The following is a 54754-nucleotide window of genomic DNA, read 5'->3' as shown; positions in this document are numbered from 1 at the left end:
CGTGGCCCAGGCCGTGCGCACCGGGCTGGGCCTCAAGGCCGCGATCAACCTGCGCAGTGCATTCGACCGCAAGAACTATTTCTATCCCGACCTGCCGCAGGGCTATCAGATCAGCCAGCTGTACCACCCCATCGTGGGCGAGGGAGAGATCATCGTCGACATGGCCCCCGGTATCGCCCGCCGCGTCCGGGTCGAGCGCATCCACCTGGAGCAGGACGCCGGCAAATCGATCCACGACATGGATCCGGCGATGAGCTTCGTCGACCTGAACCGCACCGGCGTCGCCCTGATGGAGATCGTCAGCCGCCCCGACATCCGCGGCCCTGAAGAGGCCGCCGCCTATGTCGTCAAGCTGCGCCAGATTTTGCGCTATCTGGGCACCTGCGACGGCAACATGCAGAACGGCAACCTGCGCGCCGACGTGAACGTGTCGGTCTGCAAGCCCGGCGATTACGAACGCTTCCAGGAGACCGGCGATTTCGGTCATCTGGGCACGCGCTGCGAGATCAAGAACATGAACTCCATGCGCTTCATCCAGGCGGCCATCGACTATGAGGCCCGCCGCCAGATCGCCATCCTGGAGGATGGCGGCAGCATCGTGCAGGAAACCCGCCTCTATGATCCCGACAAGGGAGAGACGCGGTCGATGCGCTCCAAGGAGGAGGCGCATGATTACCGCTATTTCCCCGATCCCGACCTGCTGCCCTTGGAGATCGAGCAGGAATGGGTGGACGACATCGCGGCATCCATGCCCGAGCTGCCCGATGAGAAGAAGGCCCGCTTCGTGCGCGAGATGGGCCTGTCGGAATATGACGCGGGCGTGCTGACCGCCGAGGTCGAGAATGCCGACTATTTCGAGGCCGTGGCCAGTGGCCGTGACGGCAAGATGGCCGCGAACTGGGTCATCAACGAGCTGTTCGGCCGGTTGAACAAGGAGGGGCTGTCGGTCGCGACCTCTCCGGTCTCTGCCGCGCAGCTGGGCGGCGTGATCGACCTGATCGCGGATGGCGCGATTTCCGGCAAGATTGCCAAGGACCTGTTCGAGATTCTGTGGACCGAAGGCGGCGACCCCGCGCAGATCGTGGACCAGCGCGGCATGAAGCAGGTGACCGACCTGGGCGCGATCGAGGCCGCGGTCGATCAGATCATCGCCGACAACCCCGCCCAGGTGGAGAAGGCCAAAGCCAACCCAAAGCTGGCCGGCTGGTTCGTCGGACAGGTGCTGAAGGCCACCGGCGGCAAGGCCAACCCGGCGGCGGTCAATGCCCTCGTGGCGCAGAAACTGGGGCTGTGACCCCTTTGACAGGACCGCAGCATGCGCTTTGAATATTCCGTGATCGCCGCGCCGACCAAGGCTGAGAAAGCCCGCGAGGCGCGCACCCCCACCGACCGCTATGCCCTGTCGCTGACGGCCGCGCTGAACCGCATGGCGGCCGAGGGCTGGGAATACCTGCGCGCCGACGTGCTGCCCAGCGAGGAACGCAGCGGCCTGACCGGGCGCACGACGATCTATCACAACGTGCTGGTGTTCCGCCGCCCGCAGGTCATAGACCCCGAGGTCAAGCGCCTGCCCCAGCCCGAGGCCGAGGCCCCCGACGCGATGACCGACCGCCCCTGATCAGGCGGCCGCGCTCAGCGGCTCGGGGCAAAAGCGGGTGATCTCGACCCGGTCCTGCTCAAAGGTGCAGAAGCTGCCGGGCGGCACCTCGGTCCAGTCGGTCTCATCCGTCTCCAGGGGCTCGGACACCACAGCCCAGCCCTGACGGCTTTCGGACCAGCGGTGATACAGCGACGGCGCCTGATCGTCGCTGCTATAGCGCAGCGCATAGAGCCGCTGCCCGTCCGACAGCGCGCAGGCCGCCCGCACATGCGGCGCCGAACCGCGCTGACGGGCCAGCGCGCCCAGCTGCCCCAGCGCCCGCTCCATCGCGCCTTGGGGATCATGGTCCAGCCCCTGCCCCAGCGCGATCAGGAACAGCGCCTCGCTGTCGGTCGCGCCCTTGCGATGCGGGTAATACTCATCCGGGATCAGCACGTCCGCATGACGGCGGAACCCGTCATAGCCGCCGAACTGGCCGTTATGCATGAAGCTCCAGCGACCGACGGCAAAGGGATGGCAGTTGTTGCGGCTGGTGGCTGTGCCGGTCGAGGCCCGCACATGCGCCATGAACAGGCCCGACCGCACCTGCCCCACCAGGCTGCGCAGGTTCGGGTCGGACCAGGCGGGCATGACGTCACGATACAACCCCGGCTCGGGGCGTTCGCCATACCAGGCGATGCCGAACCCGTCGGCATTGACCGGCGTCTGGCAGCGGGTCGCCCCCTGGCTCTGCCGGATCAGCGAATGCGCCGGCCGGCTGACGATGTCCTCCAGAAAGATCGGTGCGCCCAGATAGGCGGCCCAACGACACATGCCCTGCCCCTTTCACGTCTCTTTTGTGACAGGACTAGCACGAAAGTCTGAAGGATTCACCTATTCCGACGGGGGCGGCGTCTCCTCCACGATCACGAGGTCGCGTTCGCTGGCGCCTTTGGCATGGGCCAGCGCTGCCTGGTACTCACTGCTGTGATAACAGGCAACCGCCGCATCAAGGCTGGGGAACCGCGCGACCACATGCCGGGCGCGATCCGCACCCTCCAGCACATGATAGCGGCCGGCGCGGGCCAGGAACACACCGCCATGCGCGGCAATCGCCGGCCCCGCGGCCTTGGCATACAGGCCATAGGCGTCAGGGTCGGTCACGGTCACATGGGCAATCCAAAGCGCTGTCATTTGCTGTCCTCGATGATCTTGCGGGCGTCCTGGAACGCCATTTCCGCGGCCGCAAGCGAGGGGGCCCCGCCTTGCGCCCGGTCGGGGCGGCCGCCACCCCCCTTGCCGCCCAGTGCGGCGGTCGCTGCCTGCACCAACGCCACCGCGCTGATCCGCACGGTCAGGTCCGGCGTGACGCCCGCGGCGACCGTGGCCTTGCCGCCATCCTCTGCCAGGACCAGCACCGCGCCGCTGCCCAAACCGGCCTTCATCTCATCGACCAGCGCGCCCAGTTCCTTGCCGCCCACGCCCTCGACCTTGCGGGCGATGAACTTGACGCCTGCGATCTCCTCGGCCTCGTCGCCGCCGCCCATGGCCAGCTGACGCTTCAGCTGCGCGACCTCATTGACCAAGGCCTTACGCTCGTCGGCCAAGGCGCGGACGCGGTTCACCACCTCGGCCGATTGCGCCTTGAGGATGCCCGCGATCTCGCCCAACCGGCTGTCGGCGTCGCGCAGATGGGCCAGCGCCGCCTGCCCCGTCAGCGCCTCGATCCGCCGCACGCCCGCGCTGGAGGCCGCATCGCCCAGCAGCACGAAGGCCCCGATATCGCCCGTCCGCGCCACATGCGTGCCGCCGCACAGCTCCAGCGAATAGGTCGCGCCATCCGCGCCCTTGCCGCTGCCCGGCTGCGCGCCCATCGACACGACGCGCACCTCGTCGCCGTATTTCTCGCCGAACAGCGCCTGCGCGCCCAGGGCCCGCGCATCGTCGGGCGTCATGATCCGCGTCTCGACCGGGCTGTTCTGGCGGATATAGGCGTTCACCTCGGCCTCGATCCGCGCCATCTCATCCGCCGTCACCGCGCTGTTATGGCTGAAATCAAACCGCAGCCGGTCGGGCGCGTTCAGGCTGCCCCGCTGCGCGACGTGATCGCCAAGCGCACCCCGCAGCGCCTCGTGCAGCAGGTGCGTCGCCGAATGGTTCGCCCGGATCGCGCCGCGGCGGTCATGATCCACCACCAGCTGCGCGCCCTGCCCGCGGCTGATCGTGCCCATCGTGACCTGAGCCTGATGGATAAAGACACCCGCGACCTTTTTCGTGTCCGTGACACGCGCCGCGCCGGTCTCGGTGCGGATCACGCCCTGATCGCCGACCTGACCGCCACTTTCGGCATAGAAGGGCGACTGGTTCACCACGATGGCGACCGATGCGCCCTCGCCCGCCTCGGCCACATCCGTGCCGTCGATCACCAGCGCGGTGACCTGGCCCTCGGCCTCCTCGGTGTCATAGCCCAGGAATTCGGTGACCCCGTGCTTTTCCGCCAGCTCGAACCAGATCGTCGCATCGGCAGCCTCGCCCGATCCCGACCAGGCCGCCCGCGCCATGCGCTTCTGCTCGGCCATGGCGGCGTCAAAGCCCTCGATCTGCACCGCGCGACCCTTTTCGCGCAGCGCGTCCTGCGTCAGGTCCAGCGGAAAACCGAAGGTGTCATACAGCTTGAACGCCGCCTCGCCCGGCAGATCCGCCCCTTCGGGCAGCTTGGACAGCTCGTCGTCCAGCAGCCGCAGACCCCGGTCCAGCGTCTGGCGGAACCGCGTCTCCTCGGACCGCAGCGTCTCCTCGATCATGGCCTGCGCACGGGTCAGCTCAGGATAGGCCGCGCCCATCTGGCGCACCAGCGCCGGGACCAGCTTGTGCATCACCGGGTCCTGCGCGCCCAGCATATGCGCATGCCGCATCGCACGGCGCATGATCCGGCGCAGCACATAGCCGCGCCCCTCATTGCTGGGCATCACCCCGTCCGCGATCAGGAAGCTGGTCGAGCGCAGGTGATCCGCGATCACCCGGTGATGCACCTTGCCCGGCCCGTCCGGGTCCGCGCTGGTCGCCTGCGCCGACGCCTCGATCAGCGACCGCATCAGGTCGGTGTCATAATTGTCGTGCTTGCCCTGCAACAGCGCGCCGATCCGCTCCAACCCCATGCCGGTGTCGATGGACTGCATGTCCAGCGCACGCATGGACCCGTCCTCGAACTGCTCGTTCTGCATGAAGACCAGGTTCCAGATCTCGATGAAGCGGTCGCCATCCTCATCGGCCGATCCCGGAGGGCCGCCCCAGATCTTGTCGCCGTGATCGAAGAAGATCTCGGTGCAGGGGCCGCAGGGTCCGGTCGGCCCCATCTGCCAGAAATTGTCCGCCGTGGGGATGCGGATGATGCGGTCGTCGGACAGGCCCGCGACCTTCTTCCAGATCTCGGCCGCCTCGTCATCGGTGTGATAGACGGTGACCAGCAGCCGGTCCTTGGGAATGCCGAACTCGCGGGTCAGCAATTCCCAGGCATGGGCGATCGCCTGGTCCTTGAAATAGTCGCCAAAGCTGAAATTCCCCAGCATCTCAAAGAACGTATGGTGCCGCGCGGTATAGCCGACATTGTCCAGATCGTTATGCTTGCCGCCCGCGCGCACGCATTTCTGCGCGGTGGTCGCGCGGTTGTAGTCGCGCGTCTCGACCCCGGTGAACAGGTTCTTGAACTGCACCATGCCGGAATTGGCGAACATCAGCGTGGGGTCGTTGCGCGGCACCAGCGGGCTGCTGTCCACGACGCGGTGGCCGTTCTTCTCGAAATAACCAAGAAAGGTCGAGCGGATGTCATTCAGACTGGGCATGGCGGGCCTTCATCGCAGGGGTGTTTCCGGCCAGGCCGGGCTTGGGACTTGGTCTATCCCCCGCCCGCAGCCCTGTCCAGCAACCCCCTGCACGCGACGACCCCATCGCCACGAAAAACGGCGCGGGATCGCTCCCGCCCCGTCCGGTCAGCATGACGCCGCAGGCCTCATTCCGTCAGGGAATCGTCCTCGGGGGTTTCCGAGCCTTCGGCCACGCCGAATTCCAGGCCGTGGCTGGCGCGGATCTTGTCCTCGATGGCAAAGGCCACCTCGGGGCGGTCGCGCAGGAACTGCTTGGCGTTCTCGCGGCCCTGACCGATACGCTCGTCACCATAGGAATACCACGCGCCCGATTTCTCGACCACGCCGGCCTTGACGCCCAGGTCGATCAGTTCTCCGACCTTGCTGATACCCTCGCCATACATGATGTCGAACTCGACTTGACGGAAGGGCGGCGCAACCTTGTTCTTGACCACCTTGACGCGGGTCGCGTTGCCCACGACCTCGTCGCGGTCCTTGACGGCGCCGGTGCGGCGGATGTCCAGGCGGACCGAGGCATAAAATTTCAGCGCATTGCCGCCCGTGGTGGTTTCCGGGTTGCCGAACATGACGCCGATCTTCATGCGGATCTGGTTGATGAAAATCACCATGCAGTTGCTGCGCCCGATGCTGGCGGTCAGCTTGCGCATGGCCTGGCTCATCAGGCGGGCCTGGCTGCCCATCTGCATGTCGCCCATGTCGCCCTCGATCTCGGATTTGGGCGTCAGCGCCGCGACCGAGTCGACCACGACCAGGCTGACCGCGCCCGACCGCACCAGCGTGTCGACGATCTCCAGCGCCTGCTCGCCCGTGTCGGGCTGGCTGATCAGCAGCTCGTCCAGGTTCACGCCCAGCTTGCGCGCGTAAAGCGGGTCCAGCGCGTGTTCAGCGTCGACAAAGGCGCAGACGCCGCCCTTTTTCTGCTCCTCGGCCACGACATGCAGCGTCAGCGTGGTCTTGCCCGAGCTTTCGGGCCCGAAGATCTCGATGATGCGCCCTTTCGGCAGGCCGCCGATGCCCAGCGCGATGTCCAGGCCCAGCGATCCGGTCGAGGTCGACTCGATCTCGGCCACGGGATTGTCCTTGCCCAGCTTCATGATCGAGCCCTTGCCGAACTGCCGTTCGATCTGGGCCAGGGCGCTGTCCAGCGCCTTTTGCTTATCCGCTGCGCGTTTGTCCGTCATGTCGAAGATGCTCGCCTGTGCCATGTGATCCCCACGTTATTTCACAGCCCTCCGGGCGGGGCAATCCATTCGACCGACCGGATGTTCTTGTCTTGTTCACCACTAGATGCGCCATCCCCGGCCAGTTTTCAAGGACGTTGTGGTTAATAGACGATTCGCCACGCTCAGCATCGCCCGCCAGCGGTTAACAAAGCGTTTACAGGCCCCGGACGGGCCGCTATCCACCGCTCCGGGCAGCGACAACAAGGATCGGGCAACCGTCATGCTGATATTCTGGGAACAGCGGCTGGTCTTTCTGGCGACGCCCAAGGCAGGCTCCACCGCGATCGAGATGGCCCTGGAATCGCTGGCCTCGGCCGCGCTGCAGCGGCCCGGCGCGCTCAAGCATACCGATATCGGCACCTATCGCCGCTTTGTGGGTCCGTGGCTGGCCGCGCAGACCGGCCATGACTTTACCACGGTGGCCCTGATGCGCGAGCCGGTGGACTGGCTGCGCAGCTGGTACCGGTTCAAGCTGCGCGACGATGACGACGACCCCGACCACGCGATGCACGGCGTCAGCTTTGCCGATTTCGCGGCGCGCTATGCCGGGGATGGCGGCCCCCACGATCTGGGTATCGGCAGCCAGCACGCGTTCCTGACCGATGGCGCGGCGCAGGTCGACCGCATCTTCCGCTATGAGGAAATCGACAGCTTCGTCGATTTCCTGGAGGGCCGCCTGGATTGCGCGATCGAACTGCCGCGCATCAACGTCCCCCCCAGCGTCGACGTGCACCTGGCCGACCCGGCCGAGGCCGCGCTGCGTCAGGCGATGGCCCCCGATCTGGCGCTGTATCGCGCGGTCTGACTTCCTGAACCGGGCCTGCGGAAAAAATCGCGGGCCCGCCGTAACGCATCCCCCTCCTGCCGCGATCCGGCAGACAGGAAGGCATCGGGCCTTCCCCGACAGGGAGATCACATCATGACCGCATTCACGTCCCGCCTGGCCTTCGGGGCCTCTCTGGCCTGCGCCCTGGGTGCCATGGCCGCCACCTCCGCGCAGGCGCAGGAGATGGAGAAATGCTATGGCGTCGCGATGGCCGGGCAGAACGACTGCGCCGCCGGCCCCGGCACGACCTGCGCGGGCACCTCGACCGTGGATTATCAAGGCAACGCCTGGACGCTGGTGCCGACCGGCACCTGCCTGTCGACCGAACTGCCGGCAGCCGCCGACGGCACCGCCCGCGCAGCCTCGCTGGAGCCGCTGTCGCGCGACCTGCCCGCCTGACGCCATCGCCCGGTCCCGAACGGGCGCGGCCCTGGTCGCGCCCATCCCCATCCCCCGGAGGATGCCATGACCCGCCTGCCCGCCCGCGCCGGTCTGGGGTTCAAGCCCCAGCATTTCGCCGCCATCCGCCGCGACCCGAACCCGCCCGCCTTTTTCGAGGTTCATGCCGAGAACTATATGGGCGCGGGCGGCCTGCCCCATGCGCAGCTGACCGCGCTGCGGGCCGATCACGCGATCTCGGTCCACGGGGTGGGCCTGTCGATCGGCGGGGACGGGCCGCTGGACGGCGCGCATCTGGCCCGCCTTCGGGCACTGTGCGACCGGTATCAACCCGAGAGCTTTTCCGAACACCTGGCCTGGTCCAGCCACGGCGCGGAATACCTCAACGACCTGCTGCCGCTGCCCTATACGCCCGCCACGCTGGACCGCGTCTGCGACCATATCGACCGTGTGCAGGAGGCCCTGGGCCGCCCCATGCTGCTGGAAAACCCCGCGACCTATCTGCTGTTCGCGGCATCCACCCTGCCCGAGACCGAGTTTCTGGCCCGCATCGCCGCGCGCACCGGCTGCGGGCTGCTGCTGGACGTGAACAACGTCTTTGTCTCCTGCACCAATCACCGCGCCGATCCGCGCGCCTATCTGGCCGATTTCCCGATGCAGGCCGTGGCCGAGATCCATCTGGGCGGCCATGCGGCCGAGGATCTGCCGGGCGGGCCGCTGCTGATCGACAGCCATGGCGCGGCGGTGGCCGACCCGGTCTGGACCCTCTATTCCGAGGTGATCGCCCGCATCGGCCCCTGCGCCACGCTGGTGGAATGGGACAATGACCTGCCCGACTGGCCGGTCCTCGCGGCCGAGGCCGCGCGCGCCGACCGCATCCTGACCGGGGTGCATGCCCATGCCTGACGCGACCCAATCGGCCTTTCACGCAGCCCTGCGGGGCGCCCCCCTGCCGCCGGGTCTTATCGCGGATCAGCCGGACGCGGCGCGGCGCATGGCGGTCTATCGCAACAACGTCGCGGTCAGCCTGGGGCAGGCGCTGGCCGCACGCTTTCCGGTGATCGCGCGGCTGGTGGGACCGGCTTTTTTTGCGGCGCTGGCGCGGGCCTATCTGGCGCAGGACCCGCCCCGCAACCCCGTGCTGGCCGAATGGGGCGCGGGCTTTGCGGCGTTTCTGGCCGGGTTTCCGCCGCTGTCGGATTGGCCCTACATGGCCGATGTCGCGCGCATCGAGCATGCGCGGGGCCGCGCCTTTCACGCCCCCGACGCGGCGCCCCTGCCGCCCGCCATGCTGGCGGGCGCCGATCCGGACCGCCTGCGGCTGATCCTGCACCCCTCGGTCACGGTGCTGCGGCTGGATCATCCGGCAGTGGCGATCTGGGCCGTGAACCAGCCCGGCGCCGCCCCCGCCCCCCTGCCGCAGGGCCCCCAGATCGCGCTGATCCTGCGCGACCTCGCCTTTAATGTGCCGGTCGAGGCGCTCCCCCCCGCCGACGCCGCCCTGATCGAGGCGCTGCAGCAGGGCGCACCCCTGGCCCGCGCCGTCCCGCCCGGCCACGACCCCACCCCGCGTCTTGTCGCGCTGATGCGTCAGGGCGCCGTCATCGGAGTGCACGCACCATGATCGCCCGCCTGAACGCCCTGCCCGCCCGCATCCCGCCTGACCCCGTGGCGCTGATGCTGCGGCTGTTCCCGGCTGCCGTCTTCTGGCAGTCGGGACGGACCAAGGTCGACGGGCTGACCATCCGGGATTCGACCTGGTTCCTGTTCGAACATGAATACGCGCTGCCGCTGATCCCGTCCGATTGGGCGGCGGTGATGGCGACGGTGGCGGAACATCTGCTGCCTGTGCTGCTGGTGCTGGGGCTGTTGACGCGGCTGTCGGCGATGGGGCTGGTGGCGATGACGGCGGTGATCCAGATCTTCGTCTATCCGGGGGCCTGGGTCACGCATGGGCTGTGGGCCGCGACGCTGCTGGCGGTGGCGGTGCACGGGCCGGGCCGGTGGTCGCTGGATCACCTGCTGCGGCTGGAGGCGCGGGTGCGATGACGCCCGATGCGCAGGCCCTTGCCTGGCATTGCCCCGGCCCGGCCCGGCAGGCTAATGTGATGCGATCACGGACGGAGGGGGCGCTGGATCAGGACCGCATCTGGGATGATCTCATGCACCGCGCCAACCAGGGGGACGGCGCGGCCTTTCTGCAGTTCCTGACCCAGGTCACGCCGCGGCTGCGCGGGCTGATCCGCGCGCGGGGCCGCGGCCTGCCCCCCGATCTGCACGAGGACATCCTGCAGGAGGTTCTGCTGGCCATCCACCTGAAGCGCGGCACTTGGGACGGTACGGGGCCGGTGCGGTTCTGGCTGTATGCGGTGGCGCGCCACAAGGTCGTCGACGCGTTCCGCAGGCGGGGGCGGCGCGTGCATCTGCCGCTGGATGATGTGGCAGAGATGCTGGCCGCCGATCCCGGCCCTGCCCCCCTGGCCGCGCGCGATGCCGACCGCATGTTGGGGATGATCGACGCGCGTTCGGCCGCGCTGGTCCGCGCCGTCCGGCTGGAGGGCCAGAGCACCGAGGATGCCGCCGCCCGGATCGGCGTGACCCCCGGCACGGCCCGCGTCGTGCTGCATCGCGCAATGAAGCGTCTGGCCGAGCTGGCCGAGAGGATGAAATGACCCAACGCCCCTCCACCGAAGCGCTGATCCGCAGCCTGGCGGCCAGCCCGCCGCCGCCGCCCCTGACCGCCCGGGGCCTGGCCGGACCGGTCGTGGCCGCCCTGACGATCAGCCTTGGGCTGTTCCTGTGGCTGATCGGCCTGCGCGCCAATCTGGGGCAGGCGCTGGCGGACCCGGCCATCCTGGCCAAGTCGCTGCTGCCCCTGGCGCTGGCGGTGCCGGCGCTGGTGCTGGCGCTGCGCTCGGCCCGGCCGGGGCGGGTGGTGCGGCCCGGCCTGCTGATCCTGCCCGCGGCGGCGGCGCTGGCGCTGTTTCTGGCGCGCGGCGTGCAGGTGCCGTCGGGCCAGATCCTGCCCGAACTGCTGGGCCACAGCGCGGCGGCCTGCCTTCTGTCCATCACCGCGCTGTCGGCCCCGGCCACGCTGGTCGGGCTGATCGTGCTGCGGCGCGGTGCCTCGCTGCGCCCGGCGCGGACCGGGGCACTGATCGGCATGGCGGCCGCGGCCGGGACGGCGGCGGGCTATGCCCTGCACTGCACCGAGGATTCGCCGCTGTTCTTCACCACCTGGTACGGGCTGGCGATCCTGATCGGCACCGGCATCGGTGCCCTGGCCGGGCAACGCCTGCTGCGCTGGTAGCGGGCCTAGGACCGCTGCGAGGGGACCGGCAGGGTGATCCGCACCGTCTGCCCGCCATCGGGCGCGTCCAGATCCAGCCGGGCGCCCAGATGCGCGACCGCCGCCGCGACGATGGCCAGCCCCAACCCGCTGCCCTGCCCCGTCGCCGCCCGCCCCCGCCAAAAGCGGCGCGTGACCCGGTGGCGGTCCTCCGGCGCGATGCCCGGCCCCTGATCGGTCACCGCCAGGCACAGCCCCGACGCCCCGCGACTGGCGGATACGGTGACCTGCCCCCCGGGCGGGGAATGCTGGATCGCGTTCTCGACCAGGTTGCGCAGGGCGCTGTGCATCAGGACGCGGGGCGCGTGAATTAGGTCCAGCGGCCCAGCCCGGACCACCAGCCGCACCTGCGCGGCGCTGGCCTGGGCCTGGGCCTCCTGCACGATTTCGGCAATCAGGGCGGCGGGGTCCAGCGGGCCTGACGGGGCGGATTCGTGGTCGATCGCGGCCAGCTCCAGCAGCTGGCGCACCATCCGGTCGCTGCGATCGACCGACACGGCGATGGCGTCCAGCGCGCGGTCGCGGGTGGCGGCGTCGGTGGCCCGGCGCGCCACCTGCGCCTGGATGCGCAGACCCGCCAGCGGGGTCTTCAGCTCATGCGCGGCAAAGGCGGTAAAGTCGCGCTCCGTCCGCCGGATCTGGTCAAGTTGCTGGAACAGGCGGTTCAGCGCGCGGCGCACGGGGCGGATTTCACGCGGGTCGCGGGCATCCGGCAGGGGGCGCAGATCGTCGGGACGCCGCGCGCGCAACGCGGCCTCCAGCTGCGCCAGCGGCGCCAGGCCCCGCCCCACCGACAGCCAGATCAACCCTGCCAACAGCGGGAACAGCACCGCCGCGGGCCACAGCAGCCCCGAGACCACCCCGGCGACCAGCCCGTCGCGCATGTCGACCCGGTCGCCCACCATCACCCGCACCCCCAGCTGCTGGTTGCGCACCGCATAGACGCGCCAGGGCACGCCGTCGATGACGGTGGTCGAAAACCCCTCGGTCAGGGCCATGCGCGCATCGGGGGCACCCTGGGATGCGCCGATCAGATCGCCACGCAGCGACCAGATCTGGCAGGACAGCTGACGCGACAGATCCGTCGTGGCGGGCATGGGGACCCGGACCGGACCCTCGGCCTCGACCGCGATCCGTTGGTCCGAGATCAGCGAGCTGACCATATTGGCCGATTCCGCCAGCCGCGCGTCCAGCACGCGTTCGACCTGCGCGCGCGTCGATCCGGCGATCCACAGCACCGCCGACATCCACAGCACCCCCGTCACCAGGGTCAGCACGACGATCAGGCGCAGGCGGATGGACATCACGCCGCCCCCGCCACGCGGTATCCCACGCCGCGCACCGTCTGGATCACGTCGCGGCCCAGCTTGGCGCGCAGGTGGTGGACATGGACCTCGACCGTGTTGCTTTCGACATCCTCCTGCCAGCCATACAGACGCTCCTCCAGTTGGGCGCGCGACAGGATGCGGCCCGGCTGGTCGACCAGCGCATGCAGGATGGCGAATTCGCGCCGCGACAGGCGAAGGGCCGCGCCGTCGCGGGTGGCGGTCAGGGCGGCGGGGTCCAGGTCGATGCCGTTCCAGTGCAGCAGCGGGCGCGCCCGGCCCTGATGGCGGCGCAGCATGGCGCGCAGCCGCGCGGCCAATTCGTCCAGATCGAAGGGCTTGCCCAGGTGATCGTCCGCGCCCGCGTCCAGCCCCTCGACCCGGTCGCGCACCCGGTCGCGGGCGGTCAGCAGCAGCACGGGCAGGGTCTGGCCCGCCGCCCGCATCTCGGCCAGCAGGGTCGTGCCCAGCCCGTCGGGCAGCATCACGTCCAGCACGACCCCCGCGAAATCGCTGTCGCGCAGGGCCGCGCGGGCATCGGCCAGCGTGCCCACCGCATCGGCGGTGAAGCCCGACAGGCCCAGCCCCACGCGCAGCCCATCCGACAGGACCGGGTCATCCTCGACGATCAGCAAACGCATGGCGGTCCTTTCACGATGTCGCGCTGACGGTTTCGTGCATTCACCTTGAGGCTGACTTAAGCTGGGCTTTCCAGTAGCAGCGCGTGATGACACGAATTCTCATACGCTATTCCGTGGGGGTCGGCGCCGCCGGATACGGTTTTACCGGAGAGGCGCACACCCCCTATCAGCGCGACTGGCCACGCTGGACCCCCACCGACGACATGCTGGCCCAGAACCCGGCGCATTACGGACCCTCGGCAGACGGCGTCGAGGGCGGGTTGGAAAACCCGATGGGTGCGCGCGCGCTGTATATCCACAATTCGGGGGGCGACACGTTCTATCGCATCCACGGCACACCCGACCCGCAATCGATCGGCACGGCTTCGTCGGCGGGCTGCATCCGGCTGTTCAACCAGGACATCATCCACCTGGCGGAGAACACCCGCAGCATGGCCAAGGTCGTCGTCCTCAGCCAGGCGCAGACGGGCATGGGCACCACGCAGCCCGGCGCCGCAGCCGCCCCCGTCGCCACCGCCGCCGCATATGACATCACAGACATCACCGGAGGCACGCCATGACTGCCACCCGACGCGCCATCCTGGCCGGGGGCACGGGCCTTGGCGTCGCGGCCCTGGGCGCGGTCGGCCTGTCCCGGTTCCTTGGCACCTCGGCCCGGGATGCGGATGCCCAGGCGGTGCTGTTCGACCCCGATCAGCCGGTGCTGGGCAACCCGCAAGGCGACGTCACCGTGGCCGAGTTCTTTGACTATCAGTGCCCCTTCTGCAAGCGCGGCCATGACGACCTGATGGCCGAGATCGCGGCGGACGGAAACGTGCGGCTGATCATGAAGGACTGGCCGATCCTGGGCGCAACCTCGGTCCTGGCGGCGCAGATGGTGCTGGGCGCGGACCGCTATGCCGATGCGCAGGCCGCGCTGATGGCCACCCCCGGCCGCCTGACCGAGGATGACCTGCGCCGCACGCTTGGCGCGGCGGGGTTCGACCCGCAGGCGCTGCTGGCCGCCTATGGGCGCGACCGGGCGCGGTGGGACGGGCTGATCGGGCGCAACGCGCAGCATGCGGCGGGGCTGGGGCTGCAGGGCACGCCGGCCTTCATCGTCGGGCGCACGACCCATGCGGGCGCGCTGGACCGCGCCGCCCTGCGCGGGGCCATCGCCACCGCCCGCCGTGCGGCCTGAACCGGCGCGGCCAAGGTCGCGCCAGGAAACCCAAACCGACCACGACAAGGAACGACAGATGACAGCATTGACCCGACGCCGCACGCTTGGCCTGATGATTGCCGCGGGGCTGGCCGCCCCGGCGCTGGCCCGCGCGCAGGGCGGCCCGGACCGCAATGCCAGCGGCTTTACCATGCAGCGCTGGCAGGACCATTTCGACAGCCTGGGCCAGGGGGTGATCGTCTGCGACACCCGGTCGCGCGCGCTGCATTTCTGGTCGGGCGACGGGCAGACGCACCGGATCTATCCGACCTCGGTCCCGCTGTCGGAGGAGCTGACCAAGCGCGGCCGCACCGAGATCGTGCGCAAGGTCGAGGGGCCCAGCTGGACCCCCACCGCCTCGATGATGGAGCGGTTTCCCCATTACCGCCCCATGGGGCCGGGACCGGACAACCCGCTTGGCACGCATGCGATGTATCTGTCCTGGCCCGCCTATCTGATCCACGGCACGCATGACACGCGCAAGATCGGGCGGCTGTCGTCGGACGGCTGCATCGGCCTGTATAACGAAAAGATCGAGGAGCTGTTCGCCATGAGCCCGGTCGGCACCCAGGTCCGCATCATCTGACCGGGGCGGGGGGTGGGGGCTGTCGCACGATGACCCCCTGCCCCCGCAGCGCCTCCCAGGCCTCGTATTGCGACAGGAACACCCGGCCGGTCAGATGGGCCAGGAAATCGGTCGATTTCAGACGGTCCATCACCGGGCCCTTGACCTCGGACAGGTGCAGGGTGATGCCCATCGTGTGCAGGCGATGGGCGATCGCCTCCAGGCTCTCCAGCGCGCTGAGGTCGATCTCGTTCACGGCCGAACACATCAGCACGACATGGCGCAGCGAACAGTCGGGCGTCACCCGGTCGGCCACGTGATCCTCCAGGAACCGGGCATTGGCGAAATACAGGCTTTCGTCGATGCGCAGCGTCAGGACGGCGTCGTCGGTCTGGACCGCGTGGCGCAGGATGTTGCGGAAATGCTGGGTGCCGGGGACCAGCCCCACCTCGGCCACATGCGGGCGCGACGATTTGTACAGATGCAGCGCCACCGAAAGCAGCACGCCCGCCGACACGCCCACCTCGACCCCCAGGGTCAGGGTCAGCAGGATGGTCGCGGCCACGGCCAGGAAATCGGTGCGCGAATAGGCCCAGGCCCGGCGCAGGATCCCCAGATCGACCAGCGACAGCACCGCCACGATGATCGTCGCGGCCAGCGTGGCGATGGGCAGGTCGTGGATCAGCGGCGTCAGCGCCAGCGCGGCGATGGCCAGCCCGATGGCGGTGAACGCGCCCGCCGCCGCGGTCGCCGCGCCCGCATCGAAATTCACCACCGACCGGGCAAAGCCGCCGGTGACGGGCATTCCCCCTGTAAAGGCCGCGCCCAGGTTGGCGGCGCCCAGGCCGATCAGCTCCTGATCCGGGTCGATGCGCTGACGGCGCCGGGCGGCCAGCGTCTGCGCGACCGAGACGGATTCCACGAACCCGATGACCGAGATCAGCAGCGCCGGAACCAGCAGCAGGCCGATCAGGTCGGGTGACAGCGACGGCAGGGTCAGCGGCGGCAGGCCCTGCGGGACCACGCCCACGACCCGCACGCCCTGCGCCTGCAGGTCCAGCAGGCTGACCGCCAGCGTGCTGGCCACGACCGCCAGCACCGGCCCGGCCTTGGTCACGATATCGGCGGCGCGTGGCCTCAGCCCCGCGCGGCGCAACAGTGGCTTCAGCCCCCGCCGCACCCAGAACAGGAACCCCGTGGCCGCCACCCCGATGATCAGCGTGACCGGGTTTGTCTGCGGCAGCGCGCCGATCAGGGCCATCACCATCTCGGGCAGGGTATGGCCGCCCGCGCTGACGCCCAGGATATGGCTGGTCTGGCTGACCGCGATCAGGATGCCCGATGCGGTGATGAACCCCGCGATGACCGGATGGGACAGGAAATTGGCCAGGAAACCCAGCCTCAGCACGCCCATCAGCACCAGGATCGCGCCCGACAGAAAGGCCAGCGTCAGCGCCGCGACGCCATAGCCCATGCTGCCCTGTTCGGCGATGGCGCCGATGGCGGCGGCGGTCATCAGCGACACGACCGCAACCGGCCCCACCGCCAGCGCCCGGCTGGTCCCGAACACCGCATAAAGGATGATCGGCGCGATCGAGGCGTAAAGCCCCGCCTGCGGCGGCAGCCCCGCCAGCAGCGCATAGGCCAGCGATTGCGGGATCAGCATGATCGTCACGATCACCGCCGCCAGCAGGTCGTCGGACAGGGTCTGGCGGTCGTAGTGACGGCCCCAGGTCAGGATCGGGAAATAGTTGCGCAGGGTCTTCAATTCGGGCGTCCGTTCAAAGTTGTCTTACTCTGCCGCGATCGGGTCGGGCTTGGCCAGCCATTCCCGACCGCGCAGCATGCCCTGCCAATAGACGGGCGGCAGGATTCGCTCCTTCAGCCACCAGGCGCGGCGCGTGGGCTTGGTGCCGTCCAGCAGCGCGCGCGGAAAGCTGGGCAGCAGCTTGCCGCCATAGCCGAATTCGGCCAGCACGATCTTGCCGCGCTCGACCGTCAGAGGGCACGAGCCGTAGCCGTCATATTGCGACACGGCCGGTCGCCCGTCGATATCGGCGACCAGGTTGTCGGCCACGACCGGGGCCTGCATCCGCGCCGCGGCGGCGGTCTTGGCGTTGGGCGCGTTCATCACGTCGCCCAGGGACCAGATGTTCTCATGCGCCTTGTGGCGCAGGGTGGCGGGGTCCACATCGACCCAACCCGCCGCATCCGCCAGCGGAGACACGCGGATGAAGTCCGGCGCGGTCTGGGGCGGCGTGACGTGGATCATGTCGAAATCGACCTGAACCTCGCGCGCGGGCTGGTCGGGTTCGGTGACAGTGAACCAAGCCTTGCGGGCCGGGCCGTCGATGCGGGTCAGGGTGTGGTGGAAATTCAGCGTCGCGTCGTACTTGCGCACATACTCCATCAGCGCGGGGACGTAGTCCTTGACCCCGAACAGCACCCCGCCGGCATTCATGAACTGGATGTCGATGTCCTTGAGAACGCCCGCCCGGTGCCAGGCATCGCCCGACAGGTACATGGCCTTTTGCGGCGCGCCCGCGCATTTGATCGGCATGGGGGGCTGGGTAAAGACCGTCGACGGCCCAACGCCTGCTGGACATAGGGCGCGGCGGACAGATGATCGGCATGGTCATAGGTGATGCGACCGGCGGCATAGTCGATGTCCATGACGGAATCGACAACCGAGCAGGCATCGCTCGCCGGGTTCTGGACGACATGCGTGATCGCGTTGGTGGCCACGTCGAAAAAGCCGGTGACCTCGGGGCGGATATCTAGTTCCACGGGGTATGGGGTCATGACAGGTCCTCAGCGGCGGCAGGTGCGCAGGCCGAACAGGGTGTAGAGGGGACAGAACCGGATGGCGGCGGTTCCCGCCATCACGATGCCCGCGACCAGGGCCGCCACGCGCAGCGCGCCGTCCAGACCGGCCAGCAAGGCCAGCGCGATCAGGATGACGCCCAGGGCCAGGCGCAGGGCGCGGTCGGTGGTGCCGATATTGGGTCGCATGAGGGGCCTCCTGCCAATGGGTTTCCCCGTGATGGCATGGCGCGGGCGGCCCTGTCGGTGACTATGTCACGCTGGCGCGCCAATTCGCGTCCTGGGCCGCCAGCCCGGTCAGCGCCGCCCGGTCCGACAGGTTGATCGCGCCGCGGGTCAAGCCGATCCAGCCGCGGCGCTGGAATTCGGCCAGCTGCCGCGACACGACCTCGCGGGCGGTGCCCAGCTCGGATGCCAGCTGCTGATGCGTCACGCGCAGCTGATCCGCGCCCCGCGACAGATCGACCAGCTTCTGCGCCAGGCGGATGTCCATGCGCTGAAAGGCGATCTCCTCGATCACCTGGAACAGGTCGGTGATGCGCCGGGCATAGGCGGTGAAGATGAAGGTGCGGAACGCCACCGACGACGCCACCAGATCGTCGAACACCCCGCGCGGGATGGCGGCGGCGCGGATCGCGGTCTCGGCGATGCCCTCGGCGGAATAGTCGTCATAGGCCAGCAGGCAGGCCGTGGTCATCACGCAGCTTTCGCCCGCCTCGACCCGGTACAGCACGATCTCGCGGCCCTGCTCGGATACCTGCTGGACGCGCACCCGCCCCTCCAGCAACAAAAGCAGGCTGTCGGGCGCCTTGCCCGGCCCAAAGATCACGGTGCCCTGGGGAACGCTTACCACGGTGCTTTTGTCGCGCAGGGTGGCGCGCACGCTGTCCTCCAGCCGCGACAGGCCGGGAAAGCGGTCGGTCCAATCCTCGATCATCGCGGCACTCCCTGGTTCGGCCTTCATCCTGGGGCCTGCGCGCGGGGCATACAACGCCAAAGGAGCCATCCCCTGCGCAGATCCCCGCCCCGCATCGGTAGAATTTTGCCGCCTGCGCAAATTTTTGCGCCCAAAGCCCCGGCGCCAATTTACATTTGCGCGCCACGCACGCTTGATCGCGGTCGGATCGCAGATACGGGGGGAATGACGATGGACACTTCACTGGTGCTGGAGGAAAGGGGCCGCCTGTCGCTGCGCCCCATCGATGCGGGGCGGCCGATGACGCCCAATGACGTGCGCATCGCGGTCCATACCGTGGGCATCTGCGGGTCGGACGTGCATTACTATACCCACGGCAAGATCGGCCCCTTTGTCGTCGAACAGCCGATGGTGCTGGGCCACGAGGCCTCCGGCACAGTGATCGAGGTCGGCCAGGCCGTCACCCACCTGAAGGTCGGCGACCGCGTCTGCATGGAGCCCGGCATCCCCGACCCCACATCGCGCGCGGCCAAGCTGGGGATCTACAATGTCGATCCGGCGGTGCAGTTCTGGGCCACGCCGCCGGTCCATGGCTGCCTGACGCCGCAGGTCGTGCACCCGGCGGCCTATACCTATGCCCTGCCCGACAGCGTGTCCTTTGCCCAGGGCGCGATGGTCGAACCCTTTGCCATCGGCATGCAGGCGGCGTCACGCGCGCGCATCCAGCCGGGCGACATCGCGCTGGTGACCGGCGCGGGGCCCATCGGGATGATGACCGCGCTGGCCGCCCTGGCCGGGGGATGCGCCAAGGTCTATGTCTCGGATCTGGCGCAGCCCAAGCTGGACATCATCGGCGCCTATCCGGGCATCGAGACGATCAACATACGCACCACCCCCGCGGCAGAGGCCATCGCCCAGGCCACGAACGGCTGGGGCGCGGACGTGGTGTTCGAATGCTCGGGCGCGGCGCCCGCGATCCTTGGCCTGCCCCAGCTGGCGCGTCCGGGCGGCACGGTCGTGCTGGTCGGCATGCCGGTCGATCCGGTGCCGGTCGACATCGTCGGCCTGCAGGCCCGCGAGCTGCGGGTGGAAACCGTGTTTCGCTATGCCAACATGTATGACCGCGCCATCGCGCTGATCGCGGCGGGCAAGGTCGACCTGACGCCGCTGATCTCGGCCACGCTGCCCTTTGCCGACAGCATCGCGGCCTTTGACCGCGCGGTCGAGGCACGCGACACCGACGTCAAGATCCAGATCGAAATGCCCGCCCCCTGACCGCAGACCTGCCGAAAAGTATAGGTCCGCACTGGACCGATCCGCATGGCCGCATCCCCCGGGACGCGGCCATTTGCGTCCGATCAGGCGCAGTGCGTGCTAAAAATGCTGCGGGGCAGCATCGCCGCGCAGGGAAATGACCGCGTCGCGCCCGAACGCCGATGAAATTCCGGCGCGGCGTGTCAAAAAAGTATCAGAACTTTTCCCGTGAGGTCGTGGCTGCCCGCGGGCGATGCGTGCTAGTCATGATGCAGCGCCTGGAGGGGCACGGATCGTCACGGCGACCGGTGCTGGCGCGGAAGGGAGGAGGTCGATGCAGCCTGATCTGGAGCTGGTTCACATCCGCAAGGGTGAATCCTTTGCCGCGTGGAAGCACGGCTATCCGTTCCGCACGGTGCGCTGGCATTTCCACCCCGAATACGAGATCCACCTGGTCGTGGCGACCTCGGGGCGGTTCTATATCGGCGATCACATCGGCGATTTCGGCCCCGGACAGCTGATCATGACCGGCCCGAACCTGCCCCAGAACTGGATCAGCGACATCCGCCCCGGAGAGATCATTCCTTGCCGGACCGAGGTGATCCAGTTCCCCGAAAGCTTTGTCGAGCAGGCCCGCGCCTTCCCCGAGATGGACAGCGTCCAGACCCTGCTGGAGCGCAGCCGCCGCGGCCTGCTGTTCGACGACGCGACATCGCGCGCGGTCCGCCCGCTGATGCGCGCCCTGATCGAGGCGCGGGGCGTGCGCAGGCTGGGGCTGTTCTTCCAGATCCTGGACCTTTTGGCCCATGCGCCGAAATCGCAGGTGCTGGCCAGCCTCAGCTTTGTGCTGGACATGCAGCGGGCCGGGGAATCCGACATGAACCGCGCGCTGGCCCATCTGCGCGGGAACCTGCTGGACCCGGTCAGCGAGACCGAGCTGGCCCGCCTGACCGGCCAGAGCGTGAGCGCGTTCTCACGCTCGTTCAAGCGCCATACCGGGACGACGCTGGTGCGCTATCGCAACCAGATGCGGATCGACCTGGCCTGCCACATGCTGCTGTCGGACCCCGATGCCAGGGTCGCCGACATCTGCTTTGACGTGGGGTTCTCGAACCTGTCGAACTTCAACCGCCATTTCCTCAAGCTGAAGGGCATGGCGCCATCGGAATTCCGCGCGACCTTCGCGGCCCAGCAGACGATCCGCATGGCCGGCTGAGACGCGCCCCTCACCCCATACCCTGCGAACGCGGACCCCTGAGGCCCGCGGCCGGAGGGGGACTGCCCACTGACCAAGAAACGGGAGGACTATCATGAACACCTTGCTCAAGACCGCATCCGCCGCCGCGCTGGCGCTGGCCGCCACCGGCGGGATCGCCGCCGCCCAGGACGACCAGCTGACCATCGGCATGACGTTCCAGGAGATGAACAACCCTTATTTCGTCTCCATGCAGGAGGCCCTGAACGAGGCCGCGGCCCAGATCGGCGCCCGCGTCATCGTGACCGATGCGGGCCATGACGTGGCCAAGCAGATCTCGGACGTGGAGGACATGCTGCAGCAGGGCATCGACATCCTGCTGCTGAACCCGACCGACAGCGCGGGCGTGGAATCGGCCGTGCGCATGGCCAAGGATCAGGGCGTGATCGTGGTCGCGGTCGATGCCAACGCGAACGGCCCCGTCGACACCTTTGTCGGCTCCAAGAACCGCGACGCGGGCTATCAGTCCTGCGCCTATCTGGCCGAGGCCCTGGGCGGCCAAGGCGAGGTCGCCATTCTGGACGGCATCCCGGTCGTGCCGATCCTGCAGCGCGTCGAGGGCTGCCAGGAGGCGCTGTCCGAACATGAGGGCATCACCCTGGTCACAACCCAGAACGGCCGTCAGGACCGCTCGGTCGCCCTGGGCGTGGTCGAGAACATGATCCAGTCGCATCCGAACCTGGCGGGCATCTTCTCGGTCAACGATGGCGGCGCGATGGGTGCGCTGGCCGCGATCCAGGGGTCGGGCCGCGACATCAAGCTGACCTCGGTCGACGGCGCCCCCGAGGCGGTGCAGGCCATCGCCGATGGCGGCCCGTTCATCCAGACCACCGCGCAGTTCCCGCGCGATCAGGTCCGCGTGGGCCTGGGCATGGCGCTGGCGCAATACTGGGGCGCCCGCGTGGTGCCCACCGAGGTGCCGATCGACGTGCGCACGGTCGACGCCGAAAACGCCGCTGATTTCAGCTGGTGATGAACCCGGCCGTGCCCCCTGTCGGGGCGCGGCCAAACGAAAGGCGGGCAGGATGCTGGAACTCAGGGGAATACGCAAAAGCTTTGGCCGGATCGAGGTCCTGCACGGGGTGGACCTGCATGTCCGCGCCGGAGAGGTGCACGCCCTGCTGGGCGAGAACGGCGCCGGCAAATCGACGCTGATGAAGATCGTCAGTGGCATCATCCAGCCCTCCGACGGGCAGATCCTGATCGACGGAGAGGTCCGCAGCTTTGCCACCTATGACGCGGCGATCGCGGCGGGCGTGGGCATCGTGTTCCAGGAATTCAGCCTGATCCCCGGCCTGACCGCCGTCGAGAACATGTTCCTGGGCCGAGAGCTGCGCGGCCCCCTGGGCCTGCTGGACCGCAAGGCGATGCGCGCCCGCGCGCAGGCGATCCTGCGGACGCTGGAGGTCGACCTGCCGCTGGACGTGCCCATCGCGCGCCTGTCGGTCGCCGAACAGCAATTCGTGGAAATCGCCAAGGCGCTGTCGCTGGACGCGCGCATCCTGGTGCTGGACGAACCCACCGCCACCCTGACCCCGTCCGAGACCGAGCACCTGTTCAAGGTCATGCGCGAATTGCGCGCGGCGGGCGTGGCGATCGTCTTCATCTCTCATCACCTCGACGAGATCTTCGAGATCTGCGACCGCATCACTGTCCTGCGCGACGGCGAATTCGTCGGCAGCACCGACGTCGCCGACGTCACCATCGACCGCCTGGTCGAGATGATGGTCGGTCGCCGCATCGAGAACAGCTTTCCCCCCAAGCCCGCGCCCGACCCCGATGCCCGCATCGTGCTGGAGGCGGTCGCGGTGCAGCTGCGGCGCGGCGGCCCGGTGTCGTCCTTCCAGCTGCGCGCCGGAGAGATCCTGGGTTTTGCCGGGCTGGTGGGCTCGGGGCGCACGGAAACTGTCCTGTCGATCCTGGGCGAATACGGCGCCGCGCGCTGCACCCTGCGGGTCGAGGGCGTGGAAAAGCGCCTGCATGACGCCGCCGACGGGCTGGCCCACGGCATCGGCCTTTTGCCCGAAAGCCGCAAGGAACAGGGGCTGATCACGCCGTTTTCCATCCTGCAGAACGTGTCGCTGAACAATTACGGCAAATACCGCCAGGGCCACTGGTTCATCGACTTCAAGAAGGAGCTGGCCTGCACCCGCACCGCGATGGAGCAGGTCCGCGTCAAGGCCCAAGGCGCCCGCGCCCGCGTCGACACCCTGTCGGGCGGCAATCAGCAAAAGGTCGTCATCGCCCGCTGGCTGAACCACGACATGCGCATCCTGATCTTTGACGAACCCACCCGCGGCATCGATGTCGGCGCCAAGGCCGAGATCTATCAGCTGATGCGCCAGTTCACGGCGCAGGGATACGCCATCATCATGATCTCCTCTGAGCTGCCTGAAATCATCGGCATGGCCGACCGGGTCTGCGTCTTTCGATCCGGCGGCATCGTGGCCACGGTCGAGGGGGACGCCATCACCTCGGAACAGATCATGACACACGCCACCACCGGAAAGGTCCACCATGTCGCATGACGCAAACACCGCAAGACACCGCGCCCTGGACTGGCTGCTGCATTCGCCGCTGGCCCTGCCTCTGGTCGGGCTGATCGTCGTATCGGTCATGATGGCCTTTGCCAGCGACAACTTCTTTACCGTGAACAACATCCTGAACGTGCTGCGGCAGGTGTCGGTCGTGGGCATCCTGGCGGTGGGCATGACCTTTGTCATCCTGACCGGCGGGATCGACCTGTCGGTCGGCGCGGTCATGGCGCTGGCGGGCACGGTCGCGGCGGGTCTGATGGTGAACATGGGGCTGCACGGGGGCCTGGGCATCGCCGCCGCCCTGATGGTGGGCACGGGCCTGGGCGTCTTCAACGGCGTGATGGTCGCCTGGGGCAAGATGCCCGCGATCATCGTGACGCTGGCCACGATGGGCATCGCGCGGGGGCTGGGGCTGATCTATTCGGGCGGCTATCCGATCAGCGGGCTGCCGGGCTGGGTGTCGTGGTTCGGCGTGGGCCGGGTGGGCATCATCCCGGTCCCGGTCATCATCATGGTCATCGTCTATGCGCTGGCCTGGGTGCTGCTGCAGCGCACGCCCTTTGGCCGCCACGTCTATGCCATCGGCGGGAACGAGACCGCCGCCCGCCTGTCGGGCGTGCGCACGCGGCGGGTCAAGCTGGCGGTCTATGCCATTTCCGGACTGACCGCGTCGCTGGCCGCGATCGTGCTGACCGGCCGCCTGATGAGCGGCCAGCCCAACGCCGGTGTGGGCTTTGAGCTGGACGCCATCGCCGCCGTGGTTCTGGGCGGCACTGCCATCGCGGGCGGGCGCGGGCTGATCCTGGGCACATTGATCGGGGCGGTGCTGCTGGGCATCCTGAACAACGGCCTGAACCTGATGGGCATCAACCCCTACATGCAGGACGTGATCAAGGGCCTGATCATCCTGCTGGCGATCTATATCGGGCGGGAATGGCGATGATGGGCCGATATCTGATCGGCATCGATGTCGGTACCGGATCGGCACGGGCGGGCGTCTTTGACGCCACGGGCGCGGCGCTTGGCACCGGAAAATGCGACATCGCCATGCACCGCCCCGACGGGGTGATCGCCGAACAGTCCAGCGCGCAGGTCTGGGACGCGGTCTGCACCGCCACCCGCGCCGCCGTGGCGCAGGCCGGGATCGACCCGGCCCATGTGGTGGGCATCGGGTTCGACGCGACCTGCTCGCTGGTGGTGGTGAGCGATACGCCCTTGGGCGTGGGTGACCCCGCCCATCCCGACCGCGACATCATCGTCTGGATGGACCACCGCGCGGTCGATCAGGCGGCCCGCATCAATGCAGGCGGGCACGATGTCCTGCGCTATGTCGGCGGGCGCATCTCGCCCGAGATGGAGACGCCCAAGCTGCTGTGGCTGCGCGAGAACCGGCCCCAGGTCTTTGACGCGGCACGTCATTTCTTCGACCTGACCGATTTCCTGACCTGGAAGGCCACGGACAGCACCGCCCGTTCGACCTGCACGGTGACCTGCAAATGGACCTATCTGGCGCATGAGGGCCGGTGGGATGCGGACTATTTCCGCGCCATCGGTCTGGACGTGCTGGCCGACGAAGGGTTCGCCCGCATCGGCACCCAGGTCGTGCCGCCCGCCACCCCCCTTGGCGCGGGTCTGACCGCCGATGCGGCGCGCGCGATGGGCCTGCGCGCGGGCATCGCGGTCGGCGCCGGGCTGATCGACGCGCATGCGGGCGGGGTCGGCACGGTCGCCGCCATGGGCGATGCGGTGGGCACGGTGGGCTATGTGTTCGGCACGTCTTCCTGCACCATGACCACGACGCGGGAACCGGCCTTCGTGCCGGGCGTGTGGGGGCCGTATTTCTCGGCCATGGTGCCCGGCATGTGGCTGAACGAGGGCGGGCAGTCGGTCGCGGGTGCTGCCATCGACCACCTGCTGCGCCTGCACCCCGCCCATGACCGGGCGGCCGACGCCGCCCGCGCGCAGGGTCAGTCCCTGCCCGAATGGCTGGCGGGCCAGGCCGCCCCCGACGCCGTGCGGCAGGCCGCCCACCTGCATGTGGTGCCCGAATTCCTGGGCAACCGCGCGCCTTTTGCCGACCCCCATGCCCGCGCCATCATCAGCGGCCAGGGAATGGAGACGGACCTGGCGTCGCTGGTGTCGCTGTACGTCGCGGGGATCTGCGGGTTGGGTTACGGCCTGCGCCAGATCACCGCGACGCAGGCCGCCCACGGGGCCCCGGTCGCGCGCATCGCCATCAGCGGCGGCGCAGGCCGCCATCCGCGCATCCGCCAGTTGCTGGCCGATGCGACCGGCCTGCCCGTCGATGCCGCGGCGGCGGATGAGCCCGTGCTGCTGGGCGCGGCCATGCTGGGCGCGGTCGCGGGTGGGGTGTTTCCCGACCTGGCCTCGGCCATGCCCGCCATGTCGCGCGTCCTGACCACCCATCACCCCGACCCCGACAGCCAGCGCCTGCATGCCGCACGCTATCGGGCGTTTCTGACGCTTCAGGCCACCGCCCGCGACCTGCGCGGCGATATCGGCGCCGCATTGAGAGGAGATCACGATGCCCTTCACGGATAGATCCGTCATCATCACCGGCGCGGGCAAGGGCATCGGCCGGGCCACCGCCATCCTGCTGGCCGAACGCGGCGCGCGGGTCACGGCCATCAGCCGCACGCAGTCCGACCTGGACAGCCTGGACGCCCGGGCCATCGTCGCGGACCTGTCCGACCCGGCGGCTGCGCGCGACGCGATGGCCCAGGCCGGGACCTGCGATTTCCTGGTCAACTGCGCGGGCACCAACGTGCTGGAGGGCCTGCTGGACCTGACCGATGCCGGCTATGACGCGGTGATGAACATCAACCTGCGCAGCGCGCTGATCTGCGCGCAGGAATTCGCGCGCGCCCGGATCGCCGCGGGCGGCGGCGGCGCCATCGTCAACGTCACCAGCATCGCGGGCCATCGCGGTTTCCCGGACCACGTCGCCTATGCCGCCTCCAAGGCCGGGCTGGAGGGCGCGACCCGCGTCATGGCGCGCGAACTGGGTCCCCACGGCATCCGCGCCGTGGCCATCGCGCCGACCGTCACACTGACCGAACTGGCCGCCGCCGCCTGGAGCGCGCCGGCCAAGCGCGACCCGATGATGGCCCGCCACCCGATGGGCCGCTTTGCCGAGGCGGAGGACGTCGCCCGCGCCATCGCCCTGCTGCTGTCGGACGACGCGGGCCTGATCACCGGGGCGGTCCTGCCCCTTGACGGCGGCTTTCTGGCCGTCTGACCGAACACATCCCAAGGAGAATACCATGTCCCAAGACCTGCACGGCAAGGTTGCCGCGATCACCGGGGCCGCATCGGGCATCGGGCTGGCAACCACGCGCGCGCTGCTGGAGGCGGGCGCCCGCGTGGTGCTGGTCGACCGCAATGCCGACGCGCTGGACGCCCTGACGCACGAGTTGGGCCGCGATGCGACAGCCCAGGTGACCGACCTGCTGGACGCCGACAGCTGCAACGCGATGGTGCCCGACATTCTGGATAAGGTCGGCCAGATCGACATCATGCTGTGCAACGCAGGCAGCTATATCGGCGGCGATCTGGTCGATACCGACCCGGCCGCCATCGACCGCATGCTGAACCTGAATGTCAATGCCGTGATGAAGAACGTCCATGCGGTCGCCCCCCACATGACCGCGCGCGGGTCGGGCGACATCATCGTCACCAGCTCGATCGCGGGGCATGCGCCGATCCATGTGGAGCCGGTCTATTCCGCGTCGAAATGGGCCGTGACCTGTTTCGTCCAGACCATGCGCCGCCAGCTGATGAGGCATGGGGTGCGGGTGGCGCAGGTCTCTCCGGGGCCGGTCGTCTCGGCCCTGCTGGCGGATTGGGAGCCGGAACGCCTGCAGCGCATGAAGGACGCGGGCGCGCTGATGGAGCCGGTCGAGGTGGCGGACGCGCTGATGTACATGCTGACGCGGCCGCGCAACGTGACCATCCGTGACATGATCGTGCTGCCCAGCAATTTCGACGTCTAGGGGCGCCCCCCTTGGGTCCAGGCGGGCGCGCTGCAGGGGTGATCCAGCAGCGCGGTCAGCTCATCGTCCAGATGCAGCGCGGTGATCGACACCCCCGCCATGTCCAGCGAGGTATAGTAATGCCCGATCAGCGTCCGGTGCACCCCCACGCCCCGCGCGCGCAGGCGCTGCCGCAGGCGGCGGTTCAGGATGTACAGCTCCATCTGCGGCGTCGCGCCAAGGGAATTGACCAGCAGCGCGACCCGGTCGCCCTCGGCCGGGCGCATCTCGTCCAGGATGCGGTCGACGATCAGGTCGGTGGCCTCGTCCGCGGTGGTCAGGCGGGCGCGCGCGATGCCGCGTTCGCCATGCACGCCGACGCCGATCTCCATGTCGTCGGGGCCAAGGCGAAAGCTGGGCTTGCCACTTTCCAGCGAGGCGCCGGGCTCCAGCGCGATGCCCATCGTGTGACAGCGCGCATTGGCCCGCAACGCCAGCGCCGCGCAGGTCTCCAACGGCAGCATCCGGTCGCAGGCCGCCCCGGCGATCTTGAAGACGAAGACGTTGCCCGCCACCCCGCGCCGGGCCGCGCGCGCATCAACGGGGGCCGAGGCGATGTCGTCGGTCGTGACCACGGTGCGAACGCGGATGCCCCGCGCGGTGGCCATTTCGGCCGCGGTCTCGAAGTTCATCACGTCGCCCGAGAAGTTGCCAAAGATATGCAGCACCCCCGCGCCCCCGTCGGCGGCCAGCGTGGCGGCCAGGATCGGGTCGGGCGGCGGCGCGGCAAAGACATTGCCGATGGCCACCGCATCCGCCAGCCCGCGCCCCAGATAGCCGAAGAACCCCGGCTCGTGCCCCGAACCGCCGCCGATGACCAGCCCGACCTTGCCCGGTCGCGCGCCATCCACCGCGCGCAGGGCACGCGGCGCGCCGGTGATCGGGGCCAGCAGGCCCTGATGCGCCAGCAGCGCGCCCTCGACCGTCTCGTTGACGGCATCCTGCGGGCGGTTGAGGAACTTCTTGATTCGCACCCGTTCGGGCAGCGCGGCGGGCGCCGCCGCCACAGGGCGCGCGGGGCCGTCCTCGTGCCCCTCGGCGGTCAGGATCGCGCGGGCCGTGTCGGCATCGGTCACCATCACGTTGACATAGCCGCCGCGCAGCGCCGCCAGGATTGCCTGCACCTTGTCCATGCCGCCCGCGACACCGATCCGGCAGGGCACCGTCTTCAGCGCGGCCAGATCGACGCCGATGGTGCGCCCCTCCAGCGGCCCGTCCACAGGCTCGCCGCGCGCCGCGATCAGCCGCCCCGCGATGCTGCCCACCGCCGCGTGATACTGCCCCTGCATGCCCGGCCCGTCGAAAAAGCCGCTGCTGTGGATCGTGCTTTCGGGGCGCAGCGAGGATATGCCCAGCACGATCCGGTTCGCCTGCGCCAGGATCGCCATCTGTTCGGCCACCACCGGTTCGCGCATCAGCAGCGCCCGCATGTCGGGCGACGACACGATGGCAGGGGCCGAGATGGGGATCGACCGCGCGCCCAGGGCCTCGGCCAGGCGGGTCGCGCAGGCCTCGGGGGTCCAGGGGATCTTGGCGGTGGTGCCGCCGGTCGCCTGCACCACGCGCAGATCCTGCAACCCGCCCCGCCCGATGCGGTTGGCCAGCGACAGCATGGTCCGCCCCCAGGTCACCGCGATGGTGTCCCCCGACCGCGCCAGCCGCGACAGCACCTGCGCGCCCGCCGCGCCAAGCCGGTCGATCAGCGGGCTGCCCGTGCCGCCCGATGGGATGACCAAGCAGTCGTCCAGGCCGAAATGATCCTGCATGGCCTTGGCGATGCTGAGGGCGCGAAACCGCTCGGGGTCGATCTCGATCGAGACGATGCCGCGGGTCCGCGCATCCGCCAGATAGGAGTTGACCGAAGGCCGCGACACGCCCATCCGCGTCGCGATCTCGGCCTGGGTCAGGCCGTCCTGATAATAAAGCCAGGCAGCCCACAGCAGCGGATCGTCGCCAAAGCGCAGGGGGGGCGCATCGGAATGGGGCATCAGGGCGCGCGCCCCTGGCCTTCGGCCCAGCTGGCCAGGCAGTCCAGCAGCGCCGCCGCCGACACCGCGCCGGGGTCCAGATGGCCGATGCTGCGCGGCCCCAGACGCGCAGCGCGCCCGCGGGCGGCCATCATGGCGCGGGTGGCCTGCGCACCTTCCAAGGCGGCGTGGGCGGCCTGTCGCAGGATCTGCGCGGGCGCCATGCCGGCGGCCAGCCCGGCGCGGGCGGCATGGGCGGCGGGCGACCAGGCATCGACCATGGTCTTGTCGCCGGGCCGGCCATGGCCGCGTGCGGCAATCCCCTCGGCCATGGCGATGACCACGCCGGGCAGGCGATCGAACGGCACGCGGTCCTCATCGCCCAGGGCCTGCCCCGCCCGCAGCAGCGCGCTGGCATAGAGCGGCCCGGTCGTCGCCCCCACAGCGTTCAGCAGCGTCGAGGCCGCCAGCGACAGGCCCTGCGCCAGCGTCTGCCCGCCGCCATCGGCATCGAACAGCGCGCGGGCCGCCGCGCCAAAGCCCCCGGCCATGGCGACGCCGTGATCGGCATCGCCGATCTCTCCGTCCAGTTCGGCCAGATAGGATTGCTCTGCGGCCATGCGCTCGGCCAGGCTGCGGAACAGGTCGGTCAGATCGTGGCGCGAAAAGGTCTGCATCGGGGTCGTCATTGCCACGACCCCCTGGCCCGGTGCAAGCCGCGTCGCGGCCTGCAGGGGGTCATGGCACCGACAGCCTGCGCGCGACGCTGTCGCCCAGGGCCGTCAGGATCAACGCGCAGGAGGTCGCGCCCGCATCCGGCACGCCCCGCGACCGTTCGCCCAACCGCGCCGCCCGGCCCAGTTTCGCGACCATGTCCACGGTGCTGTCTCGCCCCTGCCGGGCGGCCTGCGCCATCGCGGCCAGGGCTGCGGGGAACCCTTGGGGGATGGCCGCGTCGAACGCCTCGACCGCCGGTACCAGGCAATCGATGAGCGTCTTGTCGCCCGGCTGTGCCCCGCCGGTCGCCGTGACGCCCGCCAGCCCGGCGCGCAGCATCACCGAAAACCCCTCGGCATCGATGGCGCGGCGCCCCTGGACCGCCCGGCCCATGTCGCGGAACATGAACCCATAAAGCGGCCCCATCGATCCGCCGATCTCGGACATCAGCACGTCGGACAGGACCAGGAACGCCTGATCCAGCGATTGCGCCGACAGGCGTTCGGCGGCGCGGCCAAAGCCCTTGGCCATGTTGATCCCGTGATCGCCGTCGCCGATCAGGCCGTCGATCTCGGACAGATGCGCCTTGTTGGCGATGATCACGGCGGCCAGGTCCTGCACCACGCCCGCCGCATCGGTCAGCGCCAGACGGGGGGTGCCGGTCGCCTCGGGCGCGCGGGGGGTGCCCGCGTCGCGCGCCGTCGCCGCGCCGCGCCGATGCCCCGCGATCACCGCGCCCACCGGCGGCACCGCAGGCCCCGTCACGATCAGGCCGGGCGCTGCGCATTCCATGTCCAGCAGGGCCTTGGTCTCGGCGGTCAGGGCCATCACGGTCAGCGTCGCGCCGACCATCTCCAACGAGGTAAAGTAATTGCCCACGAAGGCGCGATGCACCCGCAGGCCCGCACCCTCAAGCCCCGTCTCGATCCGGTCATACAGCACATAAAGCTCGTTCACCGGCGTCGCGCCAAGGCCCGAAACCAGCACCGCGACCTCGGTTCCCTCGGGCAGGGCGTGGTCCTCCAGCACGATGGACAGCATGTCGTCGGCCACCTGATCGGCGGTCTTCAGCGCCTCGACCCGCGCGCCGGGTTCGCCGTGATGGCCGATGCCCACCTCCATCGTGCCGGGCGCGATCTGGAAATTCGGGTGCCCCACGGCAGGCAGCGTGCAGGGGCCAAGGCCCACGCCCACCGACCGGCAGGCATCGATGGCCTGCTGGGCCGCCGCCTGAACCTCGGCCAGGGTGCCGCCCTGGGCCGCGCGCGCCGCGCCGATCTTCCACATGAAGATCTCTCCGGCGACGCCGCGACGCTTGGCACGCTCTGACGCGGGGGCCGAACAGACGTCGTCATTGGCGACGACGGTGGCCACCGCGATCCCGTCATCCGCGACCATCTCGGCGGCCATGCGCACGTTCATGTTGTCGCCCGCATAGTTGCCATACAGCACCGCCACCCCTGCCCCGCCATCGGCGGCCCGGATCGCGTCGGCAAAGCTTTTGGCGGTGGGCGATGAGAACAGCTCTCCGATGGCCACGGCATCGACCAGATTGCGGCCGGTATAACCGACAAAGGCCGGTTCATGCCCCGAACCGCCGCCCGTCACGATGCCGACCTTGCCCTGCTGGGGGGCAAAGCGCGACACGACCACACGCGGATTGGCCGGATCTCTGCGGACCAGATCGCCATGCGCCTTGACGAAACCCGCCACCGTCTCATCCACGATGTCGTCGGGGTCGTTGACGAAACGCTGCATCGCCTTGGTCGTCATGTCGTCCCCCATCATCGCACCGTGTATCCGCCATCGACCAGCAGGTCGGCCCCGTTGATCATCGCGGCCGCGCCCGATGCCAGGAACACCGCCGCCGCCGCGACCTCTTCGGGCTCGGCAAAGCGGCCCGCGGGGATCAGCGCCTTCATCGCATCGCCCTTGGGTCCGGCCCAGGCCTTGCGGCCCAGATCGGTCATCACCACCGTCGGAGAGATGGAGTTGACCGTGATCCCATGCCCGCCCCATTCCAGGGCCAGCGTCTTGGTCACGCCGATGATGCCGAATTTCGACGCGCAATAGGCGACATGGCCCTCGATGGCGACTGATCCGGCCTGGCTGGCCAGGTTGATGATGCGCCCACCCGCGCCCCTTGCGATCATCGCGCGGCCCACGGCCTGCGCCATCAGGAAGCTGCCGGTCAGATTGACCGCGATGGTCCGCGTCCAGGCGTCGCCGGACAGATCCTCGGCCGGGGCCAGATCGACGATGCCCGCGGAATTCACCAGAATGTCTATGCCGCCAAAGGCCTGCGTGACGGTGGCCACCGCGCGGTCAATGCTGCCCGCGTCGGTCACGTCGCAGGCCACGGCCTGCGCGCCGTCCAGGTCGCTGGCCGCAGCCGTCGCCGCCGCCAGATCGCGGTCCAGCAGCGCCACCCGCGCGCCCTGCGCGGCAAAGGCCCGCGCGATGGCAGCCCCGATCCCCGAGCCCGCGCCGGTCACCACGGCGGTCCTGCCCGCCAGACTGAAATCGAGAGCTGCGCCCATGCGCCGTCCTTTCCTGATCGTCGGTTGGTCCCCTCCGGCGACGACGGGCCGCCGGAGGGCAAGGGGCCTACTGGCGGCCGGCCAGCAGGGCGTCCACGTTCTCCAGCGTCACCGGGGTCCAGGGCACGTTGTATTCCTTGGACGCGCCGTCGTTCCACGGCATGTCGGGATACTGCTCCCAGATGCCCGACATCGGCTCGTAATCCGGGCGCACCGCCTTGATCGCCACGTCGATCGAGCCCAGGGCCTGCGCCTCTCCGTCCTGCAGGATCGAGGCCATCTGCCCGGTCTTGACCGCGTTCAGCGCGTCGGTCACCCCGTCCACGCCCGCGATCGCGAAATCGGACACGTCCATTCCGGCGGCCTTGATCGCCTCGATGGCGCCCAGGGCCATCTCGTCGTTCTGGCCGATCACGCCGGTGATCGCGTCGCCATGCGAGGTCAGCCAGTTCTCCATCAGGGCCTGCGCCTCGGCGCGCGACCAGTTGCCGGTCTGACGCTCCAGGATCTGCACGTCGGGGCATTCGGCCAGGGCCTGCTCATTGCCCTCGCCGCGCTGGATTTCGCCCGACTGGCCGATGGGGCCCTCGATGATGACCACCGCGCCCTGGCAGCCCATCTTGTCCAGAACCGCCTTGGCCTCCAGATACCCGGCCTCGACATCGTTCGATCCGACATAGGCGGTCAGCTGGTCGCTGTTCACCCGCGCGTTCGACCCGACCACGGGGATGCCCGCATCGACGGCCAACTGCACGGCGGTGGCGCCCGCCTCGACATCCATCGGCGCAAAGACGATCGCGTCGAACCCTTGGGTGATCATCGTCTCGAACTGGTCCTGCTGGACCAGCGCGTCATAGCGGCCGTCGAACACGGTCAGCTCGACCATGCCGGATTGGACCGCCGGGTGCTTTGCCCCCGCCGCCGACCACAGCTGCATGAATTCGGCGTTCAGGCCATAGGCCGCCATGCCGATCTTCAGCGGTGCGTCCTGCGCCTGCGCCGCGCCGATCCCCAACCCAAGCGCCAGCGCGCTGGCCGTCATCATCATCGTCTTCGTCATCTGGTTTCCTCCCTCAGTGACACGTCCGCCGGCGGGTGCCGGATCTCAGTCTTCGGTCTTGCGGGACCGGTCCAGCATGACGGCGGCCACGATCAGCGCGCCCTTGATCACCTGCTGGTAATAGGATTCGACCCCAAGCAGATCGAGGCCGTTGTTCATCACCCCGATCAGCAGCGCGCCGATCACGGTGCCGCTGACGCGGCCGATGCCGCCCGCCAGGCTGGTGCCGCCGATCACGACCGCCGCGATGGCGTCCAGCTCATAGGCGACGCCCGCCTGCGGCAGCGCCGATCCGGTCCGTGCGGCCAGGATCATCCCCGCGACCCCCGCCAGCGCGCCCGAGATCGCATAGACCGCGAACCGGATGCGCCGCACCGGCAGGCCGGACACCTTGGCCGCATGCGGGTTGCCGCCCACGGCATAGACGTGGCGGCCGAACCGCGTGCGGGTCAGCACAAAATGCGCGACCGCAAAGACCAGGCCGAACAGGATGATCGGCACCGGGATGCCGCCGATATCGCCCGTCCCGATCCAGCGATATCCGTCGGTCAGCGCCGGAATGGGCCGCCCGCCCGCATAGATCAGCGTCAGCCCGCGCGCCGCCGACAGCATGCCCAGGGTCGCCACGAACGCCGGCACCGAGAACCGCGCCACGGCGATGCCCGACACCGACCCCACCGCCATGCCGGTCAGCAGGCCCACGGCGACGGGGATCAGCGGCATATAGGGCGCGCCCGCGACCCCCGCCGCGCTGGTCGTGGCAAAGCTGGCCGAGACGACCCCCACCAGCGCCACCACCGACCCCACCGACAGGTCGATGCCGCGCGTCAGGATGACGAATGTCATCCCCACCGCCAGAATCCCGTTGATCGAGGTCTGGCGCAGCACGTTGATGATGTTGCGCGAGGTCAGGAAATTCTCGCTGACCACCGACAGCACGATGCACAGCACCGCCAGCGCGATCAGAATGCCATATCGCTGCAGTGCCGGTGCCATCCGCGATGCGGTCCCCATGCGCCGGTCGGTGCCGGTCGTGTCGGTCTGCTGTTCCACCCTCGTCCCCTTGGTCCTTGCAGCCGGCACGTCAGACGGCCAGATGCAGCAATTGTTCGGCCGACATCGCCGCCCGGTCCAGTTCGCCCGCCACGCGCCCGTCGCGCATCACGACCACGCGGTCGGCCATGCCCAGCACCTCGTCCGTCTCGGACGAGACCATCACCACCGCACCCCCGGCACGGGCGAAATCCGACATGACGCGATAGATCTCGCGCTTGGCGCCCACGTCGACGCCGCGCGTCGGCTCGTCCAGCAGCAGGATGCGCGGTTCGGTCAGGAACCACTTGCCCAGCACGACCTTCTGCTGGTTGCCGCCCGACAGATGCGACACCGACAGCCGATCGGATGCGGTACGGATGTTCAGCACCTCGATCATCCGGGCGGCGGCGCGACCTTCGGCGCGGGTGTTCATCACCGGCCCGACGCCCATGCGGTCCAGCGTGGCCAGGCACAGGTTGTCGCGCACGTCGCCGGTCAGCACCAGGCCGGACCGCTTGCGGTCCTCGGTCACATAGGCCAGGCCCGCGTCGATGGCATGGCGCGGCGTCGTGATGGTGACCGGCGCACCGTCGATCATGATCTGCCCCGCCGTCTGGCCGGACAGCCCGAACAGCCGGTCGAAGATCTCGGTCCGGCCCGACCCCATCAGCCCGTACAGCGCCAGGATCTCTCCGCGGCGCACCGAAAAGCTGACATCGCGCACGCCCCGGTCGGCGGCCAGCCCCTGCACCGACAGCAGCGTGTCGTCGCCGGGGGTGTTGTCCTTGACGAATTCCTCGGTCAGGGGGCGGCCCACGACCAGCTGGATCAGGCGGTCCTTGTCGATATCGGCCAGCGCGCCGGTTTCGACAAAGGCGCCGTCGCGGAACACCGTATAGCTGTCGCAGATGCCAAAGATCTCGGACAGGCGGTGGCTGACATAGATCACCCCCTTGCCGCGCGCCTTCAGCATGGCGATGGCCGCGAACAGCTGATCCGCCTCGGCCTCGCCCAGGGCCGAGGTCGGCTCGTCCATGATGATGACCTCGGCGTCATAGCTCAGCGCCTTGGCGATCTCGACCAGCTGGGTCTGGGCCACGGTCAGGTCCATCATCAGCGTGTCGGCGCGGATGCCGAAATGGAACCCGTCCAGCAGGTCCTGGGCGCGGTTGTTCATCTCGCGGAACGCGATGCGGCCGAACAGGCCCACCGGCTCGCGGCCCAGATAGATGTTCTCGGCTACGGTCATGGCGGGGACCGGGCTCAGCTCCTGCTCAATGATCGAGATGCCGTTGTCCAAGGCCTGCGACGGGTTGTCGAATGTCACCTCGGCCCCGTTGCGCAGCAACCGGCCCGCATCGCGGTGATGGATGCCCATCAGGATCTTCAGGAACGTCGACTTGCCCGCCCCGTTGCCGCCGCACAGCGCATGCACCGACCCCGGCATCAGCGTGAACTGACCCAGCCTCAGCGCGGCCACGCCGTTGAACGACTTGCGAAAGCCCGACGCCTCCAGCAGCGGCTGTGCCATGGTTTCCTCCCCCTTGGTGGCTCAGCCTATGCGCGGCGAAATACAGATGTCAAACACGATCTGACATTTGATACCAAAACCCGAGGCCGAACCGCGCCGCCCTTGACGGTGCCCGCCGGGCGGGGCTTAGTCGGACGATCCGGTGCGCACGCGCCGCCGTCATACCCTGATGAGATCCGATGACCGAACCGACCACCCTGACCGCCCTGCGCGCGACGCTGACCCGGCTGGCGCAGGCGCCCGCACGGTCGCTGGTCGGGCTGGCCGGACCGCCCGGCGCGGGGAAAAGCCATGTGACCGACGCCCTGCTGCGCGACCTGCCGGGGGCGGCGCTGTTGCCGATGGACGGCTATCACCTGGACGACCGGCTGCTGTCCGCACGGGGCGATCTGGCGCGCAAGGGCGCGCCCTGGACCTTTGATCTGGACGGGTTCGCGGTGATGCTGGACCGGCTGGCGGCGGATGACGGGCGCGCGGTGCTGGTCCCCGTCTTCGACCGCGACCTTGAGATCAGCCGCGCCGCCGCGCGCGAGATCCCGGCCTCTGCCCGGCTGATCCTGGTCGAGGGGAACTATCTGCTGCTGGACCAGCCCGGCTGGCGCGACCTGGCCCGCCATTTCGCGCTGACCGTGATGCTGGACGTGCCCGAGCCGGTGCTGCGCGCGCGCCTGACCGCCCGTTGGCGCGCCCTGCCCCCCGATCAGGCCCGCGCGAAACTGGAGGCCAACGACCTGCCCAACATGGAGCTGGTTCGGGTGGCAAGCCGGGCGCCCGACCTGATCCTGCCCAACGGCTAGGCCGCGCGGCGCCTGCGCGCGATCTCATAGGCGATGGCGCCGATGACCGTGGCCACGATGATGACCAGCGCCAGCGCGTTCACCGCCGGGGTCAGGCCGGTGCGGACCTTGGTGGCGATGAACACGGTCAGCGGGGTCTCGAACCCGCGCACGAAGAGGGTCGTGTTGTAGTTCTCGATCGATTGCAGCACCGCAAGGCCCGCAGAGGCGATCAGCGCGGGCCGCAGGAAGGGCAGCGTCACGCGCCGGAACACCATGGTCCGCGATGCGCCCAGGCCCAGGGCCGCCTCCTCCTGCGTGCGGTCAAAGCGTTGCAGGCGGGCCATCACCATCAGCATCACATAGCAGATGATGAAGGTGGACTGCGCCAGCACGATCAGGAAGACGCCACCGCCCACTCCCATCTGCCGCCACAGGATCAGGGTCGAGATGCCGATCACCACCCCCGGCGTCAGCAGCGGCGAGACCATCACCGCATAGGCGAAACTGCGCGCCCGCGCATGCAGCGAGGTCAGCACCAGCGCCGCCGCCGTGCCCACCGGCACCACGATCAGCACCACGCAGACCGCGACCAGCACCGATGTCCACAGCGACTGCCACATGGCCGCATCGGCCCACATCGCGCGGAACCAGTCGGTCGTCGTGCCCTGCCACGGGATCACCGTGGGAAAGCGGCTTTCGTTGAAGCTGGCCGCACCCATGATGATCAGCGGCGCGAACAGATAGGCCGCGAAAACAACCAGATACAGCACGAACATCACGTGAAAGATACGATCCGCCCTCATTTCGCGACATCCGTCAGGTTGACGCGGAACAACCGCAGGGTGATCAACACGACCGCCAGGCACAGCACCAACAGCACCAGTGCATAGGCCGCGCCGCGGTTCCAGTCGCCGCCCTCGAAGAACCAGTTGTAGATGATCTCGGTGAACCATCGGCTGCCGGGACTGCCCAGCAGCGCGGGCGCGACATAGCTGCCCGCAGCCAACATGAAGGTAAAGACGAACCCCGTCGCGATCCCGGCCTTGGCATGCGGGATCACCACGCGGGTGTGGATGCGCCAGGGCGATGCGCCCAGGTCGCGGGCGGCCTCGATCTGGGCTTTTTCCAGCGATTCGATGGCGTTGTAGATCGGCAGCAGCATGAACAGGATATAGGCATAGACCATCGCGGCCAGGACGCCGCCATTGCCCTGCCAGCGGATCGGCGCGTCGATAAGGCCGATGTTCATCAGCACCGCGTTCAGCGGCCCGCGATAGGCCAGGATGATGAACCAGGCCAGCGTGCGCAGGACCTCGTTGATGAAGAAGGGGATGATGATCAGCATCAGCGCGATGGCCAGCTGGCCGGTCGTGGCCCGCTGCGCCATCCAGAAGGCGATGGGATAGCAGACCAGAAAGGTCACCGCCGCCACCAGCCCGCTGGCCCATATCGTCTTGAAGAAGATCGCGCGATGCGTCGGCTCGCCCGCCAGATAGAGTATGTTCGACAGCGAATAGGTGTCGTCCGGCCCGCCAAGTGCCGCGGGGGGCAGGTTGGGCCGCAGGGCATAGTCGATCATCATCAGGTTCGGGGCCAGCACCATGACCGCCAGCCAGAACAGAACCAGGATAAGGAAGATCGTCGAAAGCCCTGGCCCGAAACGGTTTTTCAGATCACCCATCGCCCAGCACCACCGCATGAGCCGATTGGAACCCAAAGGCCGCGCGATGCCCCGGCACCGGCGCATCCGCCAGCCGGGTGGAAGGCACCGAGGCGGTCAGCGCCGCGCCGCTGTCGAACAGCCCGTGGACCAGCGCAAAGGACCCCTCGAAATCGACACGCTCGATCTGCGCCTGCAGGGGGTTTTCCGTGCCGCCGGGCATCAGCGCCTCTGGGCGGACATAGATCGTGCCCTGCACACCTGCTGCTGCACCCTGCCCCGCGCGGCCCAACAGCGGGCCAAGCTCGGTCTCGATCCGGGCGGTGCCGGCCCGAACATCGGTGATGCGGCCCGGAATGGCGTTCGTTTCGCCCACGAAGCGGGCGACGAAGGGCGTGGCGGGGTTGTCATACAGCGCGCGCGGGGTGGCGACCTGCTGCAACAGGCCCGCCGACATCACGGCGACGCGGTCGGACATGGCCAGCGCCTCGGACTGGTCGTGGGTGATGTAGATGAAGGTCACGCCCGTCCGCTTTTGCAGCGCGCGCAGCTCGGCCCGCATGTGCTGGCGCAGTTTCAGGTCCAGCGCGGACAGCGGCTCGTCCAGCAGCAGGACGCCGGGCTCCACGGCCAGGGCGCGGGCGATGGCCACGCGCTGGCGCTGGCCGCCGGACAATTCGCCGGGCATGCGGTCGCCGTAACCCTCCAAGGCGGTCAGGCGCAGCAGGTCATCGGCCTTGGCACGACGTTCCGCACGGCCCACGCCGCGGGCCTCAAGGCCAAAGGCGATGTTGTCGCGCACCGACATCAGCGGGAACAGCGCCAGCGACTGAAAGATCATCGCGGTCGGGCGCTGGTTGGGGCCCAGGCCCTTCATGTCGCGGTCGCCGATCAGCACGCGCCCCTCGGTCGGGTCGATGAAGCCCGCGATCATGCGCAGGATCGTCGTCTTGCCGCAGCCGGAGGGGCCCAGGATCGAAAAGAACTCTCCGGCCTCGACCTTGAAGCTGACATCGCTGACGGCGCGGGTGGTGCCGAAGGTCATGCCGATATCGGCGAGTTCGACCGAATGGGACATCGTCTCTCCTGCGTAAAAAAGGGGGGCGGCGCGGGCCGCCCCCGGTTGGGATCAGGCCGACAGGAAGCGGTCCTGATACTCGTTGCGTTTGGTGATATACCAGCTTTCCTGGATGGGCCACCACCACAGCTTATCCAGCGCGTCGCCCGGATAAGCGGCGGCAAAGAAGGCGCGCGCCTCGTCCGAGATCAGCTGGTCCGAGCCCACCGCGGTCGAGTTGATCTTGGTCGCGTTGGTGTACATCGCGCCCGCCTCGGGGGTCAGGAACCAGTTGATGAAGGCATAGGCGCTGTCCAGGTTCGCCGCGCCCGACGGGATCGACAGCCCCTCCATCCAGGCCAGCGCGCCTTCCTTGGGCGCGATGAAGCCGATGGGCAGACCTTCCTCGGCCAGCGCCGCGGCGGTCGAATCCCAGGTCTGGCCGACGGTCGCGCCGTTGACGCGGAAGGCGCCCTGGGCCTCGTTCTCGTTGGTCCAGAACTGCACGATGCCGGCCTTGCGCGCCACGGCCTCGGCTAGGATCACGTCAAAGATCTCGATCTGCGCCTCGGGCGAAGTGAACGCGTCCAGCAGCGGGCGCGGCAGACGGCCCTCGGCCTCCAGCCACAGGCCCAGACCGATCAGCGAGGAATGCCCGCGCACGGTCGCCTGCGCGCCCTCGGCCCACAGATCGCCGTAGGAGGCAGTGCCGTATTCCAGCGGGTTCTGGTCGCGGTCAAAGGCGATGGCCTCGGTGCCCCAGTCGGTCGGCACCTGATAGCGCGCGCCGTCCACGACCGCGCCCAGATTGACCGAGTTCTCCCAGGCACTGGGCAGGACGCGGTCGACCTCGATGCGCGCCTCGTCCAGCGGCTGGACCAGGCCGAATTCGACATAGTTCGGGACGCGGTCCACGGTCGGCCAGATCAGGTCGAAGCCGCCGCCATTGTTGGCGCGCAGCTGGTTCAGCAGCTCGTCATTGGTGCCATAGGGGGTAAAATTCGGGGTGATGCCGGTGGCCTCCTGAAAGGCGCCCAGGATCTCGTCGTTCAGATAGCCGGCCCAGGCAAAGATGTTCACCGTGCCCGCGCCCTGCGCCATCGCGCGCCGCGCGAGGAAGGGAGAGGCCAGCGTCACGCCAGCCGTGGCCGCAGCCCCGCGCAGAAGGCCGCGTCGGTCGATCCGTGTCATTGGTAGATCCTCCTTGTCGATGTCATTCAGCCGTATCCCGTTATCCGGCCCGCATGTCGATAAAATGACATGCCGCCAAAGGCTTTGGCTTGCGGGCAGACTAGACCGATGCCGCGCGGAGGCAAAGTGTCTTGTTCGACAGCCCCATGCGAAAGGGCCGTCCCCCTGCGGGGACGGCCCTGTCACCTGGCGTCGGACTGCGCGATCAGCGGGCGGTTTCGCGCACCAGCTGCCCCTGCAGGTCCAGTTCCAGCGTCACCGCCTCGCCATCGGGGTTGGTCGCGTCCAGCATCAGGCGGGGGCCCTGCTGGCGCATGAGGCCGAACTGGGTATAGCCCGCCTCGGTCAGGCGCTGATTGGCCGCGACAGTGTCGATCTGCGCCGCGGGGGCCATGGCGCCCCGATCGCCACGGGGGCCATCGCCGCGGGGCCCAACGCCGCGGGGGCCGTCACGGTGCGGCCTGTCACCACGCGGCCCTTCTGCGCGGGGGCCATCGCCGCGGGGGCCACGCTCGGCCCGGTCGCGTCCGTCCCGGCGCTCTCCGTCGCGGGCAAAGCGCAGGACCGCGCCTGCCTCGTCGAACTGGGCGCGCATGTCCTGGCCGTCGGCATCCTCTCCCTTGACCTCAAAGCGGCCGAATTCGGCCTTGATCTCCTCGATCATGCCGAACTGGCCCAGCACCTCTGAGCCGCGCACCGCCTGCGGCAGGATCGCGTCGATCAGCGCCTGCGGCAGGGGGGTGTCGTCGGTCTCGACCTCGATCAGGGTGTTGTCGGGCGCGAACTTGACCTCGATCTCGTCGCCGTTCTCTTGCCAGCCCTTCACCTCCAGGTGGCGGGGATGCAGCTTGATCTCCTCGACGCGCGCGAACAGCGCCAGCGCGGGATGGTCGCGGACCGCCGCAGGCAGTGCCGATTGCAGCACCGGGGCGGGCAGCGCGCCGTCATCGGCCTCGATCTTGAGCAGGTTGCCGGCCATGTCGAACTCGGCCTCGATCTGGGTGCCGTCGGACAGATAGCCCTCGTATTCGCGTTTGCCGTCGCGCTTGGTCTCGGTGGTGACGCGGTCCAGCGCCAGCCCCTGCAGCAGGGCGGGCAGCTCGGTCGGCGCGGTTTGGGCCAGGCCGGGCGTGGCGCCCGCCATGAGGGCGATCAGCGCGGCGGTCGAGGCGAAATGGGTGCGGGTCATGAGTCTCTCCTTAAGTCGGCCATGCGGCCTTGTGCGAATCATCTCTAATCGGGTCATGCCGAACGAATCGCCAATATGCCGTTTGGTTTCCATTTCCCCGGGCCCGGTCATACTGTCCCCATGATGCGTGCCCCGAATCCCCTGATCCTGGCCCTGGCCCTGATGGCGCCGCTGGCGGCGGTGCCGCAGCCAGCCCCCGATCAGCCAGCCCCCGATCAGCCGGCGGCCGACCCCTGGGCCACCAGCTTTCAGCCACAGCCCTTTCACCTGATGGCCGAGGCCGTCACCGACCGTTATGCCGGGCGACTGGTCGCGGCAGAGACGCGCCCGCCCCACCCCGCCGAGCGTGCCATGGGTGTCGAACTGGTCTATGAGTTCCGCCTGCTGACGCCCACCCGCTCGATCCTGAACATCCGCCTGGACGCCCGGACGGGCCGCTTCCTCGAGGTGGCCGGTCGCGGCCAGCTGGAGGCGCGCAGGCGCCCTGCCGAAAGATGACCCCATGCGCGCCCTGATCGTCGAGGACGACCCCCTGCTGGCCCAGCAGCTGTCGCAGGCCATGACCCAGGCCGGCTTCGTGACCGACCTGGCAGCCGACGGGACCCAAGGCGAATTCCTGGGCGCCACCGAGAGCTATGACGTCGCCGTGCTGGATCTGGGCCTGCCCGGCCTGCCCGGCATCGAGGTGCTGACCCGCTGGCGCGACCAGGGCATCGCCATGCCGGTCCTGATCCTGACCGCGCGCGGCGACTGGACCGACAAGGTCGCGGGGTTCCGGGCCGGGGCCGACGACTATGCCGTCAAGCCGTTCCGCCTGGACGAGGTTGTTCTGCGCGCCCAGACCCTGATCCGCCGGGCCGCCGGCCACTCGCGCCCGCAGATCGCCGCCGGACGGCTGCAGCTGGACGGCCAGCTGGGCGTCATCACCCTGGACGGGATGGCGCTGAAGCTGACGGCGTTTGAGGCGCGCATCCTGACCTATCTGATCACGCATCAGGACCGCGTCATCACCCGGACCGAGCTGTCCGAGCACCTCTACGAGGCCGAGACGGACCGCGACTTCAAGTCGATCGAGGTCGTCATCGGCCGCCTGCGCAAGAAGGTCGGCCAGGGCATCATCGAGACCCGGCGCGGCGAGGGCTATGTCCTGAGGTCGGCGTGACCGCCTCGATCCGGGGGCGGCTGCTGCTGCTGGCGGCGGTCTGGCTGACGGCGGCGCTGCTGGCGGCCTTCGTTCTGATCGCGCATCTGCTGGAGAATTTCGTCACCGACCGTTTCGACGCCGAGACGCTGGCCATCGCCGACAGCCTGATCGGCCAGCTGGAGGTCGATGACGACGATGGCCGGATCGAGCTGGACGACACCCCGCTGGACGCGCGATTCTCGCTGCCGCTGTCGGGGTGGTACTGGCAGGTGGGGGCCGATGACGTGCCGCTGGCGCGCTCTCCCTCGCTGCTGGACGGGCGGCTGTCGGGGCCGGTCGGAGAGCTGACCGGCGCCCCGGGGCGCGACACCGACGGCGCGGGCCTGCGCGTCCTGCGCCGCGAGCTGAGCATCCCCGACAGCGACGCGCTGATCGCCGTGACCGTGACCGCGCCGCAGGCCCAGATCGACGCCAGCCTGGCGCAGGTCGTGCGCCCCTTGGCCGTGGCGCTGGCCGTGCTGGGGCTGGGGCTGGCGGCGGCCAGCGTGATCCAGGTGACCCTTGGCCTGCGCAGCCTGGACCGGCTGCGCGCCGATCTGGCCCGTGTGCGGGCGGGTGACCGCGACCGGCTGGCGCGCCCCGATGTCACCGACCTGCGCCCACTTGCGGCCGAAATCAACGCGGCGCTGGACCAGAATGCCAGCCTGCTGGCCCGCTCGCGCCAGCATCTGGGCAATCTGGCCCATTCGCTGAAGACGCCCCTGTCGGCGCTGTCGAACGAACTGCCGCCCGACCATCAGGGCCAGGCGCTGATCACGCGCATGGACCGGCTGATCGGCTGGCACCTGCGCCGCGCGCGCCAGGCGGGCCCGCGCCTGATGGGCAGCCGCACCCCCGTAGCGCCGGTCATCGACGACATCCTGCTGGTCCTGCGCTGGCCCCTGGCCGACCGGGGCATGACCGCCGATGTCGATTGCCCCCCCGACGCGGCCTTTTCCGGCGAACGTCAGGATCTGGAGGAGATGATCGGCAACCTGTCGGAGAACGCCGCCAAATGGGGCCGCACCCGCCTGCGCATCACTGTGCGGACCGCCCCGGCCCGGCTGGTCCTGCGGATCGAGGATGACGGCCCCGGACTGGACGCGACCCAAGCCCCCCGCGCCCTGATCCGCGGCAGCCGCCTGGACGAACTGGGCCCGCCCGGCGCCGGTCTGGGCTTGGCCATCGTGGCCGATCTGGCGGCGCTGCATGGCGGCGAATTGCGGCTGGAGCGGTCCGATCTGGGCGGTCTGGCGGCGGTTCTGGACCTGCCTGCCTGAAATTTCCGCAAAGCTTCGCCGCGCATATTTTACCATTTGATAAAAAAATGGACCTGTGTCAGCCTGATTTCACCAACAGGTGAGCCAGGAGACAAAAATGTCCCAAGCGAGATTGAGCCCCGGCGTCGTGCCCGGGCGACTGACCCCCGACCAGCTGGCGGCGAATTTCGTCGACGTGGCCCCGCCGCTGGACCGGCACGAGGCGCGCGTGGCCGCGGACCGCTGTTATTTCTGCCATGACGCGCCCTGCATCACGGCCTGTCCGACCGGCATCGACATCCCGCTGTTCATCCGCCAGATCGCGACGGACACGCCGGATGCGGCGGCGATGACGATCTTTCACGCCAACATCCTGGGCGGCATGTGCGCCCGCGTCTGCCCGACCGAACAGCTGTGCGAGGGTGCCTGCGTCCGCGAGGCCGCCGAGGGCAAGCCGGTCGAGATCGGCGCCCTGCAGCGCTATGCCACCGACGGGCTGATGGCCCAGGGGGTGCATCCCTTCAAGCGCGCGGCACCCACGGGCAAGCGTGTGGCCGTGGTCGGCGCGGGTCCTGCCGGTCTGGCCGCCGCGCATCGTCTGGCTGCCAAGGGCCATGACGTGGTGATCCTTGAGGCGCGTCCGAAGCCCGGCGGGCTGAACGAATACGGCATCGCCAGCTACAAGGCCGTGGACGGCTTCGCCCAGGCCGAGGTCGATTGGCTGATGGGCATCGGCGGGATCGAGCTGCGCCACGATCAGGCGATCGGGCGCGACATCACGCTGGCCGCGCTGCAGGCGGAATACGACGCGGTGTTCCTGGGCATGGGCCTGGGCGGCGTGAACGCCCTGCGCGCGACGGGCGAGGATCGCCAGCACGTGCTGGACGCGGTCAGCTTTATCCGCGATCTGCGTCAGGCCAGCGATCTGGGCACCCTGCCCGTGGGTCGCGACGTGGTGGTGATCGGCGGCGGCATGACCGCCGTGGATGCCGCCGTGCAGGCCCGCCTGTTGGGGGCGGAAAACGTCGCCATCGTCTATCGCCGCGGTCAGGACCGCATGGGCGCCAGCCGCCACGAACAGGACCACGCGACGGCCAGCGGTGTGCGGATCATCTGCAACGCCGCCCCCGTCGCGGTCCATGGCAACGGCGCGGTGACCGAGGTCGAGTTCGCCTATACCATCGACGGCCCAGACGGGCTGGTGCTGACCGAGGACCGGTTCCGGCTGAAGGCCGACCAGGTGTTCCGCGCCATCGGCCAGCGTCTGGACGGCGCGCCGGACGGGCTGGAACTGGCGGGCGGCAAGATCGCCGTCACCGGACCGGGCCGAACCTCGCTGGACGGGGTCTGGGCCGGCGGCGATTGCGCCGCGGGCGGAGACGACCTGACCGTGACCGCCGTGGCCCAGGGCCGCGATGCGGCAGAAGACATCGACGCCCGGCTGACCGGACGTCCCGTCGAAATCCCCGGCTGAGGACGAGATCATGGCAGACCTGCGCAGCAACTTCATCGGGATCAAGTCCCCGAACCCTTTCTGGCTGGCCTCGGCCCCGCCGACCGATAAGGAATACAACGTCCGCCGCGCCTTTCAGGCCGGTTGGGGCGGCGTGGTGTGGAAGACCCTCGGCTCGGAAGGCCCGCCCGTCGTCAACGTGAACGGTCCCCGCTATGGCGTGGTCTATGGCGCCGACAGGCGCGTTCTGGGCATCAACAACATCGAACTGATCACCGACCGACCCCTGGAGGTGAACCTGCGCGAGATCAAGTCGGTCAAGCGCGACTATCCCGACCGTGCGCTGATCATCAGCCTGATGGTCCCCTGCGACGAGGACAGCTGGCGCGACATCCTGGCCCGGATCGAGGATACCGAGGCCGACGGGGTCGAGCTGAACTTTGGCTGCCCGCACGGCATGGCCGAACGCGGCATGGGATCGGCCGTGGGTCAGGTGCCGGAATATATCGAGATGGTCACGCGGTGGGTGAAAAAGCACAGCCGCATGCCCTGCATCGTCAAGCTGACGCCCAATATCAGCGACGTGACCAAGCCCGCCGAGGCCGCCAAGCGCGGCGGGGCCGATGCGGTCAGCCTGATCAACACGATCAACTCGATCACCTCGGTCGATCTGGACCTGTTCGCGCCCCAGCCCACCATCGACGGCAAGGGCAGCCATGGCGGCTATTGCGGCCCGGCGGTCAAGCCCATCGCCCTGAACATGGTGGCCGAGATCGCCCGGAACCCTGCGACCGCCGGCCTGCCCATCAGCGGCATCGGCGGCGTCACCACCTGGCGGGACGCGGCCGAGTTCATGGCGCTTGGTGCCGGCAACGTGCAGGTCTGCACGGCGGCGATGACCTATGGCTTCAAGGTCGTGCAGGAGATGATCACCGGCCTGCACGATTACCTGGACAGCCACGAGATGACCCTGCCCGACCTGATCGGGCGCGCCACCCCCAACGTCACCGACTGGCAGCACCTGAACCTGAACTATGTCACCAAGGCGGTGATCGATCAGGATGCCTGCATCAGCTGCGGCCGCTGCTATGCCGCCTGCGAGGATACCAGCCACCAGGCCATTGCGATGAAGCCGGGCCGCGTCTTCGAGGTGATCGAGGAGGAATGCGTCGCCTGCAACCTGTGCATCGACGTCTGTCCGGTCGAGGACTGCATCACCATGCGCGAGCTTGAGATCGGCGAGATCGACAAGCGCACCGGCATTCCGCGTGGCGAATACGCGAACTGGACCACCCACCCGAACAACCCGATGGCCCGCGCCGCCGAGTGATCTGCGTCCCGCGACCGCCGGGGGGCTTTGCGCCCCCCGAACCCCCCGCAGGATATTTTCGTGAAGAAGAAGGGCGCGCGGAGCTTGGGCTTCTTCTTCATCTAAATATCCAATTCCCGACTCAGAGGCCGTAGATCTGGCCGAATTTCCGCTCCAGATAGTCCAGCAGCGGTTCGGGGCTGATGGTGCGGCCCGACGCGGCCTCGATCACCTCGGTCGGGATCATCAGGCCGCCGTGACGCTGGACAGTCTCTCGGAGCCATTCGGTGCCGGGGGTGGCGTCGCCCCGTGCCAGGGACGTGTCCAGATCGGGGACGGCGGTGCGCAGGGCCTGGTTCAGGCATCCTGCATAGACGTTGCCCAAGGCGTAGGTCGGGAAATATCCGAAGAGGCCCACCGACCAGTGGACGTCCTGCAGGACGCCATTCGCCGGACGATCCACCGCCACGCCAAAATCCTTGAGGAAGCGGCCGTTCCAGGCCTCGACCAGATCGGCGGTGTCGAGACGGCCCGAGATCAGATCGCGCTCCAGATCGAAGCGCAGCATGACATGCAGGTTGTACTGGACCTCGTCGGATTCGGTGCGGATATAGCCCGGCGTCACGCGGTTCACGGTGGCGTAGAAGGCGTCGGGGTCGGTGATATTCAGACCGTCGAAGGCCTCGGACATGCGCTCGAACAGCCAGCCGGTGAAGGCGCGGCCGCGGCCCATCTGGTTCTCGTAGATGCGGCTCTGGCTTTCGTGGACCCCCATCGACACGCCGCGCCCTAGGGGGGTGAAGGCGTAGTCGGGGTCGATGCCCTGCTCATAGCCGGAATGGCCGACCTCGTGGATGGTGGAATAGAGGCAGTTGAACGGATCAGTCTCGACCACCCGCGTGGTGATGCGGCTGTCCTGCCAGCGGCCCGAGCTGAAGGGATGCACAGCCAGGTCCATCCGGCCCCGCGTCCAGTCATAGCCGAAGGCGGTCGCGCAGGCACGGGCCAGACGCAGCTGGGTCTCCTGCGGGAAATGGCCGGACAGCGCCTGCGGCTGATCGGCGCCCAGAACGTCATCGCGCAGGGCGACCAGACGGGGCCGCATCGCGTCAAACAGCGTGGCCAGGCGCGCCCCGGTCATGCCGGGCTCGTAATCCTCCAGGAGCGCGTCGTAGAGGTCGCCGCCATCGGCCAGGCATGCGGCCTCCTCGCGTTTCAGCATCAGGACCTGATCGAGGGTGGGCAGGAAATCCTCGGGCGCGTCCTTGGCGCGGGCCTCGGCCCAGATGCCCTGGGCCAGCGAAGTCAGCCGCGCCAGCTCGGAAGCCAGACGCGCGGGGATGCGGCTGGTGCGGGCGTAATCGCGCGCGATCAGGGCCACGGCGCGGATGTCGGCGGGGCTTTGCGGATCGGCGCGGTCCAGCCATTCGCCGATGCGCGGATCGGTGCGACGCTCGTGCAGGACCTCCTCCATGGCGCCCATCTCCTCGGCGCGCTGGTCGGTGGCGCCGCGGGGCATCACCGTCTCCTGGTCCCAGCCAAGGCGCTCGGCTATCGAGGATAGGGCTTCGGTCTGGCGCTGAAAGGCCAGCAGGTCGGTCAGGGCGCTCATCGTGTCACTCCTCGGATCGAGGTTTCAATGGGATAGCGGGCGTGGTGGCGGGCCCGCAGCAGCACCGCGAACAGCACCACCGCGCCGAACTGATGCGTCAGCGCCAAGTGCATCGGGGAGGCATAGATCACGTTGGCGATGCCAAGCGCGATCTGGGCGGCCATCGCCACGATCATCAGACCGTAAGCCCGGCGCGTCACCGGATGGGGCGAGCGGCGCGCACGCAGCCACACCACCACCGCAAAGATCGCCAGCAGATAGCCGGTCATGCGGTGAATGAACTGCACCAGCGCCGGGTTCTCGAAGAAGTTGCGCCAGCCCAGGGTGCCGTCCCAGATCGCGGCGGGAATCCATTCGCCGCCCATCGTGGGCCAGCCGGTATAGGTGCGGCCCGCGTCGATGCCCGCGACCAGCGCGCCCAGCAGGATCTGCACGAAGGTCAGGTGCATCAGGCCGGTGGACATTCGGAACAGCTTGGCCTCTCCGGCGCGGCGGGACCGCAGCAGCTCGGCCTCGGTCCGCGACAGCTGCAGGACATACCAGGTGATCAGGCCCAGGATCAGGAAGGCGATGCCCAGATGCGTGGCCAGGCGATAGGAGGCGACGCGCAGCATTCCCTCGTTCAGGCCGGAGCTGACCATCCACCAGCCGATCGCACCCTGCAGACCGCCAAGCGCGCCCAAGCCCAGCAGGCGCGGGGTCCAGCCGGTGGGGATGCGCGAGGTGGCCCAGAAAAAGACGAAGCCCAGGGCCCAGACCAGCCCCACGACCCGCCCCAGCAGGCGGTGCCCCCATTCCCACCAGTAGATGAACTGGAACTCGGACAGCGACATGCCGGCGTTCAGCTCCTGATATTGGGGGATCTGGCGATAGAGGTCGAATTCGCTCTGCCAGTCGGCGGCGTTCATGGGCGGGATGGCGCCGGTCACGGGCTTCCATTCGGTGATGGACAGGCCCGATCCGGTCAGGCGCGTGGCGCCGCCCACGACGATCATCGCCAGGACCAGCAGGAACAGCACCGCCAGCCAGGCGCGGATCGCGCGGCGCGCACCGCGGGGGCGGGCATCGATCATGCCGGGGGTCTGGGCCGGTCGGACAGCCTGCGGGTCCGAGACCTCCTGAAAGACGGGGCGCTTGGCCATCGCATTCTCCTTGGGTTGGGGCGGGTCAGCGGCGGGTCAACTGGCGCAGGACGCCGTGCAGGATGCGCACGTCGCCCTTGGTCAGGGTCAGGCGCGACCACATGTTGCGCATGTTCAACCGCATCGACGCCGCCTTGGTTTCGGGAAAGAAGAACCCCGCTTGGGTCAGCTGTTCGTCGTAATGGTCGCCCAACCGCTCGATCTCGATGCGGTCGGCGGGGGATTCAGCCTCTGACCGGCGCAGATGGGGCGCGGGCTCTGGCGGCAGGATGTCGCGGCCATATTCATAGCCCATCAGCAGCACGGCCTGGGCCAGGTTCAGCGACGGAAAATCCGGGTTCACCGGGACCGTCACGATGGCATTGGCCCGCGCGATGTCGTCATTCTCCAGCCCCGTGCGTTCGGGGCCGAAGATGATCGCGGAACGCCCCTGATGCGCACGGGCCTGGGCCATGGCGGTGGCGGGGGTGAAGACCGGCTTCGTCAGCTCTCGCCCGCGGGCGGTGGTAGCATAGGCATAGTCGATGCCCTCCATGGCCTCGGCCAGGGTCGGATAGATGCGGGCCGTGTCCAGCACGCGACCCGCCGCCCCCGAGGCCATGGCCACGGCCTTGGGGTTGGGCCAGCCGTCGCGGGGGTCCACGATGCGCATCTCGGTCAGGCCGAAATTCAGCATCGCGCGGGCGGCGGCGCCGATGTTCTCGCCCATCTGCGGGCGCACGAGGATGATGACGGGTTGGCGTTCGATCTGCATGGGGGCGATCTAGTCTGTCTGGCGGCGGCGGGCAAGCTGCGCTATCTGCGACACAAAGGAGACCGCCATGACCGACGCCCCGCAATTGTATCTGATGACGCCCGCCGGTGCACAGGCATCGGCCCTGGGCCCCATGCTGGCCGAGGTGATGGACCGCGTGGCCCCCGCCTGCCTGCGCATCCGCGGCGGCGCCGAGGAGGACGAGCTGGGCCGCCTGGCCGACATGGCCCGCGAAATCGCCCATGCCCGCGACGTGGCCGTGGTGATCGACGATCACGTCAAGCTGGCGTTGCGCCACGGGCTGGACGGGGTGCATCTGACAGATGGCGCCAAGGCCGTCCGCTATGCCCGCAAGGAGCTGGGCGACGACGCGATCGTCGGCGCGTTCTGCGGCACGTCGCGCCACGAGGGCATGAACGCGGCCGAGGCGGGCGCCGATTACGTGGCCTTTGGCCCGGTCGCCGACAGCGCCCTCTATCGCGGAGAGCCGGTCGAGCTGGAGCTGTTCCAGTGGTGGTCCGAGATGATCGAGGTTCCGGTCGTGGCCGAAGGCGCCATCACGCGCGAACTGATCACCCAGCTGTCGCCCATCACCGATTTCATCGCCCTCGGCCCCGAGATCTGGACCCAGGACGACCCGGTGGCCACGCTGGCCATGCTGTGGGGCTAAAGGACCAGCGGCGTCCGGTCGCCTGACGCGAACCGCCGCAGCACCGCCGGATACAGGCGGTGCTCCTGCACCAGCACCCGCGCGGCGAGCGTTGCCGCATCGTCCCCCGGCAGGACCGGCACGCGCGCCTGCCCCAGGGCCGGGCCGGCATCCAGCTCGGGCGTGACCAGATGCACGGTGCAGCCGGCCTGCGTGTCACCGGCGGCGATGGCGCGGGCATGGGTGTCCAGCCCCGGATATTTCGGCAAAAGCGACGGGTGGATGTTCAGCATCCGCCCCTGGAACCGCTGCACGAAACCGGGCGTCAGGATGCGCATGAAGCCCGCAAGGCAGATGATGTCAGGCTCTGCCTGGAGGATCGGCTCCAGCAGCGCCTGTTCGAACGCTGCGCGGTCGCGCGGAAAGGCGCGGTGATCGATGGCGGCAGTCGGCACACCCATGTCGGCGGCACGGGCCAGCCCGCCCGCCTGCGGATCGTTCGACGCCACCAGCACGGGCCGCGCCGGGTGATCGCCGGTCATGTCCTGCAGCAGGCGGATCATGTTCGACCCGCCCCCCGAGATCAGGATCGCGACCCGTTTCACGCAAGCGTGCCGGAGTAGCGCACGCCCGCACCTGCGGTGACGGTGCCAAGGCGGTGCACGGTCTCTCCCTGCCCCGCCAGCAGGTCGGTCAGCGCATCGGCGCGGTCGGCAGCCACGACCAAAATCATGCCGATGCCGCTGTTGAAGGTCTTGAGCATCTCGGACGTCTCGATTCCGCCAGCCTCGGCCAGCCAGCCGAACACCGGGGGCAGCGGCCAGCTGCCCAGGTCGATATCGGCGCCCAGATCCTTGGGCAGGACGCGGGGCAGGTTCTCGGTCAGACCGCCACCGGTGATATGGGCCAGCGCATGCACCCCGCCCGCGCGGATCGCGGCCAGCGCGGGCTTGACGTACAGCCGCGTGGGCGTCAGCAGCGCCTCGCCCAGGGTGGTGTCGGCAAAGGGCGCCGCGTCGGACCAGGCAAGACCCGCGCGTTCCGCGACCTTACGGACCAGAGAATAGCCATTGGAATGCACCCCGTCGGATGCCAGACCCAGCAGCACATCGCCCTGCCCCACGCCCGCGGGCAGCGCGGCACCGCGGTTCATGGCGCCGACGGCAAAGCCCGCCAGGTCGAAATCACCGTCGTGATACATGCCGGGCATCTCGGCGGTCTCACCGCCGATCAGGGCGCAACCGGCGGCCTTGCAGCCGCGCGCGATCCCCTCGACCACGCGGGCGCCCTCATCGACCGACAGCTTGCCGGTCGCGAAATAGTCCAGGAAGAACAGGGGTTCGGCCCCTTGGCAGACCAGATCGTTCACGCACATGGCGACCAGGTCCTGGCCCAGACCGTCCAGATGACCGGTGTCGATGCCGATGCGCAGCTTGGTCCCCACGCCATCGGTGGCCGCGACCAGGATCGGGTCGTCATAGCCCGCGGCCTTGAGGTCGAACAGCGCCCCAAAGCCGCCAAGCGCGTCCATGACGCCGGGCCGCTGCGTGGCGGCGGCGGCAGGTTTGATCCGTTCGACCAGCGCGTTTCCGGCGTCGATATCGACGCCTGCATCGCGATAGCTGATCCCGTTCTGTGTCATGGCGGCCCCCGGCTGATGTCGGCCCCCCGATAGCCGAACCCCGCCCCCGGGGCAACGCCCAAGCTTGACCTGCGCGCGCACGCGGATTACGCACAGGCTGCTGCGGGGGCCTGTAGCTCAATGGTCAGAGCAGGGCGCTCATAACGCCTTGGTTGGGGGTTCGAGTCCCTCCGGGCCTACCACCTTCTCTGCAACATATTGATTTTCAGTAATTTTATGGGAAGTTTACTGGAATGACGGCCGGGTTTACTTCGTTCTGGTCCTGTTCCGTTCCCAAAACCAGTCGCTTTAGATCGGCCGACCTGGTGTAGCGCTGTGCCTCGGCTAGCGTCTTGTGCCCGCCCCATGCCATGATGGCGTGAGCGGATCCGCCGTATTCCGCGATCATCGTCAGCCGCGCTTTGCGCAGGCCATGCGCCGTCCGATCGGTCAGCCCGGCGTCTCTCGCACCCTCATTGATGACATTGCCCAGCCCCTTCACGCTGCGTGATGCGCCCTGGGCGCTCTGCAGAAAGGTCATGCCGCCGGATAGGCACTCCAGTGCCAAGTGCATCAGGTCGCGTTCGGGCTTCCAGGTGGATGCGTAGGCGGGAAGAGGCGATGTCCATGGGACGTGTGCAGTCCCTCCCGTCTTGCTTTGCCGGAACACTAGAAGGCCATCGCGGCCGAGGTGCTGTCGGCCCACCTGGACAGCGTCAACGGTCCGGGTGCCGGTCCAGAAGACCAGCTCGAAGCAGGCGCGTTGAACGGTGCCGATCGGCCACCTCGCCCGAAACGCGCTAATGTCCTCTGCCGACCAGCTGGTATAGCCCGATGTCTCGATGTGCACCTTGCTGAGGCCCGTGGATGGATCGGCCCGGATCACCGCACGTGCCTTGGCCGACTTGCAGATCAGACGCCATGTCTTCAGTCGCGCATTCGCCTGCCGAGGCGGAAGCTTGGCAAGATCTTGGCGTTGTTGCAGAACTTTTATTGAGAGGGATTCACATTGCGATTTCATGCGGTTAGGCGGGCAGCATGAGCAAGCCCGATCCCGCCCGCTACCGCACGACGAACTGGCCCGCTTACAACGCTGCGCTCAGGAAGCGCGGGTCTTTGTTGATCTGGCTGGACAAGGAGATGGCCTGGCACGCGGCACATGAGGGCCGCCCCGGGCGCCCGCCGGTCTTGTCGAATGCAGCGATCCAGTTCTGCCT

Annotated in this window: 55 protein-coding genes, 1 tRNA gene and 2 pseudogenes (1 of these 58 cut by a window edge); 29 read left to right on the top strand and 29 right to left on the bottom strand. The window is 68.7% G+C overall.

Annotated elements, in window-relative coordinates:
• A protein-coding gene (gene gatB, locus FA740_RS01920; protein WP_136855090.1) for an Asp-tRNA(Asn)/Glu-tRNA(Gln) amidotransferase subunit GatB crosses the window boundary here: on the top strand, positions 1-1294 show its 3' portion. It extends 218 nt beyond the left edge of the window; 1294 of the gene's 1512 nt are visible here — the last part of the coding sequence; the start codon falls outside the window, past its left edge; it ends in the stop codon at positions 1292-1294.
• Between the two features lie 21 nt (positions 1295-1315).
• Positions 1316-1618 carry a DUF4177 domain-containing protein gene (locus tag FA740_RS01915; RefSeq protein WP_136855089.1) on the top strand — a complete coding sequence of 101 codons (303 nt, stop codon included), beginning with the start codon at positions 1316-1318 and terminating at the stop codon, positions 1616-1618.
• Here the strand turns inward: FA740_RS01915 and FA740_RS01910 are convergent, their stop codons facing one another.
• The 4 genes from FA740_RS01910 to recA all read right to left on the bottom strand — a co-directional run bounded on the left by FA740_RS01910 (position 1619) and on the right by recA (position 6668).
• Positions 1619-2413 (bottom strand): class II glutamine amidotransferase, encoded by a 795-nt coding sequence (locus tag FA740_RS01910; protein WP_136855088.1) that lies wholly within the window; start codon positions 2411-2413, stop codon positions 1619-1621.
• 60 nt (positions 2414-2473) lie between these two features.
• Entirely contained in the window at positions 2474-2773 is a 300-nt protein-coding gene (locus tag FA740_RS01905) for a DUF1330 domain-containing protein (RefSeq protein WP_136855087.1), read from the bottom strand.
• Positions 2770-5421 carry an alanine--tRNA ligase gene (gene alaS / locus FA740_RS01900; protein ID WP_136855086.1) on the bottom strand — a complete coding sequence of 884 codons (2652 nt, stop codon included), beginning with the start codon at positions 5419-5421 and terminating at the stop codon, positions 2770-2772. Before alaS ends, FA740_RS01905 begins: the two co-directional genes overlap by 4 nt.
• Positions 5422-5588: 167 nt before the next feature.
• Positions 5589-6668, bottom strand: coding sequence for a recombinase RecA (gene recA / locus FA740_RS01895; RefSeq protein WP_136855085.1), 1080 nt, complete (start codon positions 6666-6668; stop codon positions 5589-5591).
• Between the two features lie 238 nt (positions 6669-6906).
• Here recA and FA740_RS01890 point away from each other — a divergent pair, with 238 nt between their 5' ends.
• The 7 genes from FA740_RS01890 (at position 6907) to FA740_RS01860 (ending at position 11221) form a co-directional block, all read left to right on the top strand.
• Positions 6907-7491, top strand: a complete 585-nt coding sequence (locus FA740_RS01890; protein WP_136855084.1) for a sulfotransferase family protein — start codon at positions 6907-6909, stop codon at positions 7489-7491.
• A 114-nt stretch (positions 7492-7605) separates the two neighbouring features.
• The gene (locus FA740_RS01885) at positions 7606-7911 is read left to right on the top strand and encodes a BufA1 family periplasmic bufferin-type metallophore (RefSeq protein WP_136855083.1); all 306 of its coding nucleotides are present in this window, start codon (positions 7606-7608) and stop codon (positions 7909-7911) included.
• A 66-nt stretch (positions 7912-7977) separates the two neighbouring features.
• Entirely contained in the window at positions 7978-8817 is an 840-nt protein-coding gene (bufB, locus tag FA740_RS01880; RefSeq protein ID WP_136855082.1) for an MNIO family bufferin maturase, read from the top strand.
• Positions 8810-9535, top strand: coding sequence for an HvfC/BufC N-terminal domain-containing protein (locus FA740_RS01875; protein ID WP_169306191.1), 726 nt, complete (start codon positions 8810-8812; stop codon positions 9533-9535). The genes bufB and FA740_RS01875 overlap by 8 nt, the downstream gene beginning before the upstream one ends.
• The gene (locus tag FA740_RS01870) at positions 9532-9960 is read left to right on the top strand and encodes a DoxX family protein (protein ID WP_136855080.1); all 429 of its coding nucleotides are present in this window, start codon (positions 9532-9534) and stop codon (positions 9958-9960) included. The genes FA740_RS01875 and FA740_RS01870 overlap by 4 nt, the downstream gene beginning before the upstream one ends.
• Positions 9961-10019: 59 nt before the next feature.
• The gene (locus FA740_RS01865) at positions 10020-10583 is read left to right on the top strand and encodes a sigma-70 family RNA polymerase sigma factor (protein WP_246053406.1); all 564 of its coding nucleotides are present in this window, start codon (positions 10020-10022) and stop codon (positions 10581-10583) included.
• Complete coding sequence (locus FA740_RS01860; RefSeq protein WP_136855079.1) at positions 10580-11221, top strand: NrsF family protein; 642 nt, start codon at positions 10580-10582, stop codon at positions 11219-11221. Before FA740_RS01865 ends, FA740_RS01860 begins: the two co-directional genes overlap by 4 nt.
• Positions 11222-11226: 5 nt before the next feature.
• Here the strand turns inward: FA740_RS01860 and FA740_RS01855 are convergent, their stop codons facing one another.
• A complete protein-coding gene (locus FA740_RS01855) occupies positions 11227-12564 on the bottom strand; it encodes an ATP-binding protein (RefSeq protein WP_246053404.1) in 1338 nt (445 codons plus the stop codon).
• Positions 12564-13226, bottom strand: a complete 663-nt coding sequence (locus tag FA740_RS01850; protein ID WP_136855077.1) for a winged helix-turn-helix domain-containing protein — start codon at positions 13224-13226, stop codon at positions 12564-12566. Before FA740_RS01850 ends, FA740_RS01855 begins: the two co-directional genes overlap by 1 nt.
• 86 nt (positions 13227-13312) lie before the next feature.
• Between FA740_RS01850 and FA740_RS01845 the strand changes: the two genes are divergently transcribed.
• The 3 genes from FA740_RS01845 to FA740_RS01835 are packed head-to-tail and all read left to right on the top strand — an operon-like array spanning position 13313 to position 15013.
• The gene (locus FA740_RS01845) at positions 13313-13786 is read left to right on the top strand and encodes a L,D-transpeptidase (protein ID WP_136855076.1); all 474 of its coding nucleotides are present in this window, start codon (positions 13313-13315) and stop codon (positions 13784-13786) included.
• Positions 13783-14406 carry a DsbA family protein gene (locus tag FA740_RS01840; RefSeq protein ID WP_136855075.1) on the top strand — a complete coding sequence of 208 codons (624 nt, stop codon included), beginning with the start codon at positions 13783-13785 and terminating at the stop codon, positions 14404-14406. Before FA740_RS01845 ends, FA740_RS01840 begins: the two co-directional genes overlap by 4 nt.
• A gap of 58 nt (positions 14407-14464) precedes the next feature.
• Positions 14465-15013 (top strand): L,D-transpeptidase, encoded by a 549-nt coding sequence (locus FA740_RS01835; protein ID WP_136855074.1) that lies wholly within the window; start codon positions 14465-14467, stop codon positions 15011-15013.
• Here FA740_RS01835 and FA740_RS01830 read toward each other — a convergent pair.
• The 5 genes and pseudogenes from FA740_RS01830 to FA740_RS01810 form a co-directional block, all read right to left on the bottom strand.
• Positions 15006-16760, bottom strand: coding sequence for a SulP family inorganic anion transporter (locus FA740_RS01830; RefSeq protein WP_136855073.1), 1755 nt, complete (start codon positions 16758-16760; stop codon positions 15006-15008). The genes FA740_RS01835 and FA740_RS01830 overlap by 8 nt on opposite strands.
• Before the next feature lie 24 nt (positions 16761-16784).
• Positions 16785-17570, bottom strand: a pseudogene (locus FA740_RS01825) (NAD(P)/FAD-dependent oxidoreductase); the annotation flags it as partial.
• 8 nt (positions 17571-17578) lie between these two features.
• Positions 17579-17794, bottom strand: a pseudogene (locus FA740_RS19985) (MBL fold metallo-hydrolase); the annotation flags it as partial.
• Between the two features lie 9 nt (positions 17795-17803).
• Entirely contained in the window at positions 17804-18004 is a 201-nt protein-coding gene (locus tag FA740_RS01815) for a YgaP family membrane protein (protein WP_136855072.1), read from the bottom strand.
• A gap of 61 nt (positions 18005-18065) precedes the next feature.
• Positions 18066-18752 carry a Crp/Fnr family transcriptional regulator gene (locus tag FA740_RS01810; RefSeq protein ID WP_136855071.1) on the bottom strand — a complete coding sequence of 229 codons (687 nt, stop codon included), beginning with the start codon at positions 18750-18752 and terminating at the stop codon, positions 18066-18068.
• Between the two features lie 210 nt (positions 18753-18962).
• On the opposite strand from FA740_RS01810, the gene FA740_RS01805 reads away from it, so the two are divergent.
• From FA740_RS01805 to FA740_RS01770, 8 genes are all read left to right on the top strand, one after another.
• Positions 18963-20006, top strand: a complete 1044-nt coding sequence (locus tag FA740_RS01805) for an NAD(P)-dependent alcohol dehydrogenase (RefSeq protein ID WP_136855070.1) — start codon at positions 18963-18965, stop codon at positions 20004-20006.
• A gap of 313 nt (positions 20007-20319) precedes the next feature.
• A complete protein-coding gene (locus FA740_RS01800) occupies positions 20320-21201 on the top strand; it encodes a helix-turn-helix domain-containing protein (protein ID WP_136855069.1) in 882 nt (293 codons plus the stop codon).
• Positions 21202-21295: 94 nt separating this feature from the next.
• Positions 21296-22213 (top strand): ABC transporter substrate-binding protein, encoded by a 918-nt coding sequence (locus FA740_RS01795; RefSeq protein ID WP_136855068.1) that lies wholly within the window; start codon positions 21296-21298, stop codon positions 22211-22213.
• A gap of 52 nt (positions 22214-22265) precedes the next feature.
• On the top strand, positions 22266-23768 hold the full coding sequence (locus FA740_RS01790) for a sugar ABC transporter ATP-binding protein (protein ID WP_136855067.1): 1503 nt from the start codon (positions 22266-22268) through the stop codon (positions 23766-23768).
• Positions 23758-24720: an ABC transporter permease gene (locus tag FA740_RS01785; RefSeq protein WP_136855066.1), complete on the top strand. Its 963-nt coding sequence runs from the start codon at positions 23758-23760 to the stop codon at positions 24718-24720. Before FA740_RS01790 ends, FA740_RS01785 begins: the two co-directional genes overlap by 11 nt.
• On the top strand, positions 24720-26339 hold the full coding sequence (locus FA740_RS01780) for an FGGY-family carbohydrate kinase (protein ID WP_136855261.1): 1620 nt from the start codon (positions 24720-24722) through the stop codon (positions 26337-26339). Before FA740_RS01785 ends, FA740_RS01780 begins: the two co-directional genes overlap by 1 nt.
• Positions 26323-27036, top strand: coding sequence for an SDR family oxidoreductase (locus tag FA740_RS01775; RefSeq protein ID WP_136855065.1), 714 nt, complete (start codon positions 26323-26325; stop codon positions 27034-27036). The genes FA740_RS01780 and FA740_RS01775 overlap by 17 nt, the downstream gene beginning before the upstream one ends.
• A 25-nt stretch (positions 27037-27061) precedes the next feature.
• Positions 27062-27790, top strand: a complete 729-nt coding sequence (locus tag FA740_RS01770) for an SDR family oxidoreductase (protein WP_136855064.1) — start codon at positions 27062-27064, stop codon at positions 27788-27790.
• On the opposite strand, the gene FA740_RS01765 is transcribed toward FA740_RS01770, so the two are convergent.
• From FA740_RS01765 to FA740_RS01735, 7 genes are all read right to left on the bottom strand, one after another.
• Positions 27787-29817, bottom strand: a complete 2031-nt coding sequence (locus FA740_RS01765; protein ID WP_136855063.1) for a bifunctional sugar-binding transcriptional regulator/dihydroxyacetone kinase subunit DhaK — start codon at positions 29815-29817, stop codon at positions 27787-27789. The genes FA740_RS01770 and FA740_RS01765 overlap by 4 nt on opposite strands.
• Entirely contained in the window at positions 29817-30485 is a 669-nt protein-coding gene (dhaL, locus tag FA740_RS01760; protein WP_211243625.1) for a dihydroxyacetone kinase subunit DhaL, read from the bottom strand. The genes FA740_RS01765 and dhaL (FA740_RS01760) overlap by 1 nt, the downstream gene beginning before the upstream one ends.
• Before the next feature lie 49 nt (positions 30486-30534).
• Entirely contained in the window at positions 30535-32301 is a 1767-nt protein-coding gene (gene dhaL, locus FA740_RS01755) for a dihydroxyacetone kinase subunit DhaL (RefSeq protein WP_211243624.1), read from the bottom strand.
• Complete coding sequence (locus FA740_RS01750) at positions 32298-33053, bottom strand: GolD/DthD family dehydrogenase (protein ID WP_136855060.1); 756 nt, start codon at positions 33051-33053, stop codon at positions 32298-32300. Before FA740_RS01750 ends, dhaL (FA740_RS01755) begins: the two co-directional genes overlap by 4 nt.
• Before the next feature lie 67 nt (positions 33054-33120).
• Positions 33121-34113 (bottom strand): substrate-binding domain-containing protein, encoded by a 993-nt coding sequence (locus tag FA740_RS01745; RefSeq protein ID WP_136855059.1) that lies wholly within the window; start codon positions 34111-34113, stop codon positions 33121-33123.
• A gap of 45 nt (positions 34114-34158) precedes the next feature.
• Positions 34159-35166: an ABC transporter permease gene (locus FA740_RS01740; RefSeq protein WP_246053401.1), complete on the bottom strand. Its 1008-nt coding sequence runs from the start codon at positions 35164-35166 to the stop codon at positions 34159-34161.
• A gap of 31 nt (positions 35167-35197) precedes the next feature.
• On the bottom strand, positions 35198-36679 hold the full coding sequence (locus FA740_RS01735) for a sugar ABC transporter ATP-binding protein (RefSeq protein ID WP_136855058.1): 1482 nt from the start codon (positions 36677-36679) through the stop codon (positions 35198-35200).
• A gap of 179 nt (positions 36680-36858) precedes the next feature.
• Between FA740_RS01735 and FA740_RS01730 the strand changes: the two genes are divergently transcribed.
• Positions 36859-37476 carry a nucleoside/nucleotide kinase family protein gene (locus FA740_RS01730; RefSeq protein WP_136855057.1) on the top strand — a complete coding sequence of 206 codons (618 nt, stop codon included), beginning with the start codon at positions 36859-36861 and terminating at the stop codon, positions 37474-37476.
• Here FA740_RS01730 and FA740_RS01725 read toward each other — a convergent pair.
• The 5 genes from FA740_RS01725 to FA740_RS01705 all read right to left on the bottom strand — a co-directional run bounded on the left by FA740_RS01725 (position 37473) and on the right by FA740_RS01705 (position 42555).
• Positions 37473-38261 (bottom strand): ABC transporter permease, encoded by a 789-nt coding sequence (locus FA740_RS01725; protein ID WP_136855056.1) that lies wholly within the window; start codon positions 38259-38261, stop codon positions 37473-37475. The two genes, FA740_RS01730 and FA740_RS01725, sit on opposite strands and share 4 nt — an antisense overlap.
• The gene (locus FA740_RS01720) at positions 38258-39139 is read right to left on the bottom strand and encodes an ABC transporter permease (protein WP_136855055.1); all 882 of its coding nucleotides are present in this window, start codon (positions 39137-39139) and stop codon (positions 38258-38260) included. The genes FA740_RS01725 and FA740_RS01720 overlap by 4 nt, the downstream gene beginning before the upstream one ends.
• Positions 39132-40196, bottom strand: a complete 1065-nt coding sequence (locus FA740_RS01715) for an ABC transporter ATP-binding protein (protein WP_136855054.1) — start codon at positions 40194-40196, stop codon at positions 39132-39134. Before FA740_RS01715 ends, FA740_RS01720 begins: the two co-directional genes overlap by 8 nt.
• A 51-nt stretch (positions 40197-40247) precedes the next feature.
• On the bottom strand, positions 40248-41366 hold the full coding sequence (locus tag FA740_RS01710; protein ID WP_136855053.1) for an extracellular solute-binding protein: 1119 nt from the start codon (positions 41364-41366) through the stop codon (positions 40248-40250).
• Between the two features lie 205 nt (positions 41367-41571).
• A complete protein-coding gene (locus FA740_RS01705; protein ID WP_136855052.1) occupies positions 41572-42555 on the bottom strand; it encodes a PepSY-like domain-containing protein in 984 nt (327 codons plus the stop codon).
• Positions 42556-42675: 120 nt separating this feature from the next.
• On the opposite strand from FA740_RS01705, the gene FA740_RS01700 reads away from it, so the two are divergent.
• The 5 genes from FA740_RS01700 (at position 42676) to preA (ending at position 47780) form a co-directional block, all read left to right on the top strand.
• On the top strand, positions 42676-43053 hold the full coding sequence (locus tag FA740_RS01700; RefSeq protein WP_246053399.1) for a PepSY domain-containing protein: 378 nt from the start codon (positions 42676-42678) through the stop codon (positions 43051-43053).
• A 4-nt stretch (positions 43054-43057) separates the two neighbouring features.
• Positions 43058-43717, top strand: a complete 660-nt coding sequence (locus FA740_RS01695) for a response regulator transcription factor (protein WP_136855051.1) — start codon at positions 43058-43060, stop codon at positions 43715-43717.
• Positions 43714-45018, top strand: a complete 1305-nt coding sequence (locus FA740_RS01690; protein ID WP_136855050.1) for a sensor histidine kinase — start codon at positions 43714-43716, stop codon at positions 45016-45018. Before FA740_RS01695 ends, FA740_RS01690 begins: the two co-directional genes overlap by 4 nt.
• A gap of 97 nt (positions 45019-45115) precedes the next feature.
• Complete coding sequence (locus FA740_RS01685; RefSeq protein WP_136855049.1) at positions 45116-46471, top strand: NAD(P)-dependent oxidoreductase; 1356 nt, start codon at positions 45116-45118, stop codon at positions 46469-46471.
• A gap of 10 nt (positions 46472-46481) precedes the next feature.
• Complete coding sequence (gene preA, locus FA740_RS01680; RefSeq protein ID WP_136855048.1) at positions 46482-47780, top strand: NAD-dependent dihydropyrimidine dehydrogenase subunit PreA; 1299 nt, start codon at positions 46482-46484, stop codon at positions 47778-47780.
• 121 nt (positions 47781-47901) lie between these two features.
• Here preA and FA740_RS01675 read toward each other — a convergent pair whose 3' ends face one another.
• From FA740_RS01675 to FA740_RS01665, 3 genes are read right to left on the bottom strand one after another with little or no spacing between them, the layout of a single operon-like run.
• On the bottom strand, positions 47902-49371 hold the full coding sequence (locus FA740_RS01675) for a carboxypeptidase M32 (protein WP_136855047.1): 1470 nt from the start codon (positions 49369-49371) through the stop codon (positions 47902-47904).
• The gene (gene ctaA, locus FA740_RS01670) at positions 49368-50513 is read right to left on the bottom strand and encodes a heme A synthase (RefSeq protein ID WP_136855046.1); all 1146 of its coding nucleotides are present in this window, start codon (positions 50511-50513) and stop codon (positions 49368-49370) included. The genes FA740_RS01675 and ctaA overlap by 4 nt, the downstream gene beginning before the upstream one ends.
• 25 nt (positions 50514-50538) lie before the next feature.
• The gene (locus FA740_RS01665) at positions 50539-51267 is read right to left on the bottom strand and encodes an RNA methyltransferase (RefSeq protein ID WP_136855045.1); all 729 of its coding nucleotides are present in this window, start codon (positions 51265-51267) and stop codon (positions 50539-50541) included.
• Positions 51268-51334: 67 nt separating this feature from the next.
• Here FA740_RS01665 and FA740_RS01660 point away from each other — a divergent pair, with 67 nt between their 5' ends.
• Positions 51335-51937, top strand: coding sequence for a thiamine phosphate synthase (locus FA740_RS01660; protein ID WP_136855044.1), 603 nt, complete (start codon positions 51335-51337; stop codon positions 51935-51937).
• On the opposite strand, the gene purN is transcribed toward FA740_RS01660, so the two are convergent.
• Together purN and purM are read right to left on the bottom strand one after the other, a co-directional pair.
• A complete protein-coding gene (purN, locus tag FA740_RS01655; protein ID WP_136855043.1) occupies positions 51934-52521 on the bottom strand; it encodes a phosphoribosylglycinamide formyltransferase in 588 nt (195 codons plus the stop codon). The two genes, FA740_RS01660 and purN, sit on opposite strands and share 4 nt — an antisense overlap.
• Positions 52518-53558 carry a phosphoribosylformylglycinamidine cyclo-ligase gene (purM, locus tag FA740_RS01650; RefSeq protein ID WP_136855042.1) on the bottom strand — a complete coding sequence of 347 codons (1041 nt, stop codon included), beginning with the start codon at positions 53556-53558 and terminating at the stop codon, positions 52518-52520. Before purM ends, purN begins: the two co-directional genes overlap by 4 nt.
• Before the next feature lie 106 nt (positions 53559-53664).
• On the opposite strand from purM, the gene FA740_RS01645 reads away from it, so the two are divergent.
• A tRNA-Ile gene (locus FA740_RS01645) sits at positions 53665-53740 on the top strand.
• 32 nt (positions 53741-53772) lie between these two features.
• On the opposite strand, the gene FA740_RS01640 is transcribed toward FA740_RS01645, so the two are convergent.
• Positions 53773-54558 carry a site-specific integrase gene (locus FA740_RS01640; protein ID WP_136855041.1) on the bottom strand — a complete coding sequence of 262 codons (786 nt, stop codon included), beginning with the start codon at positions 54556-54558 and terminating at the stop codon, positions 53773-53775.
• Positions 54559-54575: 17 nt separating this feature from the next.
• Between FA740_RS01640 and FA740_RS01635 the strand changes: the two genes are divergently transcribed.
• Positions 54576-54754, top strand: a 179-nt coding sequence (locus tag FA740_RS01635) for a transposase (RefSeq protein WP_211243631.1), incomplete at its 3' end; no start/stop codon positions are given.

It is taken from the genome of Paracoccus hibiscisoli (assembly GCF_005048265.1).
GTDB classification, from domain to species: Bacteria; Pseudomonadota; Alphaproteobacteria; order Rhodobacterales; family Rhodobacteraceae; genus Paracoccus; species Paracoccus hibiscisoli.
The sequence above is the reverse complement of the archived record's forward strand: the minus strand, read 5'-3'. Positions and strand labels throughout refer to the sequence as shown.

What these genes read in the sequence shown, in the direction of transcription:
- FA740_RS01915 (WP_136855089.1), top strand. Translation starts at nt 1,316, where the DNA reads ATGCGCTTTGAATATTCCGTGATCGCCGCGCCGACCAAGGCTGAGAAA.
- FA740_RS01910 (WP_136855088.1), bottom strand. Translation starts at nt 2,413, where the DNA reads ATGTGTCGTTGGGCCGCCTATCTGGGCGCACCGATCTTTCTGGAGGAC.
- FA740_RS01905 (WP_136855087.1), bottom strand. Translation starts at nt 2,773, where the DNA reads ATGACAGCGCTTTGGATTGCCCATGTGACCGTGACCGACCCTGACGCC.
- alaS (WP_136855086.1), bottom strand. Translation starts at nt 5,421, where the DNA reads ATGCCCAGTCTGAATGACATCCGCTCGACCTTTCTTGGTTATTTCGAG.
- recA (WP_136855085.1), bottom strand. Translation starts at nt 6,668, where the DNA reads ATGGCACAGGCGAGCATCTTCGACATGACGGACAAACGCGCAGCGGAT.
- FA740_RS01890 (WP_136855084.1), top strand. Translation starts at nt 6,907, where the DNA reads ATGCTGATATTCTGGGAACAGCGGCTGGTCTTTCTGGCGACGCCCAAG.
- FA740_RS01885 (WP_136855083.1), top strand. Translation starts at nt 7,606, where the DNA reads ATGACCGCATTCACGTCCCGCCTGGCCTTCGGGGCCTCTCTGGCCTGC.
- bufB (WP_136855082.1), top strand. Translation starts at nt 7,978, where the DNA reads ATGACCCGCCTGCCCGCCCGCGCCGGTCTGGGGTTCAAGCCCCAGCAT.
- FA740_RS01875 (WP_169306191.1), top strand. Translation starts at nt 8,810, where the DNA reads ATGCCTGACGCGACCCAATCGGCCTTTCACGCAGCCCTGCGGGGCGCC.
- FA740_RS01870 (WP_136855080.1), top strand. Translation starts at nt 9,532, where the DNA reads ATGATCGCCCGCCTGAACGCCCTGCCCGCCCGCATCCCGCCTGACCCC.
- FA740_RS01865 (WP_246053406.1), top strand. Translation starts at nt 10,020, where the DNA reads ATGCGATCACGGACGGAGGGGGCGCTGGATCAGGACCGCATCTGGGAT.
- FA740_RS01860 (WP_136855079.1), top strand. Translation starts at nt 10,580, where the DNA reads ATGACCCAACGCCCCTCCACCGAAGCGCTGATCCGCAGCCTGGCGGCC.
- FA740_RS01855 (WP_246053404.1), bottom strand. Translation starts at nt 12,564, where the DNA reads ATGTCCATCCGCCTGCGCCTGATCGTCGTGCTGACCCTGGTGACGGGG.
- FA740_RS01850 (WP_136855077.1), bottom strand. Translation starts at nt 13,226, where the DNA reads ATGCGTTTGCTGATCGTCGAGGATGACCCGGTCCTGTCGGATGGGCTG.
- FA740_RS01845 (WP_136855076.1), top strand. Translation starts at nt 13,313, where the DNA reads ATGACACGAATTCTCATACGCTATTCCGTGGGGGTCGGCGCCGCCGGA.
- FA740_RS01840 (WP_136855075.1), top strand. Translation starts at nt 13,783, where the DNA reads ATGACTGCCACCCGACGCGCCATCCTGGCCGGGGGCACGGGCCTTGGC.
- FA740_RS01835 (WP_136855074.1), top strand. Translation starts at nt 14,465, where the DNA reads ATGACAGCATTGACCCGACGCCGCACGCTTGGCCTGATGATTGCCGCG.
- FA740_RS01815 (WP_136855072.1), bottom strand. Translation starts at nt 18,004, where the DNA reads ATGCGACCCAATATCGGCACCACCGACCGCGCCCTGCGCCTGGCCCTG.
- FA740_RS01810 (WP_136855071.1), bottom strand. Translation starts at nt 18,752, where the DNA reads ATGATCGAGGATTGGACCGACCGCTTTCCCGGCCTGTCGCGGCTGGAG.
- FA740_RS01805 (WP_136855070.1), top strand. Translation starts at nt 18,963, where the DNA reads ATGGACACTTCACTGGTGCTGGAGGAAAGGGGCCGCCTGTCGCTGCGC.
- FA740_RS01800 (WP_136855069.1), top strand. Translation starts at nt 20,320, where the DNA reads ATGCAGCCTGATCTGGAGCTGGTTCACATCCGCAAGGGTGAATCCTTT.
- FA740_RS01795 (WP_136855068.1), top strand. Translation starts at nt 21,296, where the DNA reads ATGAACACCTTGCTCAAGACCGCATCCGCCGCCGCGCTGGCGCTGGCC.
- FA740_RS01790 (WP_136855067.1), top strand. Translation starts at nt 22,266, where the DNA reads ATGCTGGAACTCAGGGGAATACGCAAAAGCTTTGGCCGGATCGAGGTC.
- FA740_RS01785 (WP_136855066.1), top strand. Translation starts at nt 23,758, where the DNA reads ATGTCGCATGACGCAAACACCGCAAGACACCGCGCCCTGGACTGGCTG.
- FA740_RS01780 (WP_136855261.1), top strand. Translation starts at nt 24,720, where the DNA reads ATGGGCCGATATCTGATCGGCATCGATGTCGGTACCGGATCGGCACGG.
- FA740_RS01775 (WP_136855065.1), top strand. Translation starts at nt 26,323, where the DNA reads ATGCCCTTCACGGATAGATCCGTCATCATCACCGGCGCGGGCAAGGGC.
- FA740_RS01770 (WP_136855064.1), top strand. Translation starts at nt 27,062, where the DNA reads ATGTCCCAAGACCTGCACGGCAAGGTTGCCGCGATCACCGGGGCCGCA.
- FA740_RS01765 (WP_136855063.1), bottom strand. Translation starts at nt 29,817, where the DNA reads ATGCCCCATTCCGATGCGCCCCCCCTGCGCTTTGGCGACGATCCGCTG.
- dhaL (WP_211243625.1), bottom strand. Translation starts at nt 30,485, where the DNA reads ATGACGACCCCGATGCAGACCTTTTCGCGCCACGATCTGACCGACCTG.
- dhaL (WP_211243624.1), bottom strand. Translation starts at nt 32,301, where the DNA reads ATGATGGGGGACGACATGACGACCAAGGCGATGCAGCGTTTCGTCAAC.
- FA740_RS01750 (WP_136855060.1), bottom strand. Translation starts at nt 33,053, where the DNA reads ATGGGCGCAGCTCTCGATTTCAGTCTGGCGGGCAGGACCGCCGTGGTG.
- FA740_RS01745 (WP_136855059.1), bottom strand. Translation starts at nt 34,113, where the DNA reads ATGACGAAGACGATGATGATGACGGCCAGCGCGCTGGCGCTTGGGTTG.
- FA740_RS01735 (WP_136855058.1), bottom strand. Translation starts at nt 36,679, where the DNA reads ATGGCACAGCCGCTGCTGGAGGCGTCGGGCTTTCGCAAGTCGTTCAAC.
- FA740_RS01730 (WP_136855057.1), top strand. Translation starts at nt 36,859, where the DNA reads ATGACCGAACCGACCACCCTGACCGCCCTGCGCGCGACGCTGACCCGG.
- FA740_RS01725 (WP_136855056.1), bottom strand. Translation starts at nt 38,261, where the DNA reads ATGAGGGCGGATCGTATCTTTCACGTGATGTTCGTGCTGTATCTGGTT.
- FA740_RS01720 (WP_136855055.1), bottom strand. Translation starts at nt 39,139, where the DNA reads ATGGGTGATCTGAAAAACCGTTTCGGGCCAGGGCTTTCGACGATCTTC.
- FA740_RS01715 (WP_136855054.1), bottom strand. Translation starts at nt 40,196, where the DNA reads ATGTCCCATTCGGTCGAACTCGCCGATATCGGCATGACCTTCGGCACC.
- FA740_RS01710 (WP_136855053.1), bottom strand. Translation starts at nt 41,366, where the DNA reads ATGACACGGATCGACCGACGCGGCCTTCTGCGCGGGGCTGCGGCCACG.
- FA740_RS01705 (WP_136855052.1), bottom strand. Translation starts at nt 42,555, where the DNA reads ATGACCCGCACCCATTTCGCCTCGACCGCCGCGCTGATCGCCCTCATG.
- FA740_RS01700 (WP_246053399.1), top strand. Translation starts at nt 42,676, where the DNA reads ATGATGCGTGCCCCGAATCCCCTGATCCTGGCCCTGGCCCTGATGGCG.
- FA740_RS01695 (WP_136855051.1), top strand. Translation starts at nt 43,058, where the DNA reads ATGCGCGCCCTGATCGTCGAGGACGACCCCCTGCTGGCCCAGCAGCTG.
- FA740_RS01685 (WP_136855049.1), top strand. Translation starts at nt 45,116, where the DNA reads ATGTCCCAAGCGAGATTGAGCCCCGGCGTCGTGCCCGGGCGACTGACC.
- preA (WP_136855048.1), top strand. Translation starts at nt 46,482, where the DNA reads ATGGCAGACCTGCGCAGCAACTTCATCGGGATCAAGTCCCCGAACCCT.
- FA740_RS01675 (WP_136855047.1), bottom strand. Translation starts at nt 49,371, where the DNA reads ATGAGCGCCCTGACCGACCTGCTGGCCTTTCAGCGCCAGACCGAAGCC.
- ctaA (WP_136855046.1), bottom strand. Translation starts at nt 50,513, where the DNA reads ATGGCCAAGCGCCCCGTCTTTCAGGAGGTCTCGGACCCGCAGGCTGTC.
- FA740_RS01665 (WP_136855045.1), bottom strand. Translation starts at nt 51,267, where the DNA reads ATGCAGATCGAACGCCAACCCGTCATCATCCTCGTGCGCCCGCAGATG.
- FA740_RS01660 (WP_136855044.1), top strand. Translation starts at nt 51,335, where the DNA reads ATGACCGACGCCCCGCAATTGTATCTGATGACGCCCGCCGGTGCACAG.
- purM (WP_136855042.1), bottom strand. Translation starts at nt 53,558, where the DNA reads ATGACACAGAACGGGATCAGCTATCGCGATGCAGGCGTCGATATCGAC.
- FA740_RS01640 (WP_136855041.1), bottom strand. Translation starts at nt 54,558, where the DNA reads ATGAAATCGCAATGTGAATCCCTCTCAATAAAAGTTCTGCAACAACGC.